Here is a 49,433-nt window from a genome sequence, read left to right on the forward strand (position 1 = left end):
CGCCCATCCTGCGCGGGTCGTCGGGCCTCGACCAGGCCGCGCTCGACGGGGGGACCGGCAGTACCTGGCTCGGCGACGGCGGGCGGAGGAGCGCCGCGTACTCCTCCGCCCGCGCGCCGTACGCGTCCCGCACCTCGTCCATCCGGTGAGCGTAGGCCGTCTTGAAACGGCGCGCAGCGGGCACTCGGAGGCGCGCGGCACCTCGATGATCCGTCCTCGCGAAGCGCCTCGGGACGCCGGGCGCGAACGCTCACGAGGCAGGCGCGCCAGAACGTCAGAACGCGCCAGCGGACCGTGCCGCAGAGCCGTGCCAACGGCACCGCGGAACGTGCCACGCGCCTCCGAGTGCCCGCTGCGCGCCGTTTCAAGACGGCCTACGCTCACCGGATGGACGAGGTGCGGGACGCGTACGGCGCGCGGGCGGAGGAGTACGCGGCGCTGCTCGGATCGGTCGACGCGGGGCCCGCGGCCGACCGCGAGCTGATCGGGTCGTGGGCCGACGGGCTGGAGGGCACGGTCGCCGATGTGGGCTGCGGGCCCGGGCACTGGACGGAGTTCCTCCAGCGCCGCGGAGCCGCCGCTATCGGCGTCGACCCGGTGCCGGAGTTCGTCGCTCTGGCGCGGGCGCGGTTCCCGGACGTCCCGTTCCGGCTCGGCTCGGCGCTCGAGCTCGACGTCGACGGCCTCGGGGGTGTTCTCTCGTGGTACTCGCTCATCCACCTGCCGCCGGCGGAGCTGCCCGGCGCGGTCGCGGCGCTCGCCGCGCACCTCCGACCGGGCGGAAGCCTGCTGATCGGCTTCTTCGAAGGGCCGCGCACGGAGGCGTTCGCGCACGCCGTCGCACCGGCGTGGTTCCATCCGCTCGCCGAGATGCGCGCCCTCGCCGAGCAGGCCTGCCTCGAGGTGACCCACTCGCTCCGCCGCAGCGCCCCCGGCGTCCGCGACCACGGCGAGCTGATCGCTGTACTCCCGCGCTGACGCCGAGCTGATCGCCGGCCTCTGATCCGGACGCCGCCGACGCCGCGCTGGTTCCGTGCTGACGGCACCCGCTCCCGCTGGTCACCGGCGGCCGACGTCCCGGCCCACCGCATCCCGCCGAGACACCACCGCCCCGCCGAGGCGCCGCCGTCTCAGCGGTGCTTCGGCGATCCCGGCGGTGTATCGGCGGACGAGGGCCGCCGCGCCTAGAGGCGGTCGGCGCGCCACTCCGTGGGGATCTCCTCGCCGCGGCGGAACGCCTCCTCCTCGCGCTCGCGCAGCTCGACGCGGCGGATCTTGCCCGAGATCGTCTTGGGCAGGGGGTGGAACTCGACGCGCCGCACCCGCTCGAAGGAGGAGAGCAGCTCGCGGGTGTGGGCGAAGATCGCGCTCGCCGTCTCGGCGGTCGGCTCCCAGCCGTCGGCGAGGGTGACGTAGGCCTTCACCACGCTGTGGCGCACCTCGTCCGGAGCCGGGACCACTGCGGACTCGGCGACGGCGGGGTGCTGCAGCAGCACGCTCTCGACCTCGAACGGCGAGATCTTGAAGTCGGAGGACTTGAAGATGTCGTCGGTGCGGCCGACGAAGGTGATCGTGCCGTCGACCCCGCGGACCGCCACGTCGCCGGTGTGGAAGTAGCCGTCCGCGCGGGCGCGCTCGGTGCGGTCCTCGTCGCCGAGGTAGCCGGACATCAGGTTGACGGGTTCGACGGACAGGTCGAGGCAGATCTCACCGGTGGAGGCGGGCTCGCCGGTCAGCGGATCGACGAGGGCGATGGCGACGCCGGGCAGCGCGCGGCCCATCGCTCCGGGGACCACGGGGGCGCCGGGCGGGTTCGCGATGATCGCGGTGGTCTCGGTCTGGCCGTAGCCGTCGCGGATGGTGAGTCCCCACTCCCGCTCGACGGTCGCGATGACCTCGGGGTTGAGCGGCTCGCCCGCCGAGAGGATCTCGGTCAGCGCGCGCGGCTTCGCTCCCAGCGCCGACTGGATCAGCATCCGCCACACGGTCGGCGGCGCGCAGAACGTGGTGACCTCGGCCCGGTCGAGCTGCTGGTGCAGAGCGGTGGGGGAGAAGCGGCTGTAGTTGTAGACGAACACCGTCGCCTCGGCGTTCCACGGCGCGAAGAAGCAGCTCCACGCGTGCTTGCCCCAGCCCGGCGAGCTGATCGCCATGTGCACGTCGCCCGGCTGCACGCCGAGCCAGTACATCGTGCTGAGGTGCCCGACGGGGTACGACTCGTGCGTGTGCACGACCATCTTGGGCTTCGAGGTGGTGCCGGAGGTGAAGTAGATCAGGCACGGATCGGAGCTCTGGACGACCACGGTCGGGCTGATGCCGAAGGGCTCGAGCGAGTCGGCGTAGTCGAGCCAGCCCTCGACGGCGCCGCCGACCGCGATGCGGCCGAAGCCGCCCTCCATCTCGTCGAACTTGGCGGTCTCGGAGGCGTCCGCGATGACGTGCGCGACCTCGCCGCGCTCGAGGCGGTCGGCCAGGTCGGCGGGTGAGAGCAGGGTCGTCGTGGGGAGGATGACCGCGCCGAGCTTCATGATCGCGAGCATCGACTCCCAGAGCTCGAGGCGGTTGCCGAGCATGAGCATCACGTGATCGCCCTGCTCGACGCCGACCGAGTGGAGCCAGGCGGCGACCTCGTCGGAGCGCCAGCGCATCCGGTCGAAGGAGTACTTCTCCTCGGAGCCGTCCTCCTCCACGATCCAGAGGGCGGGGCGCTCGTTGCCGATGGCGATCGCGTCGAACCAGTCCACCGCCCAGTTGAAGCGGGGCCCGACGTCCGGCCACTGGAAGGCCTCGTTCGCGGCGACCGCATCGCGGCGGTGCTGCAGGAGGGTGTCGCGGGCGGCGCGGAAGCTCCCGGTGGGGTTCATGCATGTCTCCGTAGCGGTCGAGGTCCGGCCGCTGGCGGGACCGACCCCCATTCTGCTCCCGCTGCGGTGCCGGGTGCTGCGTGGGGGAGGCCCGGTGGGGATGTCCGTCGGAGGGAGCACCTGTGGAGGAGCGGTCGAGTCCGTTTCGCGAAGGACGCGGCGTCAGCGGGAGAGCGGAGGGCTCGCCCGCCGCAGCAGGCGCTCCCTCCGCTCCCTCCGCGGGACCTCAGTACTTGATGGACTGACCGCCGTCGATCGGGAGGACGGTCGCGTTCACGTACGAGGCGTCGTCCGAGAGGAGGAAGGCGACGACCGAGGCGATCTCGTCGGCCTCGCCGTAGCGCTTGGTCGGGTTGACCTGGATGAACTCCTCGGCCGCCTTGCGCGGGTTCTGCGGGTCGAGCTGCTTCATCGAGTTCTCGACCATCGGGGTCCAGATGGCCCCGGGCGCGATCGCGTTGATGCGGATGCCGAACTCGCCGTACTCGATCGCGGAGTTGCGGGTGAGGCCGACGACGCCGTGCTTGGCGGCCGCGTAGCCGGACTGGTTGCCGATCGCGGTGATGCCGCCGACGCTCGCGGTGTTGACGACCATGCCCGAGCCCTGCTCGCGCATCACCTTCAGCACCTTCTCGAGGCCGAGGAACACGCCGCGGAGGTTGATCGCGACGACCTTGTCGAACTCGTCGGCCGTGAAGTTCTCGGTGAGGTTCTGGCGGCCCTCGATGCCGGCGTTGTTGAAGAAGCCGTCGATCCGGCCGAAGGCCTCGAGGGTGCGCGCGACATAGGCGTCCACGTCCGCCTCCTTCGACACGTCGGCGAGGACGGTGATCGACTCGGTGCCCTCGGGCAGGACGTCGACCGTGGCGGCGAGGCCCTGCTCGGAGATGTCGACGAGGGCGAGCTTCGCGCCCTCCTGGGCGAGGCGGACGGCTGCGGCGCGGCCCAGGCCGGATCCACCTCCGGTGATGAGGACGACGCGGTCGGTGAAGCGGGTGCTGGTGGTGGTCATGACGACTCCTGCTCGAAGAGGGATGGGCTCGGAGGCCGTGTGGTCGGCGAGTCCGTATCCATGCGTCTGCATGCAATTGGCTCCACGATACTCCACAGGTGTCGGTTGAGTCTGAGTGCGCGGTCAGGGATGGAGTGATCCGGGCTGCGGGCGCCCGCAGTCGAGCCCGGTGGACCCTCGCGAGCGGGGCCGCAGGATCCGACGCGAGCACTCGGGTTCTGGGCAGAGCCGCCCCCGACCCCGATCCGCCTGGCCGCCGCTTCCGGGCGACCGAGCCGCACCGGCCGAGCAGGCGAATCGCCGAGCCGCCCCGGCCGAGCAGGCGAGTCGCCTGGCCGCGGCCGATCCGCCGCTCGCCCGCCTACAGGTGCGGCTGCCCCGTCGAGGCGCTCGTCCCGCCGTCAACGGCCAGGATCGCGCCGGTGATGTACGCCGCGTCCGCGCTGGCGAGGAACAGCACCGGCGGGGCGATGTCGTCCGGCTGCCCGGGGCGCCCGAGGGCGATGCGGTCGATGAAGGGCGCGAGCTCCTCGGGGGTCGAGGCCATCGACTCGGTCAGCGGCGTCTGCGTGAAGGCGGGGGCGACGGCGTTGACCCGCACACCGTGCGCGCCGAAGTCGAGGGCCAGCGACTGCACGAAGGTCGTGATCGCGCCCTTGGTCGCGTTATAGGCGGCCTGGCCCCAGTCGCCGCGGATGCCCGACACGGAGGAGACGACGACGATGTTGCCGCGGCTCGCCTTGAGGTGGGGGAGCGCTGCCTTCACCGCGTAGAAGAGGGCGTCGACGTTCGTGGCGAAGAGCGAGCGCCAGGCGTCGTCCTCCACCTCATCGATCGGGCCGCCGAGGTGGCCGGCCGCGTTGTTCACGAGGACGTCGATCCCGCCGAACCTCGCGACGGTGCCCTCGACGAGCGCGTCGACCTCGGCTCGGACCGAGACGTCGGTGGGGACGACCAGGACGCGCTCGGCCGGGAAGCCGGCGACGGTCTCCTCGAGCGTGGCGGGGGTGCGCCCGGCGACCGCGACGCTCGCGCCCTGCTCGAGGAAGGCGCGTGCGATGGAGCGGCCGATGCCGGAGCCGGCTCCGGTGACCAGGACGGTGCGTCCGGCGAAGGGGTAGGTGTTCGAGGCGATCATGGCGGTGCCTTCCGGGTGCAGAGGGGCGGCTCGGCGGGGTGCGCCGGGAGCGGCGGGCGTCGGATCCGCCCGGTGCCGATCATCCGCGGCACCCGAGCGGATCGACGGGCCGCCGCGCCGGTACGGAGGAGCTCCCCATCGATCCGCAGCACGGCTCCCGACCCTGGCAACCGCCGCAGAGTGCGGTCCGCGGCCGCGCGGGCTCGGGTAGACCGGAGGGACGCCAGTGGACAGGGGGAACCACCATGGACACCACGAGAACGACCGCTCCGCGCCGGGCGACGGGGCTCCGGGCGGGACGGCGCGCGACCGCGCTGGGCGCCTCGGCACTGCTCGCCGCGCTCGCTCTGAGCGGCTGCACGAGCGGCGCCGACCAGGCGGAGGAGGCGACACCCGCCGCCCCGGGCGCCGCTGCTCCGACGGCCGCTCCGACCGCGACGCCCACCGACGCTCCGCTCGGGCCCGTGACGCTGCCCGAGGGAGCGACCGCCGCCGTGCGGTGGACCGACCAGGTCGGCCCCGTCGATCCGCAGACCGTGAACCTCAGCGGCGATCCGCTGCACATCACCGTCTCGGTCGCCTGCGACACCGCGGACGCCGAGGTGACGATCGAGGTCGTCGGCCTGATGACGAGCGGATCGTCGTGCGTCTACAGCCCGAGCACGACCCGCACCGGCACGGGAGGCGGCAACACGGGCACCATGCAGATCGCCGTCGAGCAGGACGCCGAGATCAGGGTGACGACGGTGCCGGACGACGCGCACTGGTCGGCCGCCGTCTCGACCGGGGCGCGGACGGTCCCCGGGCCCTGACGCCGGCCTGCGCGCTCACGAGAACACAGAAGTCGCGGTGGTCGAGAGCGGCCACCGCGACGTCTGCGTTCTCGAGTCGTCGAGGACGTCAGCCGATCGGGACGCCGAGCTCGGCCATGAACGGCACGGCGTCGACCGCCTCGCCGTCGACCCGCGTCTCGAAGTGCAGGTGGCAGCCGGTGGAGGCGCCGGTCGAGCCGCGCAGCGCGATGACCTGGCCGACGGTGACGGTCTCGCCGACCGACACCATCAGCTCGCTGTTGTGGGCGTAGCCGGTCTCGATGCCGCCGCCGTTGTCGAGCAGGATCCAGTTGCCGTAGCTGCCCTGGTACGACGCCTCCTCGACGGTGCCGCTGGAGGCCGCGAGGACGGGCGTGCCGCAGGCGCCGGCGAGATCGGTTCCCTTGTGGAACAGGTTCACGCCGGCGACCGGCGCGTCGGGGCGGGGGCCGTAGCTGCTGCTGATGTGACCGGAGATCGGGACGACCCACGCTCCGGACGCTCCGGCGGCGGCCGCGGTCGACTCGCCGGAGGTGGCGGTGATCGCGTCGAGGGACGCGGTGGGCACGAGGACCTCGGGCTTGGCCTCGGCGGCGAAGGCGTCGCGGGTGACGCTCTGCTGCACGACTCCGGCCGCCACGAAGCTCTGCGGGCGGGCCGCGGCGACGGCGGTGGCCGTGTCGCGGGTCAGCTCGGAGTCGGCGGTGCCGCCCACGGCGAACGCGGGCATCGTCGACGTGATCGCGATGCCGGCCACGAGGGTCATCGCGGCGACTGCGGAGACGCGGGGGCGCGACGGGCCGCGGGAGGGGCGACGGCTGCGGGACTCCTGCTCACGGAGCGAGCGACGGGTCGGGAGGGCGGACGGACTGCCGGTCTCGGCTCCTGCGGGGGTGGGAGTCGAGGCGCGTGACGAACGGTGCATGCAGAGGAGGTTCCAGGTCTGCCGACGCTCGAGGGGGGAGGCGAGCGCCGGGTGGGGCAGTGGGGCTGATCGCACGGCTGAGCCGATGCGACCCTCCAAACTACCCGCGTTCCGCCGGATCCGACCTGAGAGAAACCTCCGGAGTCAAGCGGTTGAGCGCATCGATCGGCTCTCGATCCGGAGTGGCGGGGGTGCGCCGGGTCGCCGGTGGGCGTGCTCAGCGGTCGGCGGTGAAGACGAGCAGGGCGATCACACCGGCGACCGTCGCCGCGACTCCGGAGCCCAGGCGCCACCACATCCACTTGTCGCGCCTGGGCCCGCGCACGGGACGCCGGAGGCCGGCGCGGCCCTGGTAGCCGCCGGGATCGTGCTGGAAGACCATGCCCCCAGCCTGCCGAACCCGCGCCCGTCGCGGGGTCACTCGCCCGCGACTCCCAGCCGCGAACGGCACCGCAGGGCTGAAGCGAGAGCCGAGGAGAAAGGAGGAGAGGCGGCGACCAGGGGGAAGGGGAGGCGGGACGGCACGGGCGCAGAACGGCCGCCGCCCGCGCGCCTAGCGCGGCCCGGACGCGCTCGCCAGCGGGTTCGCGGGGCGGGTGCCGCTCGGTAGCGTGGGGGAGTCGGCCGGAGCGGTCGACGAGCGGAGGAGCGGACATGGCCGGGACCGGCAAGGATAAGGACGCACGCGACAAGGCGGCGCAGAAGCGCGCGAAGAAGGCGCTGAAGAAGGCCGAGAAGTCGGTGCGCGCGGCGCACGAGGCGGTCCGCGACTCCAGCAAGAAGCTGCGCAAGAAGGCCCGCAAGCTGGCCGAGCAGACCGAGAAGCTCAAGCGGACCCAGGAGAAGGCGGCGAAGAAGGCGGCCGCGGCCGAGAACCGCCCGACCACGCCGAAGCACGCCGCCGAGCCGGCGGTCGGCGCCCTCGACCTCACCCCGCCGCTTCCCGGCTCGCAGGAGCCCGCCGAGGATCAGGAGTCCGCCGAGGACGCCGGTGCCGCGGCCGAGTCCGCCGCCCAGCAGGAGCCGGCCCCCGACTCCGACCCCGCGCACACCCCGGACCTCACCCCGCCGATGCCGCGCTCGGCCTCCTGAGCGCACCCGTCTGAGCGCCGCATGCCGGTGCGGGCTCAGGAGAATCGCACCCGCCGATGCGCCGCCCGCCTGAGAATCCGCACAGGGTACTCGGGCGGGCGTGCCCCGCGAGGTGAACAGCAGGTGAAGCCTCGCGACCACGCCGGAACGCCTCCCGCCGCGGGAGCATCATGTCTGCGTGGATCCCTTCATCCTGCTCGCGCTCGTCGTCGTCACGGCCCTCGCCTTCGACTTCACCAACGGCTTCCATGACACGGCGAACGCGATGGCCACGTCCATCGCGACCGGTGCCCTGAAGCCCCGCACCGCCGTCGCCCTCTCGGCGTCGCTGAACCTCGTCGGTGCGTTCCTCAGCATCGAGGTGGCGCTGACCGTCACCAACGCGGTCGTGAAGATCCAGGACTCCTCGGGCGCACCCGATCCGGCGCTGCTCGAGGACGGCGGTTCGGCTCTGCTGCTGATCGTGCTGGCCGGCCTCATCGGCGGCATCGTCTGGAACCTGCTGACCTGGCTGCTCGGCCTGCCCTCGAGCTCGTCGCACGCCCTCTTCGGCGGCCTGATCGGCTCCGCTCTCGCGGGCCTCGGCCTCAACGGCGTGAACTGGGCCGGCGACGGCACGAAGCTCGACGGCGTCGTCGGCAAGGTGATCCTCCCGGCGCTGATGTCGCCCGTGCTCGCCGGAGCGGTCGCGGCGATCGGCACCTGGCTCGTCTTCCGGGTGATCGGCAACCTCGCCGAGAAGAGCCTCCACCGCGGCTTCCGCTTCGGCCAGATCGGCAGCGCCTCCCTCGTCTCGCTCGCGCACGGCACCAACGACGCGCAGAAGACCATGGGAGTGATCACGCTCGCGCTGATCGCGGCCGGCGGCTGGAGCGACACCGAGTCGGTCCCCTTCTGGGTCAAGCTCAGCTGCGCGCTGGCCATCTCGCTCGGCACCTACATCGGCGGCTGGCGGATCATCCGCACCGTCGGCAAGGGCCTCGTCGAGATCGACACCCCGCAGGGCATGGCCGCCGAGAGCGCCTCCGCCGCGGTCATCCTCGCCTCCAGCCACCTCGGCTTCGCCCTCTCGACCACCCACGTCGCGACCGGCTCGATCCTCGGCTCCGGAGTCGGCCGACCCGGAGCGCAGGTGCGCTGGCGCGTGGCGCTGCGCATGGTGATCGCCTGGGTCATCACGCTCCCGGCCGCCGCTCTCGTCGGCGCCGTGATGTGGTGGATCGGCCACCTCGTCGGAGGCGCGGCCGGCGGCCTCCTGATGGCCGCGATCCTCGTCGCCGTCGCCTCCCTCATCTACATCCGCTCGCGCCGCGACAGCATCGGTGCGCACAACGTCAACGACGAGTGGCAGGACGCGGCGGCACGCCCCGCGCCCGAGACCGCCGGCGTCTGAGCGAAAGGATCCGCACCGTGCTCTCCCTCTTCCTCTCCGCCGCCGGCCAGGTGGCCCTCGTCGCCGTGCTCCTCGGAGCAGGCCTGCCCGTGCTGTTCGCCGTCGGCGTCCGCTCCTTCGCCGTCGCCGCCGGTGCTCCCGCCTCGGGCGGGTCCGACGCCCCCGCGGTCCGGAGCGGTCTGCCCGCCCCGGTGCTGCGCGGGATCGGCGTGCTCTGCTTCGCTCTCGTCGTCGGCTCCGTCGTGATCGGCCTGAGCGTCATCATCGCGACGGGCCTCGGCCAGTCGGTGAGCTTCGAGCACGTGATCCCGACCTTCGTGCCCAAGGGCTGAGCATGGCCTCGACCGATCCGATCGCGGCGCGGGAGGGGATCGTCGCCCGCGTGGTCGGCTGGCTGCGCGCGGGCTACCCGTCCGGCGTGCCGGAGCAGGACTACCTGCCGCTGCTGGGCCTGCTGCGCCGCAGCCTCACGACGGACGAGGTCGAGCAGGTCGTCGCGCGGCTCCTGTCGGAGTCGGAGCGGGCCGAGACGGTCGTCTCACGGGCCGTGGTCCGCGAGCGGATCGAGCAGCTGCTGCTCGGACCGGCGATGCCCGAGGACGTCGCCCGCGTCTCCTCACGGCTCGCGAAGGCGGGCTGGCCGCTGGCGGGCCCGGAGTCGCTGGCCGAGCCGGACACCCGCGAGGGCCTCGTCACGCGCATCGTCCGCTGGCTGCGCGCCGGCTACCCGGCCGGGCTGCCCGAGCAGGACTTCGTGCCGCTGCTGGCGCTCCTCCGCCGCCGTCTGAGCGACGAGGAGGTGGCCGAGGTGGCCGCCGGTCTCGCCGCCGACGCGCCCGCCTCCCGCGCGGACGTCGGCACAGCGATCGCCGGAGTGACCTCGGAGCTGCCCTCGGAGGAGGACATCGAGCGCGTGCGCCGGTCGCTGGCCGCGCTGGGCTGGCCGGAGGAGTTCGCGAGCTGACGCGCCGCGGCCCGGGTCTCGGGCCGCAGGAGTCCGCGTGCCGATCCGCCGCTGTCGCCGGCGATCCGGCCGGAGAGGCCGCCGGCCGACCGCGCCGCGATCCCGGGCGGTCCAGCCGTCGAAGGGTGACCCCGCCGGGACCAGGACGCGGACGCTGCAGCGGGCCGGGCCCGCCGTGAGCGGGCGGGACGAGCGCTGGAGCGTGTCCTCGGGCGGGCGACAGGCGGCCGCCCGGTCGGCAGGGGAGTCGCGGGGTCACGACGCGCGCCGTCCGCCGTCCTAGGTTCGGCCCGGGTCCGGATCGGCTGCGCAGCCGGCTGCCGGACCGCAGCCCGACCGGAAGGACACCCCATGCCCGCACCCACCATCGTCCTCGTCCACGGAGCGTTCGCCGACGCCGCGAGCTTCGCCCCGGTCACGCGGATCCTGCTCGACGCCGGCCACGCCGTGCGCGTCCCGGCCGTGCCGAACCGCAGCCTGCTGGGCGACGCGGAGTACCTCCGCTCCTTCGTGGAGCAGCTCGACGGGCCGGTCCTGCTGGCGGGCCACTCCTACGGCGGCGCCGTGATCACGGTGGCGGGCGCCGCCGAGAACGTGGTCGGCCTCGTCTACCTCGCGGCCTACGCGCTCGAGGAGGGGGAGAGCCTCGGGCAGCTGCAGGGAGCCTTCCCCGACTCCGACCTGCCGGCGAACCTCGTCTACACCCCGTTCCCGATCGACGGAGCGGAGCCGGGCACGGACGTGTCGGTCGCGGTGTCGGCGTTCCCGGAGGTGTTCGCGGCCGGGATCGATCCGGCCGAGGCGGCCGTGCTCGCGGTCGGCCAGCGCCCGCTCGCCGCTCTGGCCTTCGGTGAGGCCGCTCCCGTCGCCGCCTGGCGGACCCGGCCGAGCTGGGGCGTCGTCGCGGCCGCGGACCGGACGATCAATCCGGACGTCGAGCGGTTCGGCTACCGGCGGGCGGGCGTGCGCTCGGTCGTCGAGCTCGACGCGCCGCACCTGGTGATGCGCTCGCACCCGGAGGAGGTCGCGCGGGTCATCGCCGACGCCGCGGCGGAGCTGAGCTGACCGCGGATTCTTACCGATCGCGGAGGGGTGCGCTGCGTTCCCGCCGCGCACCGCCCCCACCCGGAAGCACGCCCCGCCGATCTAGGTACTCCCGCCGCGGATCTAGGTCGGCGTCGCGTGGAGTCGGGCCCGCCTCCTCCCTAGCCTCGAAGGGAGAGAAGGGCGGGATCGTGGACACGGACACCGCGCGGCTCGGCGCCTACCTCCGGGGGCACCGCGACCGGCTGCGCCCCGACGAGGTCGGCCTGGGCGCCGACGGCAGGCGCCGCGTCAGCGGGCTGCGCCGCCAGGAGGTCGCCGTGCTCGCGGGGATCAGCCCGGACTACTACCTGCGGCTCGAGCAGGGCAAGGACCGCCGCCCCTCGGCGCAGGTCCTGGACGCTCTGGCCCGGGCGTTCCGTCTCGACGCGGACGGGCGCGACTACCTCTTCCGGCTCGGCGGACACGCCGCGCCGCGCCGCTCACCGGGCTGGGCGCAGGCCGGGCCGACCCCGGCGCAGGTCGGCAGCCTGACGAGCATGGTCTCGTCCTGGACCACGACGCCCGCCTACGTGGTCGACCGCTACCTGGACCTCGTCGCCGTGAACGAGCTCGGCCGCCTGTTCCTCCCCCTGGCCTGCGAGCAGGGGACCAACATGATCGAGGCCGTCGTCGACGCCGCGGCGCTCGAGACCGACGCCGAGCGGCACGAGGACTGGGACCGCACGATCGCCGTGATGACGGCCGCCCTCCGCTTCCACTCCGACCCGGCGGACCCGCGTCTGCGGGTCCTGGTCGCCTCGCTCGGAGGCCGCTCGCGGGTGTTCCGCCGCGTCTGGGCGAGCCAGGAGGCGTATCCGCTCCGCGAGGGCTCGTCGCCGGTGCGCGTCGACCCCTTCGGCTTCATCGCCTTCCGCTGGCAGACCCTGGAGGTGCACGGAGGCGACCACTTCCTGACCTCCTTCTTCGGCGCCCCCGGCAGCGCCGCGGCCGCCGCGATCGATTTCATCCGGGCCCGCCACCGGGTCGAGGAGTGTCTGCGCGAGGGTGCGATACTCGACGCGTGAAGCGGGACGCGCTCGTCGTCGGTCGGGGATCGGAGCTCGCGCGGCTCCGTCTGATGGTCGACGGCATCGCCGCCCACGGGTCGGCGCTCGTCATCGACGGGGACGCCGGGGTCGGCAAGACCACCCTGGTCGAGGAGGTCGTCGCCTACGCCCGCGCACGCGATGTGCGGGTGCTGCGCACCGCGGGCTCCGCAGCGGAGTCGGGCGACCAGTACGCGGCGCTGCAGCTCCTCCTGCACCCGCTCCGCCCGGGCCTCGACGGCCTGCCCCTGCCGCAGCGGGACGCGCTCCGCGTGGCCTTCCATCTGGCGGACGGAGTGCAGCCGACGCCGCTCCTGGCCGGCCTCTCGGCCCTGACCCTCCTGAGCGACGCCGCCGCCGATCGGCCCCTGCTGGTCGTCGTCGAGGACCTGCACCGGATCGACCCGGAGTCGGCGTGGGCGCTGCGGATGCTCGCCCGGCGCATCGGCGAGGACCGCGTCGTCGTCGTGATGACCACGAGGGACCGGCCCGAGGAGGACTCCGGCCTCGAGCACCTCCACCTCGGGCCGCTGTCGGCCGCCGACTCGGCCGCCCTCCTGGACACGCTCCCGCATCCTCCTCGCGGCGCCGCCCGGCGCGCTCTGCTCGACCTCGCCCGCGGGAATCCGCTCGCCCTGGTGGAGCTGACCGGACGCGACCCGTCGGCCGACGAGGCGGAGGACCGCGCGGTGACCGGACGCCTCGAGTCGGCCTTCGCCGAGCGCTTCGCGGAGCTCGACCAGCCCTCGCGGCTCGCCGTGCTGGCCGTGGCGCTGGGCGACGTCGCGACGGCGGAGGAGGCGAGCCGGCTGGCGAACCTGGCGATCGGCCGCCACCCCGACCCCTCCTGGATCGACCGGGCCGTCGCCGCGTCGCTGCTCAGCTGGACGCCGGGGAGCGGACTCCGCTTCCGGCACCCTCTCGTGCAGTCCGCGGTGACGAGCGTGAGCCGCCCCTCCGAGCGCGCGGCCGTGCTCCGCACGCTCGTCCATGAGCACCGCGACGACCCGAGCCGGACGCTCTGGTGGCGGTCGGAGCTCGCGACCGGCTCTGACGGGCCGGTCGGCGAGGAGCTCGCCGGTCTCGCGGCGTCGGGCCTCGCGACGGGCGACGTCGTCCTGGCGGCTCAGGCGATGGAGCGGGCGGCGGAGCTGACCCCCGCGGGGCCGCTGCGCGTCTCGCGCCTGATCGACGCGGCCGAGTACTCCGGGCTCGCCGGCCGGACCGCGGAGGCGGCGCTGCTCGTGCACCGCGCGGCGGTCGAGACCGTCGATCCGGTGCTCACCGCCCGCGCCGCCTGGACGCGCGAGACGCTGCCGACCGGGCGCACGGCACTCTCGCGGGGCGACCTCTCGCCCGCGCTCGCCGCAGTGACGGCGCTGCAGAGCCACGGAGCCGTCGACGCCGCGACCGCCGCGCTCCTGCACCTCGCCGCCATCGCCTGGGACCACAACCGCGAGGCGTCGCCGGGGGAGCCGATGATCCAGGCGGTGCGCGCGCTCGCCCTCGACGACTCCGACCCGCGCGCCGTCCTGCTCGCGGCGGTCACCGAGCCGATCGCCCGCGGCGACGAGGTCGTCCGCCGGGCGCTCGCGGCGGCCGGCGGGGCGAGCGGTCCGGAGGAGGCGTGGTGGCTCGGCTACGCGCTGAACACGGCGGGCGAGGTCGAGGTCGCCCGGGAGCTCCTGGAGGAGGCGATCACGGGGCTCCGCGCGCGCGGCGACATCCGGATCCTCCCGCAGGCGCTCCTCGCCGCCTCGATGACCACGTCGCTCGCCGGCCGCTTCTCGCGCGCCCGCTCCTTCGCCGAGGAGGCGCTCGTCCTCGGGAGCGACCTGGGGGACGTCGGCTTCGAGACCGCGTCCCGGGCCTGCCTGGCCTGGTTCGACGCGATGGAGGGCGTCGCGCCCGATCCCGAGGCGATCAGCGCGGGCAGCGCGATCGGCGCGGCCGTCCTCTGCTCGAGCGTGATGCGGGCGACGCTCCGCGGATCGCGAGCGGCGGTGGCGGTCCTCGAGTCGCGACCGGGCGACGCCGTGCCGGAGCTCCTGCCCCTCCTCGACACGGACGACGACTCCCTGAACCCCGGCTTCGCGATCCTGACCACGCCCGATCTCGTCGACGCGGCTCTCGCGATCGGGGACGTCGGAGTCGTGCGCCTGCACGCCGCGAGGCTGGAATCGCTCTTCGAGCGCTGGCACCAGCCGATGATCGAGGCGGCCCTCCGGTACGCGCAGATCGCCGTGGCGCTCGCCGACGGAGCGCCGGACGCCGCGGCCGGGCTGCTCCGCCGGACTCCGCCGCCGCTCCCGTACGTGCGGGCGCGGGCGCTGCTGCTCGTGGGCGACGGGCTGCGCCGGGCCGGTCAGGCGGCGGAGGCGCGGCCCCTCCTCCGCGAGTCGCTGGCGATGCTCGAGGAGCTGCCGATCCGCGCCTGGGCCGATCGGGCCCGTGACGCGCTCCGGGCCGCCGGAGGGAGGATCGCCGACGCGCCGTCGCCGGCCGCGGCCACGCTGACCCCGCAGGAGCTGCGCATCTGCGCTCTCGCGAGCACGGGGCTGTCGAACCGCGCGATCGCGCAGAACCTGTTCCTCTCGCCGCGCACGGTCGGCGCGCACCTGTACGCGGCGTACCGCAAGCTCGGGATCGGCGGGCGGGGCGAGCTCGCCGCGGTGCTCGGGAGGGACGCGGGCGCCGACGTCTGAGGCCGGACTCCGCTCGCAGGGGCGCCGGGACCCACTCCGAGCGCAGACGCGCAGGCGCGCCCCGGAACGGCCGGGACGCGCCTGCGAGCGTGCCTCGCTACTCCTGGATGAAGGCCAGCAGGTCGGGGTTGATGACGTCGGCGTGGACGGTCAGCATGCCGTGCGGGTAGCCCTCGTAGATCTTGAGCGTCGAGTTCTGCAGCAGCTCGTGCTGCTTGAGCGAGGCGTCCTTGTAGGGGACGACCTGGTCGTCGTCGCCCTGGGTGACGAGGACGGGGACGGTGATCGCCTTCAGGTCCTCGGTCTGGTCCGTCTCCGAGAAGGCCTTGATGCCCTCGTAGTGCGCGAGCGCGGATCCGGTCATGCCCTGGCGCCACCAGTTGTCGACCACGGGCTGCGAGAGCTCGACCCCCTCGCGGTTGAAGCCGTAGAAGGGCCCGGAGGCCACGGCCTGGTAGAACTCGGCGCGGTTCGCCGCGAGAGCGTCGCGGAAGCCGTCGAACACCGAGATCGGCGTGCCCTCGGGGTTCGCCTCGGTCTGCACCATCAGCGGCGGGACCGACGAGACGAGGACGGCCTTGGCCACGCGGCCCTGGGGCTCGCCGTACTTCGCGACGTAGCGCGCGACCTGGCCGCCTCCGGTGGAGTGGCCGATGTGGATCGCGTTCCGCAGGTCGAGGTGCTCGACGACCGCGTTCACGTCGCTGGCGTAGTGGTCCATGTCGTGTCCGGTGCCGACCTGGGTCGAGCGTCCGTGCCCGCGGCGGTCGGTCGCGATGACGCGGTAGCCGTGCGCGTGGAAGAACAGCATCTGCGCGTCCCAGTCGTCGGACGACAGCGGCCAGCCGTGGTGGAAGACGATGGGCTGCGCGTCGGTGCTGCCCCAGTCCTTGTAGTAGATCTCGACGTCGTCGTCCGTGGTCACAAACGGCATCTTCGAACCTCCGTGCTCGTGTCGATCCCGAGCCCGGCCCGGGTCGTGTCCAAGGTGGTGCCTCCCCGGATGAGGGTGGGGAGCGGCTCCACGATAGGGGCGTGGGAGCGCTCCCTGAAGAGCGCGGGGAGATGTTCCGACGATCGTCCAGACCTGGTCGCATGGGCGGTGGCGAGGCCGCCGGCCGCGCACGCCGTGTGGGGTCGGATGACTCGTGACCGGCACCGCGGACGCTGACAGGATCGCGGCGGACGCGCCCTCCCGCGGCGCGCGGATCGGAGGTCGCGATGCCCACGACGACGCCCACGACGACGGCCCTGCCGACGCCCAGGACAACGACGCCCCGGCCGGCGGTGCTCCGGTGACCGTCGAGGACCGCGTCCCGATCGAGCCGCAGGCGGTCGTCGCTCCGCTCAGCAGGTCCGCCGTCTTCCTCTCGCTCGACATCGTCAGCGGGCAGGACGCCGCGGACCGCGTGCGGGACGTCGTCGCCGACGTGGGCGGGATCCTCCGCGCGGTCGGCTTCCGCGACCTGGGCCTGCGCCTCTCCTGCCTGGTCGGGATCGGGAGCGACGCGTGGGACCGCTTCGGCGGGGAGGGGCGCCCCGCGCAGCTGCACCCGTTCCGGGAGGTGGTCGGCGCGGCGCACACGGCCGTCTCGACGCAGACCGACCTCCTGTTCCACATCCGGGCGGAGCGGGACGACGCCTGCTTCGAGTTCGAGCGCCTCCTGCTCGACGCGCTCGGCGAGGACGTCGTCGTCCGCGACGAGGTGGTCGGCTTCCGCTACTTCGACAACCGCGACCTGCTGGGCTTCGTCGACGGCACCGAGAATCCGACCGGCGAGGCGCTGCCCCGCGTCGCGCTGATCGGCGCGGAGGACGCGGCGTTCGCGGGCGGCAGCTACCTGGTCGTGCAGAAGTACCTGCACGACCTGACGGCGTGGCACGCGCTCACCACCGAGCAGCAGGAGCGGGTCATCGGCCGGAGCAAGGCCGACAACGTCGAGCGCGAGGACGATCCGGCGCAGCTCTCGCACAAGGGGCTCGCGACCGTGGTCGACGCCGGCGGGACCGAGCACGACATCCTCCGCGACAACATGCCCTTCGGCCGGCCCGGCAAGGGCGAGTTCGGCACGTGCTTCCTCGGCCTGGCCGCCGACCTGTCGGTGATCGAGACGATGCTGACGCGGATGTTCGTCGGCGTGCCCGCGGGCCGGCACGACCGCCTCCTCGACTTCTCGACCGCGACGACCGGCGGGGTCTACTTCGTGCCCTCGCGGGACGTGCTCGAGGGCCTGGGCGGCTGACCCGGACCGGTCGTCGGGGCGCGGATCGAGTCGGATGACCGTGGTGCGGCCCGGGCCGGAGCGGTGGGATCGGAGCAGCGCAGGCGCGCAGGACGATCAGCAGGGAGAACGCCGTGGAACCCGACGACAGCACCGCTCCGCACCACGAGACCCCCGGTTTCGGAGACCCGGACCTCCCCCAGGAGGGGATCGTGAACACCGAGGGCGATCCCTCGGCGAACACGATGACCGGCCCGCAGAACCGCGTCCTGGAGGGACTGTTCCCGAACCAGATCGCCGCGCCCGCGACGGACATCAGCACGCAGCCGTTCTTCTGGTCCTCCTTCAACATCTCGCCGCGGCGGGTGCAGCGGGGAGGCTGGGCGCGCGAGCTCACGCAGGCCGACTTCGCGATCTCGAACGAGATCGCCGGCGTGAACATGTACCTCGAGGCCGGCGGGATCCGCGAGCTGCACTGGCACCAGAGCGCCGAGTGGGCGCTGATGACCAAGGGGAACTGCCGCATCACCACGCTCAGCCGCACCGGCCGGCCCAGCGTCGACGACGTGCAGGAGGGGGACCTCTGGTACTTCCCGCCCGGCCTGCCGCACTCCCTGCAGGGCCTCGGCCCGGACGGGGCGGAGTTCGTGCTCGCGTTCGACGACGGCGAGCAGTCCGAGAGCAATACGCTCCTGCTCACCGACTGGTTCGCGCACACGCCGCCGAACGTGCTGGCGAAGAACTTCGGCGTCGCGCAGGAGGTCTTCCGCGACATCCCGCTGCACGACCTCTGGATCTTCCCGGGCGACGTGCCCGGCGACCTCCAGGCCGACCGGGCCGCGGCCGGGGTGCAGGACGGCGACGAGGCGGTGATCTTCCGGCTCTCCCGCTCCGAGCCCGTGTACCAGAACAGCGGCGGCCGGATCCAGATCGCCGACAGCACGAACTTCCCGGCCTCGCGCACGGTCTCGGCCGCGCTGACGACCGTCGAGCCCGGCTCGATGCGCGAGCTGCACTGGCACCCCAACGCCGACGAGTGGCAGTACTACCTCCGCGGATCCGCTCGGATGACCGTCTTCAACACCGGCCCGCACGCCAACACGACCGACTTCCACGCCGGAGACGTGGGCGTCGTGCGCCGCAACTTCGGCCACTACGTGGAGAACACCGGCGACGACACGCTCGTCTACATCGAGACCTTCAAGAGCTCCCGTTACGAGGAGGTGTCGCTCGCCCAGTGGCTGAGCCACCTGCCGCCGTCGCTGGTCGCGCAGCACCTGAACATCCCGGAGGAGGTGCTGGCGACCTTCCCGCCCGGGACGCAGGGGATCACTCCGTTGCGCTGAGGGAGGGACGCGCGGAGGGGACGGGGACATGGCGGAGGATCACGAGGCGGCGCTCCTGCCGTGGGCGGGGAGGGCGGCGGTGCTGCTGGACCGGCACCTGCGGGTGCTGGCCGCGACTCCGCTCGCGCGGGCGCTCTCGCCCGCCTTCGCCCCAGGAGTGAGCATCGCCCGCTTCACCTTCCTGGACTCGTCCGAGGTCGAGGACCTGCCCTGCTGGGGGTCCGCCGCCGATCAGGTCGCGGCGATGCTCCGCGACTCGCTCGAGCGGCATCGGGGGGACCGGGAGTTCCTGACGGTCGTCGGGGAGCTCTCGGCGAGGAGCCCGCGGTTCGCGGACTCGTGGGCGGCCGGGGCGGAGGCCGACGCACGCGGGTCGGTCGTGTTCCTCGACACCGCGGTCGGCTCCGTTCCGATGGACTACCGGCTGGTCCGGGACGGCGCGCGCCTCCTGCTCCTGTTCGAGGCGGGTGACGCGACGGATCGCGAGGCTCTCGCCCGGCTCGCGGCCACGCGTCAGGCGCCGGCCGGGGCGGCCAGCGCGGTGCCCGCCTCCGGAGCGGGCCGCAGCGAGGCGAGGACGTCGACGGCCGCAGCCGCCGGAGTCCCCGCTGCCGCGAGGTAGGTCACGACGTACCGGCCCGGAGCGCCGGCGAGCTCCAGGGTCTGCATCTCGAGGTCGAGCCAGCCGAACGGCTCGACGTGGACGCGGATCCACCGGTGGGTGAAGGGGCGGACCTGGTACTCGGCCCAGATCGACCGGAACAGCGGATTCTCGACCGAGCACTCGCCGACGATCTCGTGCAGCCGCGGATCGTCGGGGTCGCTGTAGAACCGCAGCGCGGCGATCAGCTCGCGGAAGACCTGGCCCCACGCCTGCAGCTGGTCCGGCGGGTCGCCGTTCGCCACGGCGCGCACGTAGCCGCGGGACGTGGAGAGCAGCATGTTGGCGCCGGGCACGCCCTTGTCGGGGGCGAGACGGCTCATCAGGTCGTTCGCGCCGAGGACGTCGAGGTTGCGGTCGAACGCGTACGCCGGGGTCCTCGGCCAGTGGGCGAGCAGCGACTCCACGCCCTGGCCCGGCGGAGGGGAGTCGGGATCGCGCGGGCCGGGGCGCAGCTGGGCCAGCCGGAAGAGGTAGGCGCGCTCGAACTCGTCGAAGGCGAGCGCCTCGGCGAGGGCGTTCAGCACCTGGTCGGACGGGGCGACCGCGTGCCCCTGCTCGACGCGGAGGTAGTAGTCGCGGCTGATCCGGGCGCGGTCGGCGACCTCCTCGCGGCGCAGGCCCGGCACCCGCCGCCGGGTGCCCGCGGTCGGCACGCCGACCTGCTCCGGCCGCAGCGCCGCCCGGCGAGCGCGGAGGAACTCCGCGAGGGGGCTGCGAGAGCTCATCGTGCGACTCCATCGGATCACCCGCCGCGTCGAGCGGCGGTCGTGCGGGGGTGGGGCCGTACCGGTCGTCCGGTGGGACACAGAGTACCGTCGGGCGCTCGCGGGGCCCACTGCCCTCCTGTGCCTCCTGCCCGGCGCCGACCGGGAGACGGGCGCTCGGGACGGTTCGACAGAGGGTGCGCTCCGGAGGGTTCCGACAGAGGGAGGAGAGCGCGGCCGCGCCCGGCGGTCAGCATGGGGTCCTCGGAACCCGTCCCTCAGGAGTCGCGATGACGATCAGTGCACTCTCCTCGCCGCCCGCGCACCCGAGCGCACCTGAGGACGTGGTGGTCCGGATGCTGAGCTCGGCGTCGCCCGCGCGGGAGCGGCTCCTGGTGGTCGAGGGCGGGATCGGCTCGGGCCGGACGCACATGCTGCGCTCCGCCGCGGCCACCGCTCGCGCCGCCGGCTGCGAGGTCGTGGAGGTGCGGCCGGACCGGGGCGACGCCGTGATCGGCGCGTCCTCGCTCGCGCTGTTCGCCACGCTGATCGGCCGTCTGCAGCGGGTGCGCGACTCCTCCGCCTCGCCCTGCGACCCCGGCTTCCTGATCGTCGTCGACGACTGGGAGCGGTTCGACGTCGCCGCCCGCGAGACCCTCCAGGCCCTGGTGACCCGGCTGGTCGACGAGGTCGGCGCCGCCTGCCTCCTCGCCACCGGCGACCGCCGCGTCCTCGCCGGCTGGGAGGGCCTCCGGCACCGTCGCACGGAGCCCCTCGACGCGGAGGCGGCCCGCGGCTTCCTGCGCGCCCACGGCGGCCGGCGGCCGCTCGCCGTCGAGGCGCGCCTGCTGCGGGTCGCGGAGGGGAATCCGCTGCTCCTCGACGTCCTCGGGCGGGCCTGGGCCGACGAGGACGCTCCCTCGCCCTTCCCGGTCTACCCGCGGCTCGAGCAGGTCGAGACCAGGGTGCTCGATCTGCTGGCTCCGCTGTCGGAGGAGTGCCGGGAGGCGCTCCTGGTCGCCGCGGTGGCGGGCGCCGAGTTCCCGGAGAGCATCGGGTCGGCCCCCGGAGACGGGGACCGCGCCCTGGTGCAGGCGGGGATCCTGACGGCGGGCGGCCGTGCGTTCCGCGACCCGGTGGTCCGCGCGGTGGTGCTCTCGACGGCGTCGCCCCGAGCGCTGCGGGCGGCCCGGAGGCGGCTCGCCGAGCGCCCGGAGTCGGCCCCGCACCTCCGCCTGCTGCTCGCGGCGGACGACGCCGCCGGGCCGGAGGAGCGGGCGCGGCTGCTGAGGGACGCGGCGGAGGAGCGACTCCGCGCGGGTCGGCCGCAGGAGGCGCTGCTCCTCCTCGCCGAGGCGCGCTCGAGTGCGCGCGGTGCTGCTCTGCGGGAGGAGCTCGAGGCGCGCGCGGCCGCCGTCGCGGCCTTCACCGGCGACGCGGCGGCCCTCGAGCGGGTGGTCGAGCGCTCGCGGGAGGACGGCGGGGTTCCCGGGACCGGCGTCGAGGCGGCGCGGCTGGCCGATGCGCTGCTCCGCACGGGGGACGTGGGCGGGGTCCGCCGCGCGGCCCTCCGGGGGCTCGGCGCTCGGGTGGGGCGTGGGGGCGCGGGAGTCGGTGGTGCCTCGCTCGCCGGCGGTGCCTCGTCTGTCGGTGGTGCCTCTCCTGTCGGTGGTGCCTCTCCAGTCGGCGGTGTCGCTCCCGCCGAGACCGACGCCTCCCGCGACGACGCCAGCAGCTTCTCCGCCGACCGCGTCGCCCCTCACGACGCCGCCGCCGACCTGCTGGCGACCGTCCTCCACCTCGCCTGCATGCTCCGCGGCGATCCCGCGTGGTGGCAGGAGGCGCTCGCCGTCGGCGAGGAGCGCCCCCTCGATCCCGTCCTGCGCCTCGTGGAGGCCTGCGTGCGGCCGGTCCCGGACGAGGAGTGGGAGCGTCGCCTGCGGCTCGCCGAGGACTCCGCGGTCACGGGCGACCCGTGGAAGACGGTCGCGCTGCATCTCGCCTGGTCGCTGCTCGAGGTCTCGGACGAGCGCCGCGACCGCCTCGCCGGGCTCCTCGACGGCGGGGAGGAGGCGGACGGCCTGCCCGGCGCCCTCGCCCTCCTCCGCCGCGGCACCGCCGCACTCGACGGCGGTCGCCTCGACGACGCCTCGGCCGACCTCGCCCGCGCCGCCGCCCGCGCCGACGACCTGCCCGCCGTGCGCGCGCTGATCGACGCGACTCGAGCCCGGGTCCACGCCGTGCAGGGCGACCGCGCACGCACCCTCGAGTGCGCCGAGCGCGCGACGGCCTGGGCGCTGCGGCACGGAGCGGTGTCGGTCGCGCGCGCCGCCGATCACGCCCTGTGCTCGCTCGACCTCGGCGGCGGCCGCTTCGAGGAGGCGCACGCCCGCTCCTCCTCCCGCGCCGGCGGCGATCCGCTGGAGCTCCTCGACGCCGCCGAAGCCGCCTCGCGCCTCCGCCTGCCCGAGCACTGCGCCGAGCTGGCGGCGGCCGCGGCGGAACTCGCCGCGCGGCCCCTCGCTCCCCGCGGGCGGATGCTCGCCCTCGCGGCGACCGCGGTCCTCGATCCGACCGGCGGCGCGGGCGCCCTCTTCGAGCGCTCCCTCGACCCGGCCTCCGAGGAGTGGCCGTTCGAGCGGGCGCGCGTCCAGCTCTGCCACGGCGAGTGGCTGCGCCGCCGGATGCGCCCGCTGGAGGCGCGCACCCGGTTCCGCCAGGCCGCCGCGGGATTCGCCGCGGTGGGAGCCGAGCTCTGGCTCGCCCGCGCCCAGCACGAGCTGCGGGCGGCGGGCGGAGCGGGGGAGGCGCCGGTCGCCGCCGACCTCAGCGAGCAGGAGCGGCGCGTGGTCTCCCTGGCCGCCGCGGGCCTGTCGAACAAGCAGATCGCCCAGCAGCTCTTCGTCTCGCCCCGCACCGTCAGCGGGCACCTGTACCGGATCTTCCCCAAGCTCGGGGTGACCTCGCGGGCCGGGCTCCGCGACGCGCTCCTCAGCCTCGAGGACGCCCGGAGCGCGTGACGGAGCCGCAGGATCGAGTCATCCGACCTGGTGCCTGCCGCCGCGGGAGGCGCATGCTGAGCGCATGACGTCGCAGCAGATGATCGACCCCTCCGTCCCGCCGAGCGGCCCCGGCTGCGTCGAGTGCGAGCAGTCCGGCTCGTGGTGGCTGCACCTGCGCCGCTGCGCGCTCTGCGGGCACATCGGCTGCTGCGACGACTCGCTGAACCGCCACGCGACGGCCCACTACCACTCGACGGGCCACGCGGTCATCCGCAGCTTCGAGCCCGGCGAGGACTGGTTCTGGGACTACCGGACCGACGACTACGCCGACGGCCCCGCCCTGGCCGACCCGCAGAGCCACCCGGCGAGCCAGACCACCCCGGGGCCGAAGGACCGCGTGCCGCGCGACTGGCAGTACCTCCTCGCCGAGCGCGCCGAGCGCGGCTGAGCGCGGCTGAGCGGCGAGCCTCCGCGAGAGCGCAGGACTTTCGCGAGAGTCCAGGAGTTGTCGCACTCGGCATCGACTGCGACAACTCCTGGACAGTCGCCGGCCGCCGGCTCCCTGCGCACGTCCGCAGGCGGCGTGCAGACAGAAGTCGCCGTGCTCGCGACCGACGACGGCTACTTCTGGATGGTCGCGGCGGCCCGCCCAGGAGCGATCGCCACGAGAGTCCAGAAGTTGTCGCACTGGGCGTCGAGTGCGACAACTCTCGAGCAGTCGCGGCCGTCGGAGCCGCCGACGCCCAACGCTCGTCCACAGGCGGCGAGCAGCCAGGAGTCGCCGTGCTCGCGACCGACCACGGCGACTGCTGAATGTTCGCGGCGGCCCGCCGAGGAGCGATCGCCACGAGAGTCCAGGAGTCGTCGCACTGGGCGTCGAGTGCGACAACTCTTGAGCAGTCGCGGGAGCAGTCGCGGGAGCAGGTCGGAGCCAGCTGACCAGCCGGCGGCCGACGCCGCGCCTGATCGGCGTTCGTCAGCTCCGGACCCCGCCGGCCGAGCCCCGCCCCGTCACCCCCTCTCGACCCCGTCCAGCGCCTCCGCCTCGGCGATCCGCAGCCGCATCTGCCGGTAGCGGTGGAACTGGTACACCCCGTGCAGCACAGCGAGGACGACCGCGGCCGCCATCCCGCACGCGATCGCGGGGACCTCGTCCGCGCCGCTCTGCGTCAGCGCGAGCGCGACTCCGGCGCCCGCCACGATCGAGTTGACCACCGCGATCGCCGAGGACATCGTGAAGAAGATGCCCCGCCAGCTCTGCCGCCGGCCGATCTCGAGCAGCTCGTTCGGCGCGTGGCGGCCGCGCGGCACCGCGAAGTAGGCGCCCGCGCCCGGCAGCAGGGTCCCGTAGTAGCGGCGGATGCGCTGGATGGCCGTCAGCGCGGCGATGTCCTCCATCGAGGTCTGCACCAGCCGCTCGTAGGTGAACACCCCCAGCAGAACGACGACCGGGATGATCACGGCGAGGAACCCCATCGCGTACCGCGTCGGGGCGAGGAAGCCGAAGGCCACGAGCGAGCTGGAGAGCATCGTCAGGTAGAGCGAGGCGCGGCTGCTCGACTCCGTCACGGTGATGCCGCGCGCCGACTCCAGCACGAAGTGCTCGGTCAGCAGGGCGTTGAGGAACGCGGCCGGACGGTCGGGGAGCGACGCGGCGGAGACGGCGGCCTCGGGCAGCGCGGGCGTGCGGGGAGAGTCCTCCTCGTCGAGGCGGTCGCCCGGCTCCGGGTTCACGGCCGCACCTCTCGCGGGGACGCCCCGCGGCGTCCGCTCTTCGAGTCATCCGACTCGCGCACCGGCTCCACCCGCGCGCCTACCGTCGGACGCGACGCCGAGCACCGCCACCGGGGCGCGTGCGCAGACACCGAAGGGCCGTTCATGACCGACACCCGCCACCTCCACTCGAACCAGCGAGACACCCTCGAGCGGCTGCTCGAGGACTCGCCGAGCCACAACGTCCTCTGGGCGGACGTGCTGACGCTGCTCGAGGCCGTCGGCACCGTCCACGAGAAGCACGACGGCGCCTTCTCGGTGACGGTCGGCTCGACGACCGAGACCCTCCACCGGCCGCACCACAAGGACGTGGACGAGCAGCAGCTCGTCGACCTGCGCAGCCTGCTCCGCGGAGCGGGGTACGGCGCATGAGCGCGGGGACGCCCGCCGACCTCACCGGGTCGGCCGCCGAGCGCCTCCGCCGGCTGGACGCGCTCGACGCGGGTGCGCTGACCGAGGAGTGGCTGCTGCGCCAGCTGCGACTCGCGCTCGGGGATCTCGCCGCGCTCGAGCCGGCCGCCGAGGCCGAGCAGGAGCGGCGCGAGGACTTCTGATGCGGCGGGCGGCCGTCCGGGGTGCACGCGGCCGGCACCCGGACGGCCGCCGGCCCGCACCCCGCAGCGCCGCCCCGCTCCGCCGCTCATCGCCCGGCCGCCGCGCTGCGGGCGCGCAGCAGCACGCCGGCCGTCGCGGTCGCCGCCAGCACGAGCGCCGCGAACACCGTCAGCACCGTCGTCGCGGCGACGAGGTCGAGCGCCGCTCCCGCCGCCAGTGCGGGCACCGCGAGCCCCGTGTACGCGACCAGGAACACCACCGCCAGGGTCTCGCCCCGGCGGGCGGGATCCGCGAGGGCGACCGCCGTGCCGATCGAGCCCTTGAAGAGCAGCCCCACCCCGAAGCCCGAGACGACGGCCCCGGCGAGGAACACTCCCAGCTGCGGAGCGATCGCTCCGGCCGCGACCGCCGCCAGCCCGACCGCGCAGCCCGCCACCGCGATCGAGAGCTGCAGGCGCGTCCCCACCTTCACGAGCAGCAGCTGGCCGAGGGCCGCGGAGGCGAACACGGCGAAGGACGTCGCGCCGGCCAGCAGGTGGTCGCGCACCTGGAAGGTCTGCACCAGGAACGTCGGTGCGAGCGAGGTGAAGAGGCCGAGGACGGAGAAGGCCGAGAACGCTCCGAACGCCGCGAGCAGGAACGCCCGGCGCGCGTCCGCCGGCACCGAGAGCCGCTGCGGCCGGTAGGCGGGCGCCGTCTCCGGCACGTCGACCGTCTCGGGCACGAGGAGCAGCGCCAGGCCCGCCACGAGCAGCGCGACCAGGAACACCTGGTGCGGCAGGAGGAGCGGATCGGGCAGGAACTCGGCGAAGACCCCTCCGAGCAGCGGGCCCAGCGAGAGTCCGCCGAGGTTCACCGCGCCCGAGATCGACGCGGCGACGATCGTGTTCTCGTCCGGCCGGGCGCGGGCGCGCAGCTCGCCGAGGTGGGCGGTCGCGGTGGCGGTGAGCATCCCGATGCTGACGCCGTTGACGAAGCGGGCGACGATCAGCCCAGGCACCTCCGTCGTCAGCGAGAAGAGCACGGCCGAGACCGCCGAGACGAGCACCGCGATCAGCAGCACTCGGCGGCGGCCGAGCCAGTCGCTGACGTGACCGGCGAGGTACAGGCTCACGATCACTCCGACCGCGTAGGCGGCGAAGACGACGGTGATCACGAACGGCGGGAAGCCGTCGAGCTGCTGGTAGAGCGGGTAGAGGGGTGTCGGCACCGTCGAGTACGCCATCACGAGCAGGAAGGTCGCGGCGACGATCCAGAAGCCGACGCCGTGGCGCACCGTCGGCAGTCGGCGGCTCACGAGGTCTCCTGCAGGTGGCGGTGGGCGAAGGTGACGGCCATCGCGCCCTCGCCGACGGCGGAGGCGACGCGCTTGACCGAGCTGCGGCGCACGTCCCCCGCGGCGAAGGAGCCGGGGACGCTGGTCTCGAGGTAGAACGGCGCCCGCTCGAGCGGCCAGTCGCGAGCCGCGTGCTCACCGGCGAGATCCGGTCCCGTCACGAGGTAGCCGCCGGAGTCGCGGACGATCGCGGTCTCCGCCGCCCACGTCGTGTCCGGCTCGCCCCCGATGCAGACGAAGAGGTGGGAGGTGGCCAGCGCCCCGTGCGCGCCGGTCGCCGAGTTCTCGACCTCGATCGACTCGAGGGCGTCGGCGCCGTGCAGGCGGGTGACGCGGGAGTCGAGCAGGATCGTCACGTTCGGCTGCCGGACGACGCGCTCCGCGAGGTAGGAGGAGAGGCTGTCGGCCAGATCCGGGCCGCGGACCAGCATGGTCACGTGTCGCGCGTGCGCCGAGAGGTTCATCACGGCCTGCCCGGCCGAGTTGCCGCCTCCGACGACCACGACGTCCTCGCCCTCGCAGAGCGGCGCCTCGCTCGTGCCGGCACCGTAGTAGAGGCCGACGCCGAGCAGCTCGTCCTCGCGCTCGAGGCCGAGCCGGCGCCACTGGATGCCCGTGGCGCAGATGTTGGTGCGGGCGACGACGGTCGTCCCGTCGGCGAGCAGCGCGTGGATCCGGTCGTCGGCGAAGCGCCCGCGGATCCCCTCGCGCATCCGCAGCAGCTCGGCGCCGAACGAGACGGCCTGCTGCCGCGCGCGCTCGGCCAGATCGGCTCCCGCTATCCCGTGCGGGAAGCCGAGGTAGTTCTCGATCAGGCTGCTCGAGCCGGCCTGCCCGCCGATGGCCGAGCGCTCGAGGACCACGACCTTCAGCCCCTCCGAGGCGGCGTACACGGCGGCCGAGAGCCCGGCCGGGCCGGCTCCGTAGATGGAGAGGTCGTACTCCGCGAGCCGCGGCGAGCCCACCCAGCCGAGCCGGGCCGCGACCTCGGCGAGCGTCGGATCGGAGGCGCGGCTGCCGTCCGGGAACACCACGAGGGGGAGCGACGCGGTGGCGAGCGGATGCCCGGCGACGGCGAGGCACTGCTCGTCCGTGTCGATCGGCGTCCACGAGAACGAGACGACGCTGCGCGAGAGCAGGTCGCGGATCTCCCACGCGTCGCGGCTCTCGCGCCGCCCGTAGAGGCGGACCTGCGGGAGGTCCCCGGGCACAATCACGAGGCACGCCGCCGCTCGAGCCCGTCGCGGAACTTCATCAGCTTGAGGCAGAGGTGCAGCGTGCTGCGGGCGAGGCCGTCGTCGAGCGCGTCCCGGACCGCCTCGGGCAGGTTGTCGAGACGGTAGTAGAGCGTGGTGCGGTGGATGTGGAGGAGCCCGCACGCCTCCCGCACGCTGCCGCGCACGTCGAGGTAGGCCTCCACGGTCCGCCGCTGCACCTCGTCGCCCCGCTCGAGTAGCGTCGCCGCGGCCGGCGAGAGCATGGCGAGCTGCGAGCTGTCCGCCCCGATCGAGGCGAGGAGCACCCAGGCCCCGAGCTCGGCGATGTCGGCCCGGCTACGGCCGTCGGGCAGGGAGCCGACGATGGTCGCCGCGAGAGCGGCCCGCTCGGCAGTCGGCAGGAGGTCGTCGTCGCGGACGTCGAAGCGCGCCGAGCCGATCGCGTCGACGGCCGTGCCGCGGCCGCGCGCCTCCGCCCGCAGGACGTCGTCCGCCTCCGCGGCGGCCTCGGGCGCCTCCACGCTCACGAAGAACAGCACACCCTCCTGGTCGCCGAGGAACGTCAGGCCGGAGGCGGCGCTCGCGTCGATCCGCCGCGCCAGCGCCGTCCGCTGCAGGGAGCCGGTCGGGCCGGTCAGCCGCACCGCGCGGACCACGGTCTGGGCGTCCCGGCGCAGCCAGCGGCGCTCGACCGCCTCGGCGAAGGAGGCGCGCCGGGTGCCGCCGTCGCCCGACAGGAGCGCCGCGAGGACGTCCGCGCGCCGGGAGCTGCCGCCCGCCCGCGTCGAGGGGCCGAGGAGGCGGCGGATCGCTCCGACGGCCGCGTCGATGAGCGAGTACTCGGCCGGAGTGAGCGGCGCGGGCCGCTCCCGGGGGAGGAGGAGGGTCGCGAGCCGGCCCCGCGGATCCTGGACGGGGAACACCCCGTCGCGGGGCGCCTCCTCGCGCGCGCGCGTCGCCACCAGTACCCGGCTCGAGGCGTCCTCGATCGTCACCGGGCGGTCGAGAGCCTGGGCGAGCTCGTCGGCGAGGTCCTGCAGAGTCATCGGCGGGGATCCGTGTGGGGGGCCATGCCGTGATCCTCGCGGAGGGAGCCCTCCCGAAGCGTGGCCCTTCCAGGCCCACCTTGCGCGTCGGATCCGCTGCCGGCCGCGATGAGACGCTCAGCCTCCGCTGCCGGGGCGGTCCCCGGGGGTCCCGTCCGCGAGGAGGCGGTCGAGGACGTCCGGCCAGTCGAGCAGGACGCCGATGTGGCCTCGACCGGGCCGGATCGTGAGCTCCGCGGCCGGGTGGAGGCGGCGGATCCGCTCCGCGTGCGCGACCGGGACCACCCTGTCCGCGGCGCCGTGGAGGAGGAGGACCGGCGCCGCCAGGCGCGAGAGGTCGACTCCCCAGGGCATGACGAGAGCGAGGTCGTCGTCGACGCTCCCGCCCTGTTCGAGCTCCGAGGCGCGTCCGGCCTCTGCGCCGAGCGCCGTCAGCGGGCCGTCGAGGGCCGAGTAGTCGTCACCGGTGAACTGCTCCGGATCGAAGCGGGCCGTCTCCTCCCACTCCTCGCGCGCAGCCCGGCCGTCGCGCGCGCTGCGGAGAGCGCCCGGATCCTGCATGCCGTCGAACCACGCTCCGTCGTCACTGAAGGGCGCCGGGCTGCCGAACGTCGCGACGCCCAGGACGCGATCACCTCCGAGAGCCCCGGCGGCCAGTGCGTGCGGGCCGCCGCCGGAGTAGCCCGTCACCACGAAGCGCTCGATCCCGAGCAGGTCGGCGACGCGGAGCACATCGGCGGCCGCATCCGCGATGCTCCGTCCGGGAGCCCGCATCGAGCCGCCGAAGCCGGGACGGGCGACGGAGACGAGCCGGATGCCGCGCGCCGCAGCGGCGTCGACGTGGGGAGCGAGGAGTGCGCCGGTGTGCGGTGTCCCTCCGCACCAGACGACTGCAGCCCTGGGGGCTCGAGTGCCGAGGAAGTCGTGGGCGACGAGCGTGCGCGAGTCGACGCGGAACTCGTGCCGGGACGTAGCGGCGCGTCCGGTCATGGAGGAACGGTAGCCGCCTGTCGAGGGCAGTGCGCGTCGCCCGGCCCGACCGGGATGCGACGTCTCGTCGTAGGGTCGACGGGAGGGTCGGTGGACCCTCGGACGGGAGGGGTCCGCATGTCGATCGACGAGGTGTCCGACGGGATCGAGGCCGCCGCCGCGCTGCCGCACGTGCGCTCCGGCTTCTCCGGCGCGACACCGTACGGGATCGCGCAGCGCTTCGCCGCGGGGGAGCTGACGCGGGAGCAGGCCGTCGACGAGCTCGGCCGCCGGCGCTACCGGCCCGGATCGCCGAGCGACGGCTTCGACTGGACGACCCTCGACCCCGGGGAGTTCGAGGAGGTCCGCCGGGCCCTGTCCGATGGTCTGCTCGACGCCGCGATGTACGACGAGATCCTCGACCGGTACAGCGGGCAGGACTCCTCCGGCGAGAGCGCGGCGTCCGCGGAGGAGAGCGCATGAGCGCCGGCCCCCTGGACCTCGCCTTCACCGCCCCGATCGGTGTCGCCGTGAAGGGCGACCTCTGGTCGTGCGTCGAGGTGCCCGGCTCCGTCGAGCTGCTCGGCACAGGGAGGTCGGTGAAGGTGGTCGCCACCGTCGACGGCGAGCCGGTGACCGCGGGCCTGCTGCCGAACGGCACCGGCGGTCACATGCTGTCGATCAGCGCGAAACTGCGGAAGACGATCGGCAAGGACCTCGGCGACGTCGTCACCGTCCACCTGACCGAGCGCCTGAGCTGAGCACTGGCGGTTGGCCAGGGCCCGCGTGCGGATGGTCGACTCGACGGATGCGGAATCGAGTCCTGTTCGTCGTCGGGGTCACAGCGATGTTCGTCGCGCTGGTGCTGAGGCTGGTGTGGCCGGCCGGTCAATTCGCCTCCGGCTTCTCGCTCGCCCTGCAGCTGAGCGGCATCCTGCTCCTCCTGGTCTACGGGGTGAAGCACTTCACGGGGCGGCCGCGCCGGAGCTGAGCGGCTCATCCCAATCGGGGGTGTAGGAGTTGGGGTCTGAAGCCGCCGGTCTCGAGCAGGCTTCGGGCGATGCAGTTGGTCAGGTTGCGGAACCCGAGTGCGGAGCCGCGCAGGTGTTCGAGCCGTCCGTTGAGCGCCTCGGTCGGCCCGTTGCTGGTGCCGGGTCGTTCGAAGTAGGCGAGCACGTCAGCGGCTCGCTTCTTCAGGGTCCGGCCCAGGGTGGTGAGCTCGGTGAGCACCTTGGGGACGCCGGCGCTGAGGTCGGTGATCAGCTTCTCCATGAGCTCGCGGCCACGTTGCCGGTCCTCGTGGCGATAGGCGGCGATCATGCGCTGGTAGACACCCCAGGTCGCCTCGACCTCGACGTGAGCGTCATCAACGAACAGCGCGCGTAGCCTGTCGCTCTGCTTGTCGGTGAGCAGGTCCGCGCCGGTGTGCAGACCGAGGCCGTCGAGTCGAGCGAAGGCGGTCAGGTCAGGGCGGCCGAAGCCGGCCGGCGGGGTAGCGTCGGTCACGTCGAGGTCTTTCGGACGGATGGCGTAGGAACCTCCGTCGTCGGGAGACCTCGACGTCTATCTGCGGACCGACGCGCCCGGCCGACCTCCACCGTCATCTGAGAAGACCCCTGAAACGTCTTCGCCGACGACGGGGCCGGCGAGGAGGAGGGCGCGGTGAGTTAGAAGAATGGAGCTTGCTCGGCTTCGACGCCGCCGCAAGCTCCGGTGAAACGGTCGGTACTGGTCGGTCGTCGTCGGTCACCACCGGATGGCGGCGTCCTCCACGCTCGGCGTTTGCGCAGGTGAGCGGCTCGTTCGCCCAGTGGGCGCATCAAGCGATAGACGCAAAGCCGACGTGATGAGGTCGTCCGTTCGATTCCGACAGGCGGCTCCGGCGAACCGTTCTGGTGGTCGCGCGATGCGCTGGCCCCACGGCTCTGCCCGACACCGACGTCGCTCTCCTCTGCGACGGACCCCTCGCCGACTGAGCGCTCGCGGCCGGCATCCTGTCCGTGTGCCGATAGGCCTCGCACCGCTCGGCAACGCAGCGTGGCGTTGCGTCGCGACCTGGCGACGGCTCGGCGGGGCGCGATCGTCTCGTGCGTTGGCGGACTACGGGAGCTTGGACGCGAGGACGTCGGCCGCCAGGATCTCGGGTGCTGCGCCGAGGAGGTGCTGGTTGGCCATCAGGGCTGCGACGATGGCGCCGTTGGCGTGGGCGTCGCGAGCGGCTTCGTCGGGGAATGCATCGAAGATCCAGAAGGTGTCGGCGTGGGTCCTGACCGCGAACCAGACAATCGTTCCTACTTCTTCGTTGGCGAGTGCGACAGCGCCGGCGAGCAGATCGGCGACCGCGTCGTGCTGTCCATCGGCCGCGACGATCTTGGCGACGAAGGCATACGGAAGTGATGCGGGTGTGGACATGAGGGACTCTCCTTGACGTCGGGGTTCTTCGGGGACGAGTTCAGCGTATGACGAGCGAGGGCCGGTGGGGAGTGGCGTATACGGCAGTATTGCTATTGTTTACGTCATGCGTATCGGACTGATCGCGATCGACGGCTGCTTCGGTTCGGCTATCGCGTCGATCATCGACATCCTGCGGGTGGCCGACGGAGCCCGCGGCGATGTCGACCCGCGGATCGACCCGATCGAACTCGCCATCCTCGGACCGAAACGGCGAGTGACCACGACGGCATCGATGACCCTGTCGGTGGACCACCCGCTGTCGGAGTCCGGAGAGTTCGACGTGGTCGTCGTCCCTGCGCTTGGAACCCTTACGGCCGCCGCTACCAACGACGTCCTCCAGAGCCGAGATGCTCGTTCGGTCATCGCCTCGCTCGGGCGCCTCGACGAGGCGACCACCCGGATCGCCGCGGCGTGCACCGGCGTGTTCGCTGTCGCCGAGACCGGACGGATGCATCATCGGAGGGCGACGACCAGCTGGTTCCTGGGGCCGGAGTTCCTGAAGCGCTATCCGACCGTCGCCCTCGATCTCGACACCATGGTCGTGGTCGACGGGAACCTCGTCACCGCCGGCGCCGCGTTCGCCCACATCGACCTCGCGCTCTCACTCGTGCGATCGATCAGCCCCGACCTGGCCCAACATGTCGCCAAGCTCCTCATCATCGACGAGCGTCCGTCTCAGGCGGCCTTCGTCGCCTACGAACATCTCCGGCACGAGGACCCGATCGTCGTCGAGTTCGAACGCTTCGTGCGCGCCCGCCTGGACGAACCGTTCAACGTCGCCTTCGTCGCGCAGTCGCTCGGCACCAGCCGGCGCACCCTCGAACGACGAGTCCGTGCGGCGCTCAACCTCACTCCGCTCGGCTTCGTCCAACGGCTTCGCATCGAACGAGCTCGGCACCTCTCAGCAACCACGGACTTCACCTCCGCCGAGATCGCGCTACGGGTCGGCTACGCGAATGCCGAGACTCTGCGCTCCCTCCTGCGCAGGGAGCGACGCCGTTCCTGACCTATCGCGATGCCTGTAGCCGGTGTCCTAGCGCTCGACTGGAACCACCTCTCAGCACGTCGCGTCGACGCTCCTGCGTCGCCCCTGGACGACCCACTCGACACGCCCGCAGCACAGGTCATGTGACGTGTCCCGGCTTCCCTGACGGTCGGGGTTGGGTGGCTGTGATGTCGCTGCGTTCTCGTCGAGGGGGTCAGCAGACTCGATCAGGGTCGACTGGGATGAGACGCGAAGGCGGTCAGGTCAGGGCGGCCGAAGCCGGCCGGCGGGGTAGCGTCGGTCACGTCGAGGTCTTTCGGACGGATGGCGTAGGAACCTCCGTCGTCGGGAGACCTCGACGTCTATCTGCGGACCGACGCTCCCGGCCGACCTACACCCTCATCTGGGAAGAGCCAGCTGAGCTCCGGAATCGGAGGAAGACCCGTGGGCGGAGCGGAGGAGCCGGCCTGGGCGGATCCGGAGCCGGAGGTCCACCGGGCGCTCGCGCGGTGGGCGGCGGAGTGCGCGGAGCGCGCCCTCCCCGCGTTCGAGGAGCGGGACCCGGACAATGCCCGGCCCTGGCGCGCGCTCGACGTCCTCCTCGCCTGGGGGCGGGGCGAGGCTCCGATGACCGAGTGCCGCGCGGCGGCCTTCACGGCGCACGCCGCAGCCCGCGCCGCGACGCAGGCGGGCGAGCCTGCCGCCACCGCTGCCGCGCGGGCGGCCGGGCAGGCCGCAGCCGTCGCGCACATGGTCGATCACTGCTCGCACGCCGCCGTGGAGAGCAGCGCGCAGCCTCGGGCCTTCACGCGAAGGAGCGCGCAACGGATCGTCGCTCTCACTGAATCCGCCCGCTGCGCGGATGCTCTCCCAGCGATCTTCTCGCGTCGTTGAACGTCCGCGACTGCTGTGTCGTGTCCTCGGTGGGACCACCTCGGCCCCCGCACTACAGGAGGCATCATGCTCAAGCGAATCGCGACCACTGTGACGACTGCGGCGTTCGCCGCCGTCCTTCTCGCCGGATGCTCGACGGCCGCCGGCTCGGCCGCCTCGTCGGAAGCGCCGGCCGACAGCCCCTCCGCCACCGCGATGGCCTCCGCCACCGCGACCGCCTCCGCTGGGACGGCGGCTCTCACGACGGCGTCCTCGCCGCTGGGCGAGATCATCACGGACGAGGCCGGCTACACCGTCTACACGTTCATGAAGGACACGCAGAACTCGGGCAGCAGCAGCTGCTACGACGAGTGCGCCACGACCTGGCCGGCCGTGTCGGCGTCCAGCACGACCGCCGCGGACGGGATCACCGGAGAGGTCGGCTCGATCACGCGCACCGACGGGACGACCCAGCTGACCGTCGACGGATGGCCGGTCTACCGGTTCGCGAAGGACACCGCGCCGGGCCAGGTCAACGGGCAGGGTGTGAAGGACGCCTGGTACGTCCTCCTCCCTGACGGCACGATGAACAAGGAAGCCGCGGCCATGAGCACCGCCACCCCGGCGTCCTGATGCGACGGCGACCCGTCCCCGCGCAGCGAAGCGCATCGTCGGGCCGGGTCGCCGGTTCTCGACAGGCATGGACGGAAGGGATGACCGGCAGTGATCGCAGCAACCGTGATGAGGGAGCGCACCGTGGCGCTTCGAGGCGGTGAGCGTTGTGCCCCGCCCCGTCGATGAGCTCCTGGCGGCGCTGTACGAGAGTCACGGCCCGGCCTTGCGGCGCTTCGTGCAGAACCTCACTCGGAACGCGGCGCTGACGGAGGACGTCGTGCAGGAGACGATGGTCCGGGCCTGGCAGCGCCCGCAGGTCCTCGAACGCGACGCCGACGCCGCTCGCGCGTGGCTGTTCACCGTCGCCCGCAACCTCGTCATCGACGACGCCCGATCCGCTCGGAGCCGACGCGAGGTGCCGGCGAAGGACGAGGACGGCGGCGGCGCCGTCCCCGATCGCACCGACGCGGTCCTGGACAGCATCCTGGTCGCCGACGCTCTCGCATCGCTGTCGGTGGAGCATCGTCAGATCGTGGTGGACGCGTACTTCCTCGGACACACCGTCCCCGAGATCGCCCGCCGGCACTCCATCCCCGAGGGAACAGCGAAATCTCGATTGCACTACGGACTGCGCGGACTGCGACTGGCTCTGCAGGAAAGGGGCGTCACCCGATGAACGATCACCACGGAAGCTCTGCGACGGAGGACGAGTACCGCGACTGGGACGCGTCCTACGTCCTCGGCGCTCTCCCCGCGGATCAGCGACTCGAGTACGAGCAGCACCTCAGCGGCTGCGCGGCCTGCCGCGCGGCCGTGGCAGAGCTGGCAGGACTGCCCGGCATCGTCGGCCGCCTCTCCGTCGAGGACGCTCTCGCCATCAGCGCATCGGACGACGGCGAGGAGGCGCCGCCGTCGATGGTGACGCTGCCCGCCATCGCCCACCGTGTCCGGACGCGCCGACGTCGGCGCCGGCTGGTGACGTCCCTCGCCGTCGCGGCCGCCGTCACCGCCTCCGTCTTCGGAGGTGTCGCTCTCGGCACGGGCATCGCGGGCGCTCCCGTGGCGAGCGAGGCGACCCTCGAACCGATGGACCCGATCGCGGCCGATCCCGCTCTCGCTGCGGACATCCAGGTCGAGGGGAAGCCGTGGGGCACCCGGCTGGAGTGGAGCTGCACCTACAGTGGTGATGCGCCCGCCGACGCGGAGTACGAACTCGTGATCACCCGCACAGACGGCAGCACGATCACCGTCGCCACCTGGACGGCGGCCGGGCGGCGCGCCGTCGACCTGGCGGCGTCCACGGGCGTCGCCCGGTCGGAGATCACCGGCGTCGACATCAGGGTCCGCGGCACGAACTCCCCCCTCGTCCGCACCGACACCTGAGACACCGCCCACCCGCAGGAGACACCGACACTGCCCGCGGTGCCGCGGGCACCGGACAGGAGCAGACCATGAGCACCGAGACCACGCCGCTGCACATCACCCGCGAGGGCCCGAGAAGCTTCATCGGCCGCAACGCGCGAGGAGCCGAGGTCCGCATCGGCGGGTCGGACGCCGACGGCGTGTTCTCGCCCGGCGAGCTGCTGCACCTCGCCCTCGCCGCCTGCGGCATGCTCTCCTCGGACCACATCCTCGCCAGCCGGCTCGGAGCCGACTTCGAAGCGACCACCGACATCACCGCGACCAAGCCCGAGGGTGAGGACCGCTACGACTCGATCGCCGCCGTGATCCGCGCCGACCTGTCGGCGCTCGATCCCGAGCGGATCGCCTCACTGTCCGAGCGCACCCACCGGGCGGTCGACCGCCAGTGCACCGTCGGCCACACGCTCGAGCACGGCGCGGCGTACACCGTCGACGTCGTGGACGACCATGCCGTTCCCGTCAGCGGTTCGAGGACGGGGGCCGTCTGAGATCAACACCTCATCGGTCACGGCGACCGGTGACGACCGAGACGCGGACGTCTCCCTTCAGTGCCGTCAGTCTGCGACTCGCCGACCGGATCCGAGACGATTCGCGAGGCGGAGCGCGTTCACGGAGCGGAGGTGCTGGTCGGCGCGGTGACGCCCGTTGGCCGGTGAGGGGTGCGGTGCCGCGAGGACGGGGACGACACGGGGATCATCGTGCAGGGTCAGATAGCGCATGACCCCGTCGAGCGCCACGGTCCCGTAGGTGACGACGGCGTCGAGCGCGGGCAGCAGCTCCAGCAGCTCACCGAGCGCGAGCCGGCCCTGCTCGATGTCCGCGGGGCGGACGCGGCCAGGGATCTCCCACGGGATGAGGTTCCACCGGACGTAGTGGTCGCGGGAGAGTCCGGACTCGATGCGGGCCGCCCGGAACGCGGCGGCGGTGGGCCCGAGGTTGTCTTCGCTGCAGACGGCAGCGGATCCCGCGGCGATCGTCCGAGGGCCGGGTGACTGCATCAGCACCAGGACGCGACTGGCGGTGCCGCCGGAGCGGGGATCGAAGCCCGGAACGAAGCGTCCGGTCGCGTCCGCGGTACTCCGCCAGGTCTCGGCGAGGGCGTTCAGGGTTCGGACATCCACGATGCTCCTCGATCCCGGTCAGGCCGGCCGCGGTGGTGCGAGCAGGGTGCCGCGGATCACGGAACCGTGGAACGTGCGGGCGGCGACGATGATCCACGCGGCGATCAGGCCGACGTAGTAGAGCACGGCGAGGCCGGCGACGACCGTGAGACCGGAGTGCAGGGCGAGGCCGTTCAGTCCGGTGACGCAGGTGCCGACGGGGAACGTGAACGACCACCACGTCAGACTGAACGGCAGGTGCTCCTTCGCGGTGCGGAGGGTGATCGCGAGGGCGATGACGGTCCAGAGCAGCGCGAAGCCGAGCATCGCGAAGCCGTACACCAGAGCCACGACCAGCAGCGCACGCGCCATGCCGGCGTCCACGACGGTGGGCGCGTTCGAGGCGAGCAGATTCACAGCGGTGATCGACTGTCCGACCGGACCGAGGACGATCCACAGCGTCGGCACCATCCCCGCCGCTCCTACCTTGTGCTGCGCGAGCCGGTTCCAGATCAGGGTGATCACCACCAGCGACGCGACCAGGCTGAGGCCGAAGAAGCCGTAGCAGGACCACAGGAGCGTCTCCCGCGCTTGCCCGGCGGGCGCGTACGGCAGCAGCAATGCGCCGGTGGAAGCGGACACCATCGGCGGAACGATCGGCATCAGCCAGCCGCCGAACGCCGAATCGGGCTTGTTCTCATGCCGGGTGAACGCGAGGTAGGGCACCAGGACCGCCGTCACCAGCCCGCCGAGAGTCCCCGCGGTCCAGAGCACCCAGTCGATGGTGACAGCGGCCGGCAGGCCGATCCAGTCCTTGCCGAGGAGGAGGGTTCCCGCGCCGACGGTGAGGAACGCCATGGGAGGCGCGCCGTAGAAGTGCGAGAGGACCGGATTCAGGTGGTGCCTCATCGCTGTAGCGCGGTAGCGGACCCAGTGCAGCCCGGTCGCGACCGTCAGCGCGACGAGCAGCATCGCGGCGATCGCCCAGACGACGGTGGCCCCGGTACGGAGTCCGGGGAACTGGAGTGGCAGGGACGCGGCGGCGACCGCGACGATGCCGGTGCCCATGATCGACGCGAACCAGTTCGGCGTCAGGTTCGACACGATCAGTCCCGGATGCTCCAGCTCCCGGAACAAGCGCCTCGACCGCGGAGGATGCCCGATCGAGGAAGATGCGCGGGCGGGGGAGAAAGTTGTCATGACTCCAGCCTGAGCATCGCCGTCACCAGCCGATACAGCGATCGTGTTGGCGGGGCACAATGAGTGCTTGTGGCGACGCGGCGATTGACGGACCGGATCCTGGATCTCGACACGCTGGAGGTGCTCGAACGCGTCGCCGAGGCGGGCTCGCTCTCCCGCGCTGCCGAAGCCCTCGGCGTCACCCAGCAGGCCGTCTCGGCGCGTCTGCGGGTAGCGGAGCGCGCCATCGGGCAGCCGCTCGTGCGCCGCTCTCCGACCGGGTCCCTGATGACCGACGCGGGCCGGCTCGTGCTCGAGCTGGCCGGCCCGGTCCTCGAGGCGTCCCGCCGCCTCGAGGCGGGCGCGGCGGCACTGCGACAGCCGACCGGCTCACTGGTTCTCGCGGCGTCGCAGACCATCGCCGAACTGCTGCTCCCACGCTGGCTCCTCGAATTCCGACAGCGCACACCCGAGGTGAGTGTGCAGCTGATCGCCGGCAATTCAGCCACGGTCACAGAGCTCGTGCGATCCGGTGCGGCGCAGCTCGGATTCGTCGAGACACCGGCGTCCACGGCCACGCTCTCCTCTGACGTGGTCACGGAGGACGAACTCGCTGTCGTCGTGGCACCGGACCACCCCTGGGCACGCGCGGCGAGTATCAGCGCCGAGGACTTGGCCGGGACCGCACTGCTGACACGAGAGGAAGGCTCCGGCACCCGGACGACCCTCGAAGCATGGCTCCACGACGCCGGGCTCGCACTCACGACTCCCGCCGCGATCCTGGAGACGACGGCGATCATCCGAGCGAACGCCCGCGCCGGCATCGCGCCCGCCGTCATGAGCATCCTCACCGTCGAAACAGATCTCGCCGCGCGCTCACTGATACGAGTGCCCCTCCGCGGACCAGCACTCGTGCGACCCCTCCGCGCCATCTGGTCCGATCGCATCGGGTCGTCCGCGGCGGCGTTCCTGGAGATCGCACACGAGTTGCGCTGACCGGTGCACGGCTCGTCGCTACGCCGATCACGCCAGCGGCCGTGTCTGCTCGAGCTACAGCGATCTGGTCGATCTGCCCACGGCGGCGCGGACGTCATGTCGCGGTGATGGCGAAGAGCCCGGCGATGCCGACGGTGTAGAGCGCGAGCACGATCAACGAGTCGATTCCCATGCCGGCGATGCGGCGGGTGGGTCGGAAGATCAGTCCGACGATGTAGACGAGGGTGAGCAGGGCGGCGAGAGCGGTGAGGTAGATGTCGGACGAGTTCGCCTGCGGGAGGACTGCGGTGCCGGAGAGGACGGTGGCGACGAGGAACAGGACGGGGAGGAAGGCGTTGCCGCCGAAGATGTCGCTGATGGCGAGGTTGTCGTCGCCCTGCTTGATGGCTTGCAGCCCGGTTGAGATCTCGGGGAGGGAGGTGGCGAGAGCGAGCACGGTGGCTCCGAACAGCACCCCGGAGAGACCGAGCTGCGAGGATGCTGCATCACCGGCGCGCTCGAGCACGACACCGGCGAGGAGGGTCGCCGCGGCGGAGATCGTGAACACGATGGTCGCCTTGCGTGTGCTCATCGGGTGCGTCTTCTTCTTCGAGGGGGATGCTGTCGCGTCGGGGGCCCGCCCGTCCTCGTGCCAGGGGAGGTGCTTGCCGGAGCGTTGCACGAGCAGCAGCCCGACGACCCAGAGGCCGGCGATGAGGACGACGTCCGGGGTCAGGCGCAGCACTTCAAGTCCGGAGGGCAGCTGGCTGCCGGCGATGACGACGGCGAGCACCGCGACGACCACGAGCCCCTCGAGCACGAGTGTGAGGGACGCGGCACGGTAGGTGAGCGGCTTCGCACCCTTTCCGGGCTTGCCGAACAGGTCGAGGACGACGAGGACCACGGTCTGCAGCGCGATGCCGCCGAGGATGTTGCCGACCGCGACGTCCAGGTTCCCGGAGAGCGCGGCGGACACGGTGATCGCGATCTCCGGCAGGTTCGTCGCGACGGCGAGAACGATCAGACCGCCCAGCGCACTCCCCAGGTGCAGACGCGCGTCCAGAACGTCCGTGGCCTTCGACAACTGGATGCCGGCGACCCACACCACTGCGGCGGCGGCGAGAAAGATGACGACGAGAACAACGAAGGGCAGACCATCCATGCAGTGAGTGAACCGCGCCGACGACGATTCGCGACCCCCTTGCGCCTGAGCTGCTTCTCACCGCCTCGCGCGCGGTGGTCTCCGTGGTGATCGGTTCGACCGCGTGCCATCCTCGACGACACCCCGATCGTCGGGTCGAGCGTGATCCCACCGTTCGTTCCCGAGGCGCGCTTCGTCAGTAGCAGCCGATCCGGGTACGCCGCAGCGTCCGCACGTGTACGCGCGGGCAGCTGGCGGGGACCGGACCCTGGGGAAGGGGCCGGTGTCGCCCGCAGTGCATCTGCGACACTCCACTGGCTCCAGATCCTGCGATCCTCGAGCGGCTTGACCGGATCGTCGGTGACCGTGTCCCGTGGCAGACGCATCAGATGGCCGGTGACGTTGCACACGCTCTGGCGACGCTCGCGGACCGTGTCGATGCGGTCATGATCATTGTCGGCACGAAGGAGCCGTCTCTGCGTCGCACCGTGCAGGAGGTCTTCTCCGGTGCCGTCGGCGCCCGTCTCGCTCACCGTCAGCACCGGCCGGCCCTCATGATCCCCCTCGCCCCGGTCGATGATTCGGAGCCGCTGCCCTGGTCCTGACCGAGGTGCGGGCGTAGGCTGACAGCAGTGGTGATGGATCCCGCCCGAGCGTGAGCTCGAACTGCCGCCGAGGCTGATGGTTCCTACCTTCTCGATCAGAGACCAGGTAGGTGACCCATGCCCGCGCATCCCCCGCTCGTCCTCGTGCGCCACGGTGAGAGCACCGGCAACGCCGACGGTCTCTTCTGCGGCGTCCTCGACGTCCCCCTCACCGACCTCGGACGTGACGAAGCGCGACAGGCCGCGACGCTGCTGAGGGACGCATCGATCGACCCCGATCTGATCCTCACGTCGACCCTGCAACGCTCCACCGAATCGGCCCGGATCATCGCCGGCGCCCTTCCAGGGCGGCCGCGGATCGTCGCGGCCCAGTGGCGGCTGAACGAGCGCAACTACGGAGCGCTCACCGGCCTGTCCACAAGCGCCGTCGAAGCCCGGTACGGGGCCGACGCCTTCCTGGAGTGGCGCCGGTCGATGGACGTCCGCCCGCCTGCTCTGTCCGCCGCCGCCTTCGTGCAGCTGCACAGGTCCGCGGCGTTCCGTGGGCAGCCGGCCGAGGCGATGACGGAGACGGAGTCGTTGCGCGACGTCGTCCACCGACTGCAGCCGCTCCTCGAGGAGCGCATCCTGCCCGCCCTCCAGGAGGGCGAGACGGTGCTCATCGTCGGGCACGGCAACTCCCTGCGCGCGCTGCGCGCCCTTCTCGAGGACCTCGGCGATGCCGCGGTCCGCGATCTGAACATCCCGACTGGTCAGCCGTACCTGTACGACACCGGGCCGTCCGGGACACCGATCTCGAGGAGCGGACGCTACCTCGACCCCGCAAGAGCCGACCGGGCGGCGATCACGCTCGCCCACGAAGGAGGAACCTGATGAACGCCTACATCAGCCACACCCGCACCAGCATCCACGGGACGGGCGAGTACGTCACCCACCCCGCCGGACACCCGCTGGTCATCACCGACGTCGCCGCACGGCAGATCCTCGACTCCCGCGGCTTCCCGACCGTCGCTGTCACCCTGCGTCTGGACGACGACACCGTCCTGGACGCCTCCGCCCCCGCGGGCGCCTCGACGGGCGCGTTCGAAGCGGTCGAGCTGCGCGACGGCGGCCCCGCGTTCGGCGGACGCGGAGTCCGCTCCGCTGTCGCGGCCGTCGACGGCGAGATCCGCGCCCTCCTGCTCGATCACTCCTGGACTTCGCTTCGCGAGATCGACGAAGCGCTGCGAGCGCTGGATGGAACCGCGAACCTCGCCCGCCTCGGAGCGAACTCCGTCGTCGCCGTCTCCATCGCGGCCGCCCGCGCCTTCGCCGCGCGCACCGGCCTGCCCCTGCACCGGTGGATCGCCGATCACACCGGGGCGACCGCCTCCCTGCCCGTCCCGCACTTCAACGTCATCAACGGCGGCGCGCACGCCGCGAACGGCCTCGACTTCCAAGAGTTCATGATCGCCCCCGTCTCCGCCGGCACCGAGGAGGAGGCCGTGCAGGTCGGCGCCGAGATCTATCACGCCCTCGCCGCCCGCGTCCGCACCGCCTACGGCACCTCCGGGCTCGGCGACGAGGGCGGCTTCGCGCCCCCCATCGACCGGCCCGAAGACGCCCTGGACCTCCTCGTCGCAGCGATCACCGACGCCGGATACCAGCCCGGCACCGGTGACATCGCGATCGCGATGGATCCCGCCGCGAACGGCTTCTTCCACGGCGACGGCCACTACACCGTCGCCGGCACCGATCTCGACCGCGACGCACTCGCCCGCTACTACGAGAAGCTGATCGCCGACTACCCGATCCGCAGCATCGAGGACGGCTTCGCCGAGGACGACCACGAGGGCTGGGCCCTCCTCGCCCACGCCATCAGCGACCGGGTGCAGCTCGTGGGAGACGACCTCTACGTCACCGACGCCGACCGCATCCGCGACGGAGCCCGCGACGGCTACTCCAACGCCGCACTCATCAAGCCCAATCAGATCGGCACCATCACCGGCACCCTCGACGCGATCGCGGCCGCGCACGACGCCGGCATGCGCTGCATGGTCTCCCACCGCTCCGGCGAGACCCTCGACACCTTCATCGCCGACCTCTCGGTGGGAACCGGAGTCGGGCAGATCAAATCCGGCGCCCCCGCGCGCGGCGAGAGGGTCGCGAAGTACAACCGCCTCGTCGACATCGAACACCTCGACCCCACGCTGCACTACGGTCTCACCCACTGACCCGCCCCCTCCCGAAAGGTCCCACTCCCCGTGACTGATGACCGCCACCGTCACCGCCCCCCGGACCCCGACCCCGAGCTGCCGGTCGACAGCGACCTCGACGTCGACGACGCCCCCGACGGGACGCCACGACCCGTGCACCTGCGTCCGCGATACCTCCTCCTCGTCGCCGCCGGCGGCACGGTCGGGACCGGGGCGCGGGAGGGCCTGACCCTCGCGTTCCCCGCCGATCCCGCCTTCGACACCGTCGTCTTCGCCATCAACATCGTCGGCGCGCTCCTGCTCGGCGTACTCCTGGAGAGCCTCGCCAGAGCCGGTAGCGACGAGGGCCGACGCCGCACCGCACGGCTGCTGCTCGGTACCGGAGCGCTCGGAGGCTTCACCACCTACAGCACCCTCGCCACCGACACCGCCCACCTGCTCACCACAGGACACCCCGCACCCGCCGCCCTCTACGCGCTCGGCACCGTCCTGCTCGGTGCCCTCGCGTCCTGGACCGGAGTCGCCCTCGCCGCAGCACTCCACCGGCGACGCACGCAGAGGAAGGTGCCGGCATGACACCCGCACTGTTCCTCGCGCTCTCCCTCGCCGGTGGAATCGGAGCCGCAACACGGCTCCTCCTCGACGGGCTCATCAAGGCCCGCACCGGCGGCGCCTACCCCTGGGGCACCACCGTCATCAACGTCACCGGATCACTCCTCCTCGGCCTGATCACCGGCCTCGCCCTCGCAGGCATCGCCCCCGAGCCGTGGCGACTCGTCCTCGGCACCGGCTTCCTCGGCGGCTACACCACCTTCTCCACCGCCAGCCTCGAAACCGTCCGTCTCCTCGCCGAAGGACGCCAACTCGCCTCCGCCATCAACGCCCTCGGCACGCTCCTCCTCAGCGTCATCGCCGCAGCAACAGGACTCTGGCTCGGAGGCGCGCGATGAGCATCATCGATGCACCCTCACCGGCAGTGGTGGTCGGTCTTGCCGGCGTCGATTCCGGCCCGGAGTCGGGGCACGCAGGGTCCTTCCGTTCAGCGGGTGCGGTGCGCCGTGAACGACCTCGCCGGCATGTCATCACGGGGCGATCTGGTCGCGTCTCTCCATGAGCGGTCCTGCCGTTGCGGGGTCCCGGGCGGCTCATCACGGCATGCCATCAGGCGGCTGAAGGCGGTCAGCCGTACCCGGGACCCCTGGCGCGTTCCGGAGCCGACAACTGCCCCGAATCCACGGAGACAACGGTGAGGAAGGCGGTCGGACTCCGGGGGAGCGACGCCGACCGGGACGCGGAGCGGCGTCAGCAGTGGGAGGGCCTCGACCCCGTGCTGCGCTCCCTCGGCTTCCCGAAGGGGCTGTGACGCCGGCCCGGTGGACCTCACCGGGTCGGCGCCCGCGCGCTCAGCGGTTCGCGGGTCGGAGCCCCAGCAGCGTGTCGATGATCACGAAGGCCGCGAGGCTCGCCCCCAGGAGCGGGAGGAACAGCCCGACCGCGGCGGCGACCACCAGGACGGACGCGACTCCCCACCACGGCGCGCGCCGGAGAGCTCCCCGGGCCGGCGGGGTGCCGACGAGCTGTCGGGGGCCGCGGGTGGGGCGGCGCTTCCACCACATCAGGTACCCGAGCACGACCATCGTGGCGATGCCGGCCGCGGTGACGAACAGCAGCAGCTGGTTGGGCAGCCCGAACATCGAGCCCATGTGCGTGTCGATGCCCCAGCGGGAGAGCTTGGCGACGAGGCCGAAGTCGGCGAAGTCGACCCGGTCGACGACCTGCATCGTGCTCCCGTCGATCGCGACGCCGTCGACCTCGGTCGGGAAGCTGCGCTGGATCTCCTGCACGACCCAGGCCGAGCCCTCCGCCGCGGGCGGCCGGATCTCGACCAGTCCCGTGTTCACGTTGACCTCGCGGGCGACCGAGAGCACCGAGTCGTAGGCGGCCGGCGAGTAGCCCGCCGTCGACTCGACGGCGTCGCCGGTGGCCGCGCCGTGTCCGGCGTGGTCGTCGGCCACCTCGCCGGTCCGGTCGCCGAGCGTCGTCCCCAGCGAGGGCGTGGTCCAGCCGACTGCGGAGCGGAGGGTCTCGAAGTTCCCGCCTCCGTAGAGCGACCAGGTGATGCCTGTGGTCGAGAGGAACAGGGCGCCGACGAGCAGCCAGACGCCGGTGGAGGCGTGCCAGGAGAACAGGCGCTTGTAGCCGGTGGTCCTCGGCGCGGGGCGCAGCAGGTCCCTCTTCACGCGGGCTCGGCGGAGGCGGATGATCCAGAGGCCCAGGCCGGCGAGGGCGACCACCCCCAGCCAGGAGGCGGCGAGCTCGCTGTAGGAGCGGCCCACGTCCCCGAGGTGCAGCGTCCGGTGCAGGTCGCTGATCCAGGTCCGCAACGGCAGGGCGCCGCTGGTGCCGTAGGCGGTGAGGTCGCCGCGGACGTCGGCGGTGGCCGGGTCGATGAAGACCGCGCGGGTCTCGCTGGCGCCGAGCGACGGGTCCGCGTACATCACCCGGGTGGTGTCGCCGGGGTTCGGTGCGGGGCGGACGGCGACGATGCTCTGCCCGCCTCCGGTGTACGCGTCGGCGGCGTCGATCTGGTCGGCCAGGGGCACGTAGGTGTCCGCTTCGGGGGCGTGCAGCTCCTGCGCGTAGACGACCTGCTCGAGCTGCGGGGTGAGTGCGTAGAGCGCTCCGCTGGTCGCGGCGACGAGGATGAACGGCCCGACGAACAGGGCGGCGGAGAAGTGCAGGCGGAGCAGCAGCTGTCCGAGCCAGCCTGCGCTGCTTCTGTGCGGCGGGGGCGGGGTGTCGGCGGAGTCGCGGGGTCTCGTGGCGGTGGTGGTCATGCTTCTGGTCCTTCGGTGCTGTGGCGGGTGCCGGTGAGGGTCAGAGGAGGGTGTCGCCGATGTAGCCGCCCTCGACGCAGCCCGGCGGGATCGCGAAGACGGCGGAGCCGATCGGCGTCGTCCACTCGTTGAGCAGGTCCAGCTCGTCCAGGCGCTTCTGGATCGGCACGAACTGCGCGGTGACGTCGGCCTGGAACGCCGCGAAGATCAGCCCGGAGTTCGAGATGTCCTCGCCCGTCGGGGTGTCGTCGTAGTTGTAGGCCCGGCGGTGGAAGCGCTCGGCGGTGTTCTCCGAGCGGGCGCGCCTCATGTGCGAGAACTCCGGGATCACCGGGAAGCCGATGGTCGTCGTCGCCTCGAAGTCGGGCTCGTCGGCCTCCGCCGTCCCGGTGAGGGGCGCGCCGTTCGCGAGGGTTCAGGGAGGAGACGGGTCGGTCAGACGCTGCGGGGACCTCCGGGGAGGTCCTCGCCGCGGCTCGCGTCGATGATCAGGAGGCGGGCTGCAGAGGGGGGCCGCGCCGCAGCGCCGCCTGGGGGAAGACGCCCGAGGCGAGGGGGAGCACGTCGCGCAGCTCGAAGGAGGAGCGTCGCGCGGGTCGAGGAGCGGCCACCGGAGTCGGCAGGACCCGCACCAGGCGGGTGACGAGGTGGCTCGTCGTCGCGGCGACACTGACGAGGAGGGACTCGCCGCGGTGGAGCGCCGCGGTCGTCGCGACGGCGGCGACGAGGTGCGCCGCCCACATCGAGGAGCCGGTCATCCCGCTGTGCGTCATCGCCGCGCTGACGTCGATCACGGCACCGTGGTGCGCGTGCAGGGTCGGCGCATCGACCGGCCCCGCGAAGGTCCCGATCGTGAAGAGCGTGTGGAACAGGAACTGGCTGACTCCCACCGAGACCGCCAGGCGGACCAGGGAGAGCCTGCGCCCGGCGAGCGCCACGCACACCAGGACCGACAGGACGAGCGGCATCGCGACACCGAGCGGACCCGGGATCTGGCCGCCGCCGGCCACGTGCGAGAACAGTGCGACGAGCGTCGCCACCGTCGCCGCGACGACGCCCCGGAGGGTGCGCAGCGGGCGCGACGACGACATCTCCCCAGTGTCGCAGACGCCTCCTTCCCGCGGAGGACCGCTCCCGGGCGAGAGGGGCGGCCGGCCGACGGTTCCTCTCAGCGGGCCGCGGAGGCTCCGGGGCGTCACTTCTCGGGCCGGACCACCAGCCCGACGCCGCCGCCGCGCCGCACCGGTTCGGCGACCGCGGTCATCCGGCCGGAGGGGTCGACCTCGATGGCGGCCACCGCCCCGATCTGCGCGGCCGAGGTGAAGGTGTCGCCCGAGGGGACCAGCTGCTGGCCGAAGGGAGCGAGGTCGTCGGCGTACGCCTCGATGAACTCGGGCTCGGCCGAGGTCGTCGCGCCGTTGCGCTGGGAGGCGCGGGGCGCTGCCACCGCCTCGGGGAGCGTCATGCCGAGGTCGATGCGGTTGACCAGGGTCTGCAGGACCGTCGTGATGATCGTCGATCCGCCCGGCGAGCCGACGACGAACCGCACGTCCCCGCCGTCGAGCACGATCGTCGGCGACATCGACGAGCGCGGGCGCTTGCCCGGCTCGATCCGGTTCGGGTCCCCGTCGACGAAGGTGGGGGAGAAGTCGGTCATCTCGTTGTTGAGGAGGAAGCCGCGGCCGGGGACGGTCATCGCCGAGCCGCCGGTCTGCTCGATCGTGAGCGTGTAGGAGGCGGCGTTGCCCCACTTGTCGACGACCGAGAGGTGGGTGGTGGAGATGTTCTCGGTGTCCGACTCCTCCGCGGCGGGGGCGGTCGCACATCCGGAGCCGTCGAGAGCGCCGGGCGCGACCGGGCGGACGGAGGCGGTCGCCGGGTCGATCGTGCAGTCCCGCGAGTCCGCGAACTCCTGGCTGAGGAGCGTCTCGGTGGGCACGTCGACGAAGGCCGGGTCGCCGACGTAGGCGCCGCGGTCGGCGAAGGCGCGGGCGGACGCCTCGAGGTAGAGGTGCAGGGCGCTGCCGGTGTCCTCGGCCGCGAGGTCGTGGTTCTCGAGGATGTTGAGGGCCTCGCCGACCGCGATCCCGCCGGAGGAGGAGGGTGCCATCCCGTAGACGTCGAGTCCGCGGTAGGAGACGCGGGTCGGCGCCTGCTCGGCGACCGAGTACGCCGCGAGGTCGGCGGCGGTCATCGTGCCGGCCGGGGCCGGGAGGTCCGACCCCTCGGCGATCCGCGGGTTCTGGACCGTGTCGGCGATCTCGGCGGCCAGCGCGCCCTCGTAGAACGCGTCCTGCCCGTGGACGGCGATGGAGGTCAGCGTCTTCGCGAGGTCGAGGTTGCGGAAGGTGCTGCCCACCTTCGGCGCGTCCCCACCGGGGAGGAAGAGCTCGGCCGTGTCGGGGAACGCCTGGAACCGCTCGAGGTTGTCGAGCGTCTGGTTGCGGAAGGTCTCGTCCACCCGGAAGCCCTTCGCCGCGAGCGCGATCGAGGGCGCCAGCACGACGGGGAGCGGCAGGGTGCCGAAGCGGTCGACCGCGGTGTCCCAGGTCGCCACCGTGCCGGGCACGCCGACCGCGACGCCGGAGGAGACGAGGTCCGGGGTGAACGGGTACGGGGCTCCGGTCGCGGGGTCGAGGAACGCGTCCGAGGTGATGCCGGCCGGCGCTGTCTCGCGTCCGTCGATGGTGCTGACCTCGCCGGAGGCCTTGTCGAAGTAGACGAAGTACCCGCCTCCGCCGATGCCGGCGCTGTACGGCTCGCTCACGCCGAGGGCCGCGGCCGTGGCGACCGCGGCGTCAGCTGCGTTGCCGCCGCGCTTCAGCACCTCCATGCCCACGCGGCTCGCGTTCGCGTCGACGCTCGAGACCGCTCCGCCGTAGCCCACCTGCGTCGAGGGCGAGATGAGGGGTCCGCCGAGGAAGTCGCGGATCTTCTCGGGCGTGAGCCCGCTGTCCTTCAGGTATCCGGAGACGGGCCTGTCGAGAGCGGACGCCGGTGCGGCACCCGCCACTCCCACTGCGACGACCGCGACCAGCGCGATCGCGATCCTGCGGAGCACGGGTGTCGTGGCCATGGCGTTCCTCCATCGGAACTCTGTGGTGCGCGGTCGGCGATGCGGGTCCCCCCAACCTAGGGGCGGGGTGGGGGTGGCGGGTGCCGCCCCGGCGTCCGCCCTCGA

Annotated in this window: 50 protein-coding genes, 2 pseudogenes and 1 riboswitch; of the genes and pseudogenes, 30 read left to right on the top strand and 22 right to left on the bottom strand. The window is 72.9% G+C overall.

Annotated features, from left to right (window positions below):
• Positions 1–387 precede the first annotated feature (387 nt).
• Positions 388–978: a trans-aconitate 2-methyltransferase gene (locus C5C33_RS12145; RefSeq protein ID WP_104261229.1), complete on the top strand. Its 591-nt coding sequence runs from the start codon at positions 388–390 to the stop codon at positions 976–978.
• Positions 979–1,184: 206 nt separating this feature from the next.
• Here C5C33_RS12145 and C5C33_RS12150 read toward each other — a convergent pair whose 3' ends face one another.
• The 3 genes from C5C33_RS12150 to C5C33_RS12160 form a co-directional block, all read right to left on the bottom strand.
• Complete coding sequence (locus tag C5C33_RS12150) at positions 1,185–2,864, bottom strand: AMP-binding protein (protein ID WP_104261230.1); 1,680 nt, start codon at positions 2,862–2,864, stop codon at positions 1,185–1,187.
• A 226-nt stretch (positions 2,865–3,090) separates the two neighbouring features.
• Positions 3,091–3,876: a glucose 1-dehydrogenase gene (locus C5C33_RS12155; RefSeq protein ID WP_258063242.1), complete on the bottom strand. Its 786-nt coding sequence runs from the start codon at positions 3,874–3,876 to the stop codon at positions 3,091–3,093.
• Positions 3,877–4,237: 361 nt separating this feature from the next.
• A complete protein-coding gene (locus C5C33_RS12160; RefSeq protein ID WP_258063720.1) occupies positions 4,238–5,014 on the bottom strand; it encodes an SDR family NAD(P)-dependent oxidoreductase in 777 nt (258 codons plus the stop codon).
• A gap of 245 nt (positions 5,015–5,259) precedes the next feature.
• On the opposite strand from C5C33_RS12160, the gene C5C33_RS12165 reads away from it, so the two are divergent.
• Complete coding sequence (locus C5C33_RS12165; protein WP_104261232.1) at positions 5,260–5,826, top strand: hypothetical protein; 567 nt, start codon at positions 5,260–5,262, stop codon at positions 5,824–5,826.
• Positions 5,827–5,914: 88 nt separating this feature from the next.
• Here the strand turns inward: C5C33_RS12165 and C5C33_RS12170 are convergent, their stop codons facing one another.
• Together C5C33_RS12170 and C5C33_RS18580 are read right to left on the bottom strand one after the other, a co-directional pair.
• Positions 5,915–6,592 carry a M23 family metallopeptidase gene (locus tag C5C33_RS12170; RefSeq protein ID WP_181074628.1) on the bottom strand — a complete coding sequence of 226 codons (678 nt, stop codon included), beginning with the start codon at positions 6,590–6,592 and terminating at the stop codon, positions 5,915–5,917.
• 376 nt (positions 6,593–6,968) lie between these two features.
• Positions 6,969–7,133 carry a hypothetical protein gene (locus C5C33_RS18580; protein WP_159940529.1) on the bottom strand — a complete coding sequence of 55 codons (165 nt, stop codon included), beginning with the start codon at positions 7,131–7,133 and terminating at the stop codon, positions 6,969–6,971.
• Positions 7,134–7,405: 272 nt separating this feature from the next.
• Between C5C33_RS18580 and C5C33_RS12175 the strand changes: the two genes are divergently transcribed.
• The 7 genes from C5C33_RS12175 (at position 7,406) to C5C33_RS12205 (ending at position 15,037) form a co-directional block, all read left to right on the top strand.
• On the top strand, positions 7,406–7,843 hold the full coding sequence (locus C5C33_RS12175; protein ID WP_104248161.1) for a hypothetical protein: 438 nt from the start codon (positions 7,406–7,408) through the stop codon (positions 7,841–7,843).
• Positions 7,844–8,021: 178 nt separating this feature from the next.
• Positions 8,022–9,236: an inorganic phosphate transporter gene (locus tag C5C33_RS12180; RefSeq protein WP_104224012.1), complete on the top strand. Its 1,215-nt coding sequence runs from the start codon at positions 8,022–8,024 to the stop codon at positions 9,234–9,236.
• A 17-nt stretch (positions 9,237–9,253) separates the two neighbouring features.
• A complete protein-coding gene (locus C5C33_RS12185; RefSeq protein ID WP_104227380.1) occupies positions 9,254–9,568 on the top strand; it encodes a hypothetical protein in 315 nt (104 codons plus the stop codon).
• A gap of 2 nt (positions 9,569–9,570) precedes the next feature.
• The gene (locus tag C5C33_RS12190; protein ID WP_104261233.1) at positions 9,571–10,200 is read left to right on the top strand and encodes a DUF3349 domain-containing protein; all 630 of its coding nucleotides are present in this window, start codon (positions 9,571–9,573) and stop codon (positions 10,198–10,200) included.
• A 351-nt stretch (positions 10,201–10,551) separates the two neighbouring features.
• Entirely contained in the window at positions 10,552–11,265 is a 714-nt protein-coding gene (locus C5C33_RS12195; protein ID WP_104248158.1) for an alpha/beta fold hydrolase, read from the top strand.
• Positions 11,266–11,435: 170 nt separating this feature from the next.
• Positions 11,436–12,311, top strand: coding sequence for a helix-turn-helix domain-containing protein (locus tag C5C33_RS12200; RefSeq protein ID WP_104224008.1), 876 nt, complete (start codon positions 11,436–11,438; stop codon positions 12,309–12,311).
• A complete protein-coding gene (locus C5C33_RS12205) occupies positions 12,308–15,037 on the top strand; it encodes an AAA family ATPase (RefSeq protein ID WP_104261235.1) in 2,730 nt (909 codons plus the stop codon). Before C5C33_RS12200 ends, C5C33_RS12205 begins: the two co-directional genes overlap by 4 nt.
• 97 nt (positions 15,038–15,134) lie before the next feature.
• Here C5C33_RS12205 and C5C33_RS12210 read toward each other — a convergent pair whose 3' ends face one another.
• Positions 15,135–15,971, bottom strand: a complete 837-nt coding sequence (locus C5C33_RS12210; RefSeq protein ID WP_104227375.1) for an alpha/beta fold hydrolase — start codon at positions 15,969–15,971, stop codon at positions 15,135–15,137.
• Positions 15,972–16,185: 214 nt separating this feature from the next.
• Between C5C33_RS12210 and C5C33_RS12215 the strand changes: the two genes are divergently transcribed.
• The 3 genes from C5C33_RS12215 (at position 16,186) to C5C33_RS12225 (ending at position 19,227) form a co-directional block, all read left to right on the top strand.
• Entirely contained in the window at positions 16,186–17,280 is a 1,095-nt protein-coding gene (locus tag C5C33_RS12215; RefSeq protein WP_308471176.1) for a Dyp-type peroxidase, read from the top strand.
• 113 nt (positions 17,281–17,393) lie between these two features.
• Positions 17,394–18,605: a cupin domain-containing protein gene (locus tag C5C33_RS12220; protein WP_258069233.1), complete on the top strand. Its 1,212-nt coding sequence runs from the start codon at positions 17,394–17,396 to the stop codon at positions 18,603–18,605.
• 28 nt (positions 18,606–18,633) lie between these two features.
• A complete protein-coding gene (locus C5C33_RS12225; RefSeq protein WP_104261236.1) occupies positions 18,634–19,227 on the top strand; it encodes a hypothetical protein in 594 nt (197 codons plus the stop codon).
• Here C5C33_RS12225 and C5C33_RS12230 read toward each other — a convergent pair.
• Positions 19,119–19,994, bottom strand: a complete 876-nt coding sequence (locus C5C33_RS12230; RefSeq protein WP_104261237.1) for a helix-turn-helix transcriptional regulator — start codon at positions 19,992–19,994, stop codon at positions 19,119–19,121. The two genes, C5C33_RS12225 and C5C33_RS12230, sit on opposite strands and share 109 nt — an antisense overlap.
• A 269-nt stretch (positions 19,995–20,263) precedes the next feature.
• Here C5C33_RS12230 and C5C33_RS12235 point away from each other — a divergent pair, with 269 nt between their 5' ends.
• Both C5C33_RS12235 and C5C33_RS12240 read left to right on the top strand, forming a co-directional pair.
• Positions 20,264–22,993, top strand: coding sequence for a LuxR C-terminal-related transcriptional regulator (locus C5C33_RS12235; RefSeq protein ID WP_104261238.1), 2,730 nt, complete (start codon positions 20,264–20,266; stop codon positions 22,991–22,993).
• A gap of 64 nt (positions 22,994–23,057) precedes the next feature.
• Positions 23,058–23,423, top strand: coding sequence for a UBP-type zinc finger domain-containing protein (locus tag C5C33_RS12240; RefSeq protein WP_104227372.1), 366 nt, complete (start codon positions 23,058–23,060; stop codon positions 23,421–23,423).
• A gap of 173 nt (positions 23,424–23,596) precedes the next feature.
• On the opposite strand, the gene C5C33_RS18260 is transcribed toward C5C33_RS12240, so the two are convergent.
• Together C5C33_RS18260 and C5C33_RS12245 are read right to left on the bottom strand one after the other, a co-directional pair.
• Entirely contained in the window at positions 23,597–23,776 is a 180-nt protein-coding gene (locus C5C33_RS18260; RefSeq protein ID WP_146085781.1) for a hypothetical protein, read from the bottom strand.
• 210 nt (positions 23,777–23,986) lie between these two features.
• On the bottom strand, positions 23,987–24,709 hold the full coding sequence (locus tag C5C33_RS12245; protein WP_104224776.1) for a hypothetical protein: 723 nt from the start codon (positions 24,707–24,709) through the stop codon (positions 23,987–23,989).
• Between the two features lie 144 nt (positions 24,710–24,853).
• Between C5C33_RS12245 and C5C33_RS12250 the strand changes: the two genes are divergently transcribed.
• Together C5C33_RS12250 and C5C33_RS12255 are read left to right on the top strand one after the other, a co-directional pair.
• Positions 24,854–25,120, top strand: coding sequence for a hypothetical protein (locus C5C33_RS12250; RefSeq protein ID WP_104261239.1), 267 nt, complete (start codon positions 24,854–24,856; stop codon positions 25,118–25,120).
• Entirely contained in the window at positions 25,117–25,302 is a 186-nt protein-coding gene (locus tag C5C33_RS12255; protein WP_104224778.1) for a hypothetical protein, read from the top strand. The genes C5C33_RS12250 and C5C33_RS12255 overlap by 4 nt, the downstream gene beginning before the upstream one ends.
• 86 nt (positions 25,303–25,388) lie before the next feature.
• On the opposite strand, the gene C5C33_RS12260 is transcribed toward C5C33_RS12255, so the two are convergent.
• The 4 genes from C5C33_RS12260 to C5C33_RS12275 form a co-directional block, all read right to left on the bottom strand.
• Entirely contained in the window at positions 25,389–26,600 is a 1,212-nt protein-coding gene (locus tag C5C33_RS12260) for an MFS transporter (RefSeq protein WP_258069234.1), read from the bottom strand.
• Positions 26,597–27,850 carry an NAD(P)/FAD-dependent oxidoreductase gene (locus tag C5C33_RS12265; RefSeq protein ID WP_104224779.1) on the bottom strand — a complete coding sequence of 418 codons (1,254 nt, stop codon included), beginning with the start codon at positions 27,848–27,850 and terminating at the stop codon, positions 26,597–26,599. The genes C5C33_RS12260 and C5C33_RS12265 overlap by 4 nt, the downstream gene beginning before the upstream one ends.
• Positions 27,851–27,852: 2 nt before the next feature.
• Entirely contained in the window at positions 27,853–28,902 is a 1,050-nt protein-coding gene (locus C5C33_RS12270; RefSeq protein ID WP_104248150.1) for a helix-turn-helix domain-containing protein, read from the bottom strand.
• A gap of 117 nt (positions 28,903–29,019) precedes the next feature.
• A complete protein-coding gene (locus tag C5C33_RS12275; protein WP_104261240.1) occupies positions 29,020–29,892 on the bottom strand; it encodes an alpha/beta fold hydrolase in 873 nt (290 codons plus the stop codon).
• A gap of 117 nt (positions 29,893–30,009) precedes the next feature.
• Between C5C33_RS12275 and C5C33_RS12280 the strand changes: the two genes are divergently transcribed.
• Genes C5C33_RS12280 through C5C33_RS12290 form a run of 3 tightly spaced genes read left to right on the top strand, consistent with a single transcriptional unit; the run spans position 30,010 to position 30,862 of the window.
• Entirely contained in the window at positions 30,010–30,354 is a 345-nt protein-coding gene (locus C5C33_RS12280; protein WP_104224782.1) for a hypothetical protein, read from the top strand.
• Positions 30,351–30,632, top strand: coding sequence for a DUF1905 domain-containing protein (locus C5C33_RS12285; protein WP_104224783.1), 282 nt, complete (start codon positions 30,351–30,353; stop codon positions 30,630–30,632). The genes C5C33_RS12280 and C5C33_RS12285 overlap by 4 nt, the downstream gene beginning before the upstream one ends.
• A gap of 47 nt (positions 30,633–30,679) precedes the next feature.
• Complete coding sequence (locus C5C33_RS12290; RefSeq protein ID WP_104248148.1) at positions 30,680–30,862, top strand: hypothetical protein; 183 nt, start codon at positions 30,680–30,682, stop codon at positions 30,860–30,862.
• A gap of 5 nt (positions 30,863–30,867) precedes the next feature.
• On the opposite strand, the pseudogene C5C33_RS12295 reads toward C5C33_RS12290, so the two are convergent.
• Together C5C33_RS12295 and C5C33_RS12305 are read right to left on the bottom strand one after the other, a co-directional pair.
• A pseudogene (locus C5C33_RS12295) lies at positions 30,868–31,302 on the bottom strand (transposase); the annotation flags it as partial.
• A gap of 669 nt (positions 31,303–31,971) precedes the next feature.
• A complete protein-coding gene (locus tag C5C33_RS12305) occupies positions 31,972–32,283 on the bottom strand; it encodes a putative quinol monooxygenase (protein ID WP_033107114.1) in 312 nt (103 codons plus the stop codon).
• A gap of 106 nt (positions 32,284–32,389) precedes the next feature.
• On the opposite strand from C5C33_RS12305, the gene C5C33_RS12310 reads away from it, so the two are divergent.
• The 6 genes from C5C33_RS12310 (at position 32,390) to C5C33_RS12335 (ending at position 36,708) form a co-directional block, all read left to right on the top strand.
• Positions 32,390–33,331 (top strand): GlxA family transcriptional regulator, encoded by a 942-nt coding sequence (locus C5C33_RS12310; RefSeq protein ID WP_104261241.1) that lies wholly within the window; start codon positions 32,390–32,392, stop codon positions 33,329–33,331.
• Positions 33,332–33,754: 423 nt separating this feature from the next.
• The gene (locus C5C33_RS19225) at positions 33,755–34,204 is read left to right on the top strand and encodes a putative immunity protein (RefSeq protein ID WP_374953825.1); all 450 of its coding nucleotides are present in this window, start codon (positions 33,755–33,757) and stop codon (positions 34,202–34,204) included.
• 66 nt (positions 34,205–34,270) lie between these two features.
• On the top strand, positions 34,271–34,816 hold the full coding sequence (locus C5C33_RS12320; RefSeq protein ID WP_104261243.1) for a hypothetical protein: 546 nt from the start codon (positions 34,271–34,273) through the stop codon (positions 34,814–34,816).
• A gap of 148 nt (positions 34,817–34,964) precedes the next feature.
• The gene (locus C5C33_RS12325; RefSeq protein WP_056865923.1) at positions 34,965–35,474 is read left to right on the top strand and encodes a sigma-70 family RNA polymerase sigma factor; all 510 of its coding nucleotides are present in this window, start codon (positions 34,965–34,967) and stop codon (positions 35,472–35,474) included.
• The gene (locus C5C33_RS12330; RefSeq protein WP_104257433.1) at positions 35,471–36,181 is read left to right on the top strand and encodes an anti-sigma factor; all 711 of its coding nucleotides are present in this window, start codon (positions 35,471–35,473) and stop codon (positions 36,179–36,181) included. Before C5C33_RS12325 ends, C5C33_RS12330 begins: the two co-directional genes overlap by 4 nt.
• Positions 36,182–36,249: 68 nt before the next feature.
• Positions 36,250–36,708, top strand: a complete 459-nt coding sequence (locus C5C33_RS12335; protein WP_104261244.1) for an OsmC family protein — start codon at positions 36,250–36,252, stop codon at positions 36,706–36,708.
• A gap of 66 nt (positions 36,709–36,774) precedes the next feature.
• Here the strand turns inward: C5C33_RS12335 and C5C33_RS12340 are convergent, their stop codons facing one another.
• Positions 36,775–37,341, bottom strand: a complete 567-nt coding sequence (locus C5C33_RS12340) for a uracil-DNA glycosylase family protein (RefSeq protein ID WP_258068752.1) — start codon at positions 37,339–37,341, stop codon at positions 36,775–36,777.
• Positions 37,342–37,359: 18 nt separating this feature from the next.
• Positions 37,360–38,424: a TDT family transporter gene (locus tag C5C33_RS12345; RefSeq protein ID WP_258067785.1), complete on the bottom strand. Its 1,065-nt coding sequence runs from the start codon at positions 38,422–38,424 to the stop codon at positions 37,360–37,362.
• A 180-nt stretch (positions 38,425–38,604) separates the two neighbouring features.
• On the opposite strand from C5C33_RS12345, the gene C5C33_RS12350 reads away from it, so the two are divergent.
• Positions 38,605–39,495 (top strand): LysR family transcriptional regulator, encoded by an 891-nt coding sequence (locus tag C5C33_RS12350; protein WP_258069235.1) that lies wholly within the window; start codon positions 38,605–38,607, stop codon positions 39,493–39,495.
• A 94-nt stretch (positions 39,496–39,589) separates the two neighbouring features.
• Here C5C33_RS12350 and C5C33_RS12355 read toward each other — a convergent pair whose 3' ends face one another.
• Complete coding sequence (locus C5C33_RS12355) at positions 39,590–40,636, bottom strand: sodium:calcium antiporter (protein ID WP_104261248.1); 1,047 nt, start codon at positions 40,634–40,636, stop codon at positions 39,590–39,592.
• A gap of 604 nt (positions 40,637–41,240) precedes the next feature.
• Positions 41,241–41,313, top strand: a riboswitch (Fluoride riboswitch).
• Positions 41,314–41,337: 24 nt separating this feature from the next.
• Between C5C33_RS12355 and C5C33_RS12365 the strand changes: the two genes are divergently transcribed.
• Genes C5C33_RS12365 through crcB form a run of 4 tightly spaced genes read left to right on the top strand, consistent with a single transcriptional unit; the run spans position 41,338 to position 44,365 of the window.
• A complete protein-coding gene (locus C5C33_RS12365; protein ID WP_104261249.1) occupies positions 41,338–42,093 on the top strand; it encodes a 2,3-diphosphoglycerate-dependent phosphoglycerate mutase in 756 nt (251 codons plus the stop codon).
• Positions 42,093–43,433 carry a phosphopyruvate hydratase gene (gene eno, locus C5C33_RS12370; RefSeq protein ID WP_104234121.1) on the top strand — a complete coding sequence of 447 codons (1,341 nt, stop codon included), beginning with the start codon at positions 42,093–42,095 and terminating at the stop codon, positions 43,431–43,433. The genes C5C33_RS12365 and eno overlap by 1 nt, the downstream gene beginning before the upstream one ends.
• Before the next feature lie 30 nt (positions 43,434–43,463).
• A complete protein-coding gene (locus C5C33_RS12375; RefSeq protein ID WP_258062373.1) occupies positions 43,464–43,991 on the top strand; it encodes a CrcB family protein in 528 nt (175 codons plus the stop codon).
• Positions 43,988–44,365, top strand: coding sequence for a fluoride efflux transporter CrcB (crcB, locus tag C5C33_RS12380; RefSeq protein WP_104224798.1), 378 nt, complete (start codon positions 43,988–43,990; stop codon positions 44,363–44,365). Before C5C33_RS12375 ends, crcB begins: the two co-directional genes overlap by 4 nt.
• 453 nt (positions 44,366–44,818) lie before the next feature.
• On the opposite strand, the gene C5C33_RS12385 is transcribed toward crcB, so the two are convergent.
• The 4 genes and pseudogenes from C5C33_RS12385 to ggt all read right to left on the bottom strand — a co-directional run bounded on the left by C5C33_RS12385 (position 44,819) and on the right by ggt (position 49,328).
• Positions 44,819–46,252 (bottom strand): PepSY domain-containing protein, encoded by a 1,434-nt coding sequence (locus C5C33_RS12385; protein ID WP_104261250.1) that lies wholly within the window; start codon positions 46,250–46,252, stop codon positions 44,819–44,821.
• Between the two features lie 40 nt (positions 46,253–46,292).
• Positions 46,293–46,664, bottom strand: a pseudogene (locus tag C5C33_RS12390) (Dyp-type peroxidase); the annotation flags it as partial.
• Positions 46,665–46,740: 76 nt separating this feature from the next.
• Positions 46,741–47,343, bottom strand: coding sequence for a hypothetical protein (locus C5C33_RS12395; RefSeq protein WP_104224800.1), 603 nt, complete (start codon positions 47,341–47,343; stop codon positions 46,741–46,743).
• Positions 47,344–47,447: 104 nt separating this feature from the next.
• Complete coding sequence (gene ggt / locus C5C33_RS12400) at positions 47,448–49,328, bottom strand: gamma-glutamyltransferase (protein WP_104261251.1); 1,881 nt, start codon at positions 49,326–49,328, stop codon at positions 47,448–47,450.
• Positions 49,329–49,433: the final 105 nt, after the last annotated feature.

Source organism: Rathayibacter sp. AY1H3 (assembly GCF_002932015.1).

Excerpts from the sequence above, each read along its gene's own strand:
- C5C33_RS12145 (WP_104261229.1), top strand. The coding sequence starts at position 388 with ATGGACGAGGTGCGGGACGCGTACGGCGCGCGGGCGGAGGAGTACGCG.
- C5C33_RS12150 (WP_104261230.1), bottom strand. The coding sequence starts at position 2,864 with ATGAACCCCACCGGGAGCTTCCGCGCCGCCCGCGACACCCTCCTGCAG.
- C5C33_RS12155 (WP_258063242.1), bottom strand. The coding sequence starts at position 3,876 with ATGACCACCACCAGCACCCGCTTCACCGACCGCGTCGTCCTCATCACC.
- C5C33_RS12160 (WP_258063720.1), bottom strand. The coding sequence starts at position 5,014 with ATGATCGCCTCGAACACCTACCCCTTCGCCGGACGCACCGTCCTGGTC.
- C5C33_RS12165 (WP_104261232.1), top strand. The coding sequence starts at position 5,260 with ATGGACACCACGAGAACGACCGCTCCGCGCCGGGCGACGGGGCTCCGG.
- C5C33_RS12170 (WP_181074628.1), bottom strand. The coding sequence starts at position 6,592 with ATGACCCTCGTGGCCGGCATCGCGATCACGTCGACGATGCCCGCGTTC.
- C5C33_RS18580 (WP_159940529.1), bottom strand. The coding sequence starts at position 7,133 with ATGGTCTTCCAGCACGATCCCGGCGGCTACCAGGGCCGCGCCGGCCTC.
- C5C33_RS12175 (WP_104248161.1), top strand. The coding sequence starts at position 7,406 with ATGGCCGGGACCGGCAAGGATAAGGACGCACGCGACAAGGCGGCGCAG.
- C5C33_RS12190 (WP_104261233.1), top strand. The coding sequence starts at position 9,571 with ATGGCCTCGACCGATCCGATCGCGGCGCGGGAGGGGATCGTCGCCCGC.
- C5C33_RS12195 (WP_104248158.1), top strand. The coding sequence starts at position 10,552 with ATGCCCGCACCCACCATCGTCCTCGTCCACGGAGCGTTCGCCGACGCC.
- C5C33_RS12210 (WP_104227375.1), bottom strand. The coding sequence starts at position 15,971 with ATGCCGTTTGTGACCACGGACGACGACGTCGAGATCTACTACAAGGAC.
- C5C33_RS12225 (WP_104261236.1), top strand. The coding sequence starts at position 18,634 with ATGGCGGAGGATCACGAGGCGGCGCTCCTGCCGTGGGCGGGGAGGGCG.
- C5C33_RS12230 (WP_104261237.1), bottom strand. The coding sequence starts at position 19,994 with ATGAGCTCTCGCAGCCCCCTCGCGGAGTTCCTCCGCGCTCGCCGGGCG.
- C5C33_RS12235 (WP_104261238.1), top strand. The coding sequence starts at position 20,264 with ATGACGATCAGTGCACTCTCCTCGCCGCCCGCGCACCCGAGCGCACCT.
- C5C33_RS12240 (WP_104227372.1), top strand. The coding sequence starts at position 23,058 with ATGACGTCGCAGCAGATGATCGACCCCTCCGTCCCGCCGAGCGGCCCC.
- C5C33_RS12250 (WP_104261239.1), top strand. The coding sequence starts at position 24,854 with ATGACCGACACCCGCCACCTCCACTCGAACCAGCGAGACACCCTCGAG.
- C5C33_RS12255 (WP_104224778.1), top strand. The coding sequence starts at position 25,117 with ATGAGCGCGGGGACGCCCGCCGACCTCACCGGGTCGGCCGCCGAGCGC.
- C5C33_RS12270 (WP_104248150.1), bottom strand. The coding sequence starts at position 28,902 with ATGACTCTGCAGGACCTCGCCGACGAGCTCGCCCAGGCTCTCGACCGC.
- C5C33_RS12275 (WP_104261240.1), bottom strand. The coding sequence starts at position 29,892 with ATGACCGGACGCGCCGCTACGTCCCGGCACGAGTTCCGCGTCGACTCG.
- C5C33_RS12280 (WP_104224782.1), top strand. The coding sequence starts at position 30,010 with ATGTCGATCGACGAGGTGTCCGACGGGATCGAGGCCGCCGCCGCGCTG.
- C5C33_RS12285 (WP_104224783.1), top strand. The coding sequence starts at position 30,351 with ATGAGCGCCGGCCCCCTGGACCTCGCCTTCACCGCCCCGATCGGTGTC.
- C5C33_RS12290 (WP_104248148.1), top strand. The coding sequence starts at position 30,680 with ATGCGGAATCGAGTCCTGTTCGTCGTCGGGGTCACAGCGATGTTCGTC.
- C5C33_RS12305 (WP_033107114.1), bottom strand. The coding sequence starts at position 32,283 with ATGTCCACACCCGCATCACTTCCGTATGCCTTCGTCGCCAAGATCGTC.
- C5C33_RS12310 (WP_104261241.1), top strand. The coding sequence starts at position 32,390 with ATGCGTATCGGACTGATCGCGATCGACGGCTGCTTCGGTTCGGCTATC.
- C5C33_RS12320 (WP_104261243.1), top strand. The coding sequence starts at position 34,271 with ATGCTCAAGCGAATCGCGACCACTGTGACGACTGCGGCGTTCGCCGCC.
- C5C33_RS12330 (WP_104257433.1), top strand. The coding sequence starts at position 35,471 with ATGAACGATCACCACGGAAGCTCTGCGACGGAGGACGAGTACCGCGAC.
- C5C33_RS12335 (WP_104261244.1), top strand. The coding sequence starts at position 36,250 with ATGAGCACCGAGACCACGCCGCTGCACATCACCCGCGAGGGCCCGAGA.
- C5C33_RS12355 (WP_104261248.1), bottom strand. The coding sequence starts at position 40,636 with ATGGATGGTCTGCCCTTCGTTGTTCTCGTCGTCATCTTTCTCGCCGCC.
- C5C33_RS12365 (WP_104261249.1), top strand. The coding sequence starts at position 41,338 with ATGCCCGCGCATCCCCCGCTCGTCCTCGTGCGCCACGGTGAGAGCACC.
- eno (WP_104234121.1), top strand. The coding sequence starts at position 42,093 with ATGAACGCCTACATCAGCCACACCCGCACCAGCATCCACGGGACGGGC.
- crcB (WP_104224798.1), top strand. The coding sequence starts at position 43,988 with ATGACACCCGCACTGTTCCTCGCGCTCTCCCTCGCCGGTGGAATCGGA.
- C5C33_RS12385 (WP_104261250.1), bottom strand. The coding sequence starts at position 46,252 with ATGACCACCACCGCCACGAGACCCCGCGACTCCGCCGACACCCCGCCC.
- C5C33_RS12395 (WP_104224800.1), bottom strand. The coding sequence starts at position 47,343 with ATGTCGTCGTCGCGCCCGCTGCGCACCCTCCGGGGCGTCGTCGCGGCG.
- ggt (WP_104261251.1), bottom strand. The coding sequence starts at position 49,328 with ATGGCCACGACACCCGTGCTCCGCAGGATCGCGATCGCGCTGGTCGCG.